The organism is Hyphomicrobium sp. CS1GBMeth3 (assembly GCF_900117455.1).
Lineage (GTDB): Bacteria > Pseudomonadota > Alphaproteobacteria > Rhizobiales > Hyphomicrobiaceae > Hyphomicrobium_C.
This window is the reverse complement of the sequence record NZ_FPHO01000003.1, coordinates 2369936-2425486: the sequence shown is the minus strand read 5'-3', so window position 1 is coordinate 2425486 and position 55551 is coordinate 2369936. Positions and strand designations below refer to the sequence as shown.

Below are 55551 nucleotides of genomic sequence, written 5' to 3'. Positions count from 1 at the left end.
CCATGCGACCGATTTCAGCGATTTTCGTTCGTATTCTCGCGCTTTCAGGAATTGGCGGTCGTCCCTAGCTGGACGGGATGCACATCAACGGAGTGAGGAATGGCAAGCATCAATTATGACAAGATGTCCGTTAAGGAACTGACCGATCACATCGCGCGCGCGCAGAGGGCGCTGAATGCTGCGAAGGATCGCGAGCGGTCCGACCTCAAGAACAAAATCACAACGCTTGCTGAAAATGCTGGCTTCTCGGTGGGCGAACTTTTCGGCAGCCGCGGGCGGGGCAAGGCGACCTCAGTTAAATATGCAAATCCCGATAACCGCTCTGAGACATGGACGGGGCGCGGCCGGAAGCCGAATTGGCTGGTTGCTAAACTTGGCAAAGGCGCAAAAATCACTGATTTTGCCGTCTAAAACATTTCTAAATCGAACGATCCGACAGTGCGCCGCAAAAATAAAGCGGCGCACTGATTATTTTGTCCGGCAATAGTTTTCACAGGCGTGAGAATTTGTCTCGCAATGGCGCCTTCCGCGGCAGGCACAATCCGCCATTTACGCTTCATCAAATCATTTCGTTGTAGATCGGCCCCGGGCTCGCGACCTCGCCATGCTCCGTCCCGGCCCGATGTCCCGCGGCTTACAAAATTCCTGCGGTCGAGCCTAGGCCCTTCGCCTCCCCTCGCCTGGCACTCATTACTTGACAGTGCTAGCACCCGACTCCATATAGGCGCTGCGCATGGTCAGGCTGCAAAAGGCTGGCTTGCGTCTGAACCTGGGAGCGCGGCCCCGCCCCTCCACGGTTCGTTTTCTAAAGCATGATCAATCGTATGCATCATGAGGGTAAACCATGACATTCCGTCCCTTGCATGACCGCGTTGTCGTCAAGCGCGTCGATGAGGACACCAAGACCGCTGGCGGCATCATCATTCCCGATACGGCCAAAGAGAAGCCTCAGCAGGGCGAAGTCGTCGCCGTCGGCCCTGGCGCCCGCGACGAGCAGGGCAAAGTCGTCCCCCTGGACGTGAAGCCCGGCGACCGCGTGCTGTTTGGCAAGTGGTCTGGCACCGAGGTCAAGATCGACGGCGAGGATCTCCTGATCATGAAGGAGAGCGATATCCTCGGTGTTCTCGAAGGCAAGCCGTCGGCCAAGAAGGCCGCCTAAGACGCCTCGAACTTCCAGAAATCCCCCCATTCATCCAACGGAGTGCCACACATGGCAGCTAAGGACGTAAAATTCTCGCAGGATGCCCGCGAGCGCATGCTGCGCGGCGTCGATATCCTTGCCAACGCGGTCAAGGTCACGCTCGGTCCCAAGGGCCGCAACGTCGTCATCGAGAAGAGCTTCGGCGCGCCGCGCATCACCAAGGACGGCGTGACGGTCGCCAAGGAGATCGAGCTCGAGGACAAGTTCGAGAACATGGGCGCGCAGATGCTGCGCGAGGTGGCTTCGAAGACCGCCGACCTCGCCGGTGACGGCACCACCACCGCAACCGTGCTCGCACAGGCCATCGTGCGCGAGGGCGCCAAGTCTGTGGCCGCCGGCGCCAACCCGATGGACCTCAAGCGCGGCATCGACCTCGCCGTGCAGGCCGTCGTCGACGAGCTCAAAGCCAAGTCGAAGAAGGTCACCTCCAACGACGAGATCGCCCAGGTCGGCACCATTTCCGCCAACGGCGACACCGAGATCGGCGCCAAGATCGCCGAGGCCATGAAGAAGGTCGGCAACGAGGGCGTCATCACGGTCGAAGAGTCGAAGAGCCTCGAGACCGAACTCGACGTCGTCGAGGGCATGCAGTTCGACCGCGGCTACCTCTCGCCCTACTTCATCACCAATGCCGACAAGATGATCGCGGAGCTGGATAGCCCTTACATCCTGATCCACGAGAAGAAGGTCTCCGGCCTGCAGGCCATGCTGCCGGTGCTTGAGGCCGTGGTTCAGACCGGCAAGCCGCTGCTCATCATCGCCGAGGACGTCGAGGGTGAGGCCCTGGCGACCCTCGTCGTCAACAAGCTGCGCGGCGGCCTCAAGGTCGCGGCTGTCAAGGCTCCGGGCTTCGGTGATCGCCGCAAGGCCATGCTCGAGGACATCGCCATCCTGACAGGCGGCACTGTGGTCTCCGAGGATCTCGGCATCAAGCTCGAGAGCGTGACGCTCGACATGCTGGGCACGGCCAAGCGCGTCACGATCGACAAGGAGAACACCACGATCGTCGACGGCTCAGGCAAGAAGGCCGACATCGAAGCACGCGTGAAGCAGATCAAGGCGCAGATCGAGGAGACGACCTCGGATTACGACCGCGAGAAGCTGCAGGAGCGTCTGGCGAAGCTCGCCGGCGGCGTGGCCGTGATCAAAGTCGGCGGTGCCACCGAGGTCGAGGTCAAGGAGCGCAAGGATCGCGTCGACGACGCGCTGCACGCGACCCGCGCAGCCGTTGAAGAGGGCATCGTCCCGGGCGGCGGCGTGGCTCTGCTGCGCGCCATCAAGGCGCTCGAGACGCTCGAGGGCGGCAACGAGGACCAGAAGGTCGGCATCTCGATCGTGCGCCGTGCGCTGCAGTCTCCGGCTCGCCAGATCTTCACCAATGCGGGTGAGGATGGCTCGGTCGTTGCCGGAAAGATCCTCGAGAACAACAAGTACGCCTACGGCTTCAACGCCCAGTCGGGCGCTTACGGCGACCTGATCGCCGAGGGCGTCATCGATCCGGCTAAGGTCGTGCGCTGCGCTCTGCAGGATGCGGCATCCGTTGCTGGTCTCCTGATCACGACCGAGGCCATGGTTGCCGATAAGCCGAAGAAGGACGCCCCGGCGATGCCGATGGGCGGCGGCGGAATGGGCGGAATGGGCGGTATGGACTTCTAAGATCCGTTCGCTATGGCGGTGGCCGCCCATGCTTTCGTCTGCTGAAGTCGGGCAGGCCCGACTTCAGATGGGCGGTATGGACTTCTAAGCCCTACACCAGTTGGATTTCACGTCGAGGCCGGAGCAGCGTGCTGCTCCGGCCTTTTTCGTGCCGGCGCGGCCTTGCCTTCGCGGGCGGGCGACCCAAATAAAAAACTGCGATCGAAACGAACCCGAGCAAAGGAGACAACGCCATGCTCGCCATCGAGATCGAAGAGCACGCCCGCAAGCTCATGGAAGTGCAAGGCCCGAAGGCCATTGCGGAGGCGGCGCAGAAGGCGCGCCGGTTCGAGGAGCAGGGTGCGGCAGAGCAGGCAGCCACTTGGCGCAGGATCGAAGCCGCGATGATCCGCATGCAGGGTCCGCGCGCGAAATAATTCAGCGGATGTCGATCGGGGTTGATGCCGCGCGGCTTACATCCTGCGCGGCCTTTCGCATCGCAGCGGCGCTCAAGGGGGCGCCGCTGTCATGTGTTGGCCTTGACCAGATCCGACAGCGCGCGTGCAAGCCGGACCTCGTTCTCCGGAAAATCTTCCTCGATCCACCAATCCTCGAACGCGCGCACGATGCGTCCGACGGCCGGACCTTCGGCGAGACCGCGCGCCAGCAGATCGGCGCCGCGCACCGGAAGCGACGGGACTTTCCAGCGGTCGGGCAGCTCGAGGCGGCTGCGCCAGAGGGCATCGTCGGGCGCTGCATCGCTGCGTGCCCAGGCGAGCAACACACCATCGCGGAACGCCTCGACGCCGAAGCGATAGAGAAACGCCCGCGCCTCCCGCTCGTCCGTCGCGGGATCGAAGGCCGGGTCCGGTAGGATGAGGCGCGCCAGCCGTTCGCTCTCTCCGTTCGACAGGCGCAGACGTGCGCCGAGCGCGGAAAGCGGGCGTCCGCCGCCGGTGAGCGCAGCCAACCTCACCAACGGATCGGCATCGTGTCCAAGTGCCGCCTCGATGTCTGCCAGCCGGCGAAGCAGAACCACGTCGCCTTTGACGCCGATCAGCACCTGGATCAGGTCGGTATTGGCCATGACGCCCGCGACCTCGACCGCGCGCCGCGCCGCGAGCAGACGCAGCAGCTCGGCCCGCACGCGCTCCGCGGAGAGCTGAGCGAGACCGTCCGCAAGCTCGATCGAAGCGGCGAGCCCGGTCGCATCGGGCGAACCCTCGGCGTACTCGGCCGTGAAGCGGAAGAAGCGCAGGATGCGCAGATAATCCTCGTGGATGCGCTCGCGCGCGTCGCCGATGAAGCGCACGTGGCGTGCGATGATGTCAGGATAACCGCCGACCGGGTCGTACACGGTGCCCCCTGCATCGCAGTAAAGCGCGTTGAGGGTGAAGTCGCGCCGCGCGGCGTCCTCGGCCCAATCGGTCGTGAACGTGACGCGCGCCTGGCGGCCGAAGGTCTCGATATCACGGCGCAGCGTCGTCACCTCGAACGGGCGATGGTCCGCGATGACAGTGACCGTGCCGTGGGATACGCCCGTCGGCACGGCGCTGAGGCCGGCCGCGGCCGCCAGGTGGATGACGTCCTGCGGCAGCGCCGTGGTCGCGATGTCGATGTCCCGGACCGGCTCGCCGATCAGCGCGTTGCGCACGGCGCCGCCCACGATGCGGCCTTCGAAACCGCCGCTCCGGAGTGCATCAAGCACGGCCCGCGTGCTCTCGCTCTCGAGCCACGGCGCGCCGCTCAAGCTCGGCAGACGCTGCTCCTCGTCCTCGCGCTCACGCGTCATCACCGTCTACTCGATGTGGCTGGGCTGGATCTTGCCGTCTTTCATTATAGAAGGTTGGTAATGCTGACCGGGCTTGCCACCGGAGGAGGTTCCGAAGAACGCCAGCGTGACGATCAGGATCAGCGCGCCGCCCGCGAACAGCCACAGCAGCGGCGCGTCGTCGAGCGCACGAACGATCGGATGTCCCGTCTTCGCCTCGGCGTTCTCGTTCTCACCCTCCGCCTCGGCGCGCGAACTCTGAAACAGCACCCACGCCACGTAGACGAACGTCGGCAAAAGGAACAACAGCATGTTCTCGATTACCGTGCGGATCATGGTGCGAAGAGCCTCTGGTGCATGTTGCGCAGGATACCGGCCGTCGCGCCCCAGATGAAGCGGTCGCCGAAGGGGATAGCGTAGAAATGCCGATCCACGCCGCCCATGTTCCGAGAGTGGCGCTGGAAGTTCCTGGCATCCATCAGGAACGATAACGGTACCTCGAAGGTATCCGCCACCTCGTTAACGTCGGGTACGGGCGTGAAAGCCGGATCGACAAGGCCGATCACCGGCGTGATCCTGAAGCCCGTTCCCGTAAGGTATCGGTCGAGCGTGCCGAGCGGCGTGACCCGCGACGGCTCGAGACCGATCTCCTCGTGCGCCTCGCGTAGCGCGGTTGCCAGTGGGTCAGCGTCATAAGGTTCGGCCTTGCCGCCCGGAAACGCAATCTGGCCAGCGTGCGCTGCGAGATGATTGGTACGTTGCGTGAACAGCAGCGTGATCGTCTCGCGCGCAATGGCAGGAATCAGTACGGCCGCCGGCCGCGCCGTTGCCAGCGCATCCGGGTGCGGGCGTGCGGCGGCGACCTCTGGGTTGAGGTCGAAATCGCTCGGGCCGTCTCCATCGTCGGGCTGGGGACCTGAAAGGGCGCTCAGCGCGCGCTCCCGAAAGCCGGCTGGCGTGAAGGCATGCGGGTCGGATAGGCGCAACGGAATCATAAGGCTTCCTAAGCCAGAAGCGACGGATTGGGAATGGCTTGCCGGCGGCGTTTGCCTTTTCGCGACGTGAAACGGTCCCGGATGGTGTGCCCGCCCCCAGGAAACGCCCTATTCTGCTGCCAGTAAGCGCTAAAGGCGATTCGAGCCGAGGATCACGAGCCATGACAACGCCGCCGACGACTGCCGCGACGACGCTGCGCATGGGCCTATTGGGCGGGCTTTTGGGCCTCGCTCTCTTGGGCCTGTCCCTCATTAGCTTGTCGAACCCTGCAGCCGCACGCACCTCAGAGGCATTTGCGAGAACGCTGCCGCCTGCTGAACGCAAGCTGTTCGAAGCCTATCTCGACGCCAAGGCCACGCACGACTTCAAGAGCGACGCCTACTGGCGCGAGGTTTCCGACAAGAAGGCCCTGCGGCGTGGCAAACGCGGCCGTGGCGAAGCCATCTCCGCCAATGACTATGTTCGGACGTTCCCGCCCAAGTATGCGGGGCCAGAGTTGCCTGCGGGGCTCGCCAAACGTTGGGCTGCCTACCAGGCGGAGGATGACAAGAAGAAGGATCGCCCGCCGCCGAGGCCGCTGCCCGGGCTCGACGATTTTCTTACCGCCGCCGAAGCTGAATACGGTTTCCGCCCCGAGCGCATTCCCGAGCAGGAGTTCAAGCTGCGCTATGCCCGCGAGGCCGTCTCGCTGGGCCTCACCGGTGAGCAGGTGGTACGCGTCTATGCACTCGAGACGAGCGGGCTCGGCACGGCGGACATGGTGGCCGGCATCCATCCGATCCGAAAGACGGGCAAGCCGATCTCATCTGCAATTGGCTACGCGCAGCTTCTGACCGCCAACACGTCCGATGAGCTCGCCCAGCACGGGCCGAAGTTCCTTGCGCGATTGAAGGCTATGGCGGCAGATCGCAATTATTCGCCAGCTCGCCGCCGCGCGCTGGCTCAGAAACACGACAAGGTCGCGGCGATGATCAAGGCCGCGCGCTCGATTCCTCACCAATGGAGCCGTCACGTTGCCTTTGCGCGCACGCAGCGCGGCATGGGGCTTCACGCGCTCAACCTCGATGGCGACGTTGGCCCCTGGCTGCAGGTGATCAAGCTGCACGGCCTCAAGGTCATGGCGGAGAAGGCGGGCATCCCGGCTCTCACGGGCGCCGAGATCGAACTCATGAACCTCGCGGGGCCGGGCACGGGCCTCGAGATGATGCGCCCTGCGGCGCGCAACGCGGCGACAACGAACTTCTTTGCCCGCGATGCCTACTTCCGCAACACTATCGTGCGCGACAAGACTAGCGCCGAACTCTTGGCCGCGCTCGACGAGCGCATGGACAAGAACATGACCAATCCGGGGGCGATCGAGTTCGCCGAGGCGTTCCGGCAGGTGTCGCGGGAAGTCGCGTCCGGCCGGTAGTCGAGCTTTCAGCTTCCGAGAACGCGGCCAGCGACGGCGTCGAGCTTGCGCACGAGCGAGGCGTCGCGGGCGTCAGGCGCCGTGATGAGGGCGACGTCGAGCGCGCGGTCGGAGCCGATCGGACAGGCCGGATGCTCGCGCGGGAAATCGCGTGCAAGGCTCAAGACGAGCCGCTGCGCCTTCTCGGTATTCTGGTTCATGATGGCAATGATGGACGCGACGTCGACGTCGGCGTGGTCGTCGTGCCAGCAGTCGTAGTCGGTGACCATGGCGACAGTCGCGTAGCAGATCTCCGCCTCGCGGGCGAGCTTGGCCTCGGGCATGTTGGTCATGCCGATCACGTCCATGCCCCAGCTGCGATAGAGATTGCTCTCGGCACGCGTCGAGAACTGCGGGCCTTCCATGACGAGATAGGTGCCCCCGCGCGTGTAGACGATACCTTCGGCCTGGGCGGCCTTCTCCACGGCATCGACCAGCAACGGGCTCACAGGGTCGGCGACCGAAACGTGGGCCACAAGGCCGGGTCCGAAGAAGCTCTTCTCGCGCGCGAAGGTGCGGTCGACGAACTGATCGACGAGCACGAAATGACCGGGCGCCAAGTCCTCGCGCAGCGAGCCACAGGCCGAGATCGAGACAAGGTCTGTCACACCCGAGCGCTTCAGCGCGTCGATATTGGCGCGGAAGTTGATCCCACTCGGCGGCACGGGATGGCCGCGGCCGTGGCGCGGGAGGAAGCGGACGGGAAGTCCCGCGATCTCGGCAAACAGGATCTCGTCGGAAGGCGCCCCCCACGGGGTCATCACCTTTTCCCAGCGAGGGTTTTCCAGGCCGGGCAGGTTGTAGAAGCCGCTGCCGCCGATGATGCCGAGAACGGACTGTGTCATGAGGGCTCCGCGGGACAATTGCTCAAGGCGACGGGCGACAGTCGAGACCCCATCCCGATCTCATTGCCTACCGCCAGTCGCCACGAAAGAGAAGCCCAACCAGAAACCAGCCGCACCTCTCAATGCGGGATCTTCGACCACAGCCTGCGCTTGCCGAAGTAGAGCAGCGCCGTCGTAGCCAGCAGATAGAAGATCACGATCCAGCCCGTGCTCTTGCGGGTGTTAAGCGTGGGGTCGGCGGCCCATGTCAGGAAGGCCGACACGTCGCGGGCGTTCTGCTCCAGCGAGCCGGTGCCGTCTTGGTAGGTCACGAAGGCGTCCTTCGAGAGCGGCGCCGGCATCGCAATCTGGTGCCCGGGGAAGGCCGCGTTGTAGTTCATGCCATCGGCCATCTGAACGCCGGCCGGAGCCTCGTGATAGCCCGTCAGCAGGGCGTAAAGGTAGTCGGCGCCACCCTCCTGATAGCTGGTCGCGATGTCCCGCAACATCGAGAACGGATGCGCCCACCAAGAGCCGTGATATTCGACGTTGCGGGCCTTGGCGATCAGGGACAGGTCAACGGGCAGGGCGCCGTTCTGCGCAGCGCGGGCTTCGTTGTCGTTCTTGAAGGGACCAAGGACGGGATCGAACGCCTTGGGCTCGCGCTCGAACATCTGGCCCTCGTCGTTGGGGCCGTCGATGATCTTGTTCGGCCACTCATTGGCGAGCGCCTTGACCGATTCCTCGGGGAACTCGGGACCGCCGGGCTCGAAGAGATTGCGGAAGCGCACGCGCTTCAGGCCGTGACAGGCGGCGCAAACGTCCTTGTAAACCTGAAAACCGCGCTGCAGCTGGGCCGGATCGTATTGCCCCGTGAAGCCGCCAAAGCTCCAAGTCTGGCGCTCGATGTGGACAGCTTCACCCGCAGCGTGCGCCACGTCGACCGAGCTAGCGCCAACCAGCAGCGCCACCGCGGCAAGAAATCCTTTCAAAGGTCGCATCGTCTGTCTCCCGCTCAGCGTGTCTCTGGGGCAGCGGTCGCGCCTTGCGGCGCCCCTCCCCCACTCGGTAGGACAGACGCGGATATGGATTTCGGCAGCGGCTTCGGCGTTTCGATCAGGCCGATGATCGGCATGACGAGGAGGAAGTGCGCGAAATAGTAGACCGTGAAGACGCGGGCCCAGGTCACGTATGCACCTTCGGCCGGCATGGCGCCGAGGTAGCCGAGCGCGAGGCACGAGATCACGAGTAGCCAGAAGAACCACTTGTAGAGCGGGCGGTACTTCGCCGAGCGGACGCGGCTGGTGTCGAGCCAGGGAACGAACACGAGCACCACGATGGCCGAGAACATGGCGATGACGCCGCCGAGCTTCGAGGGGATGGCGCGCAGGATGGCGTAGAACGGCAGGAAGTACCATTCGGGCACGATGTGCGGCGGCGTGACCAGCGCGTCTGCGGGGATGTAATTGTCGGCGTGGCCGAGGTAATCCGGCAGGAAGAACACGAACCACGCGAACAGGATCAGGAAGGCGAACAAACCGACGGTATCCTTGGCAACGGCGTAGGGATACATCGGGACCGCATCAGACTTGGTCTTGATGTCGAGGCCGGTGGGGTTGTTCTGGCCAACGACGTGCAGCGCCCAGATGTGCAGCACGACGAGGCCCGCGATCACGAACGGCAGCAGGTAGTGCAGCGAGAAGAAGCGGTTCAGCGTCTTGCCGGAGACCGAGAAGCCCCCCCACAACCATTCCACCACCGCGGTGCCGACGCCGGGGATGATCTCATTCAAGGACGAGAAGAGGTTGGTGATGACGGTGACGCCCCAGAAGCTCATCTGACCCCAGGGCAATGCGTACCCCATGAAGGCCGTGGCCATCATGACGAGGAAGATCAAAACGCCGAGGATCCAGAGCACCTCGCGGGGCGCCTTGTAGGAGCCGTAGTAGAGGCCGCGGAAGATGTGGATGTAGACGGCGATGAAGAACATCGACGCGCCGACGGCGTGGAAGTTGCGGATCATCCAGCCGTAGTTGACGTCTCGGCGGATGGCCTCGACGGAATTGAAGGCCTCGGCCGCGCTCGGCTGGTAGTGCATCGCCAGCACGATGCCGGTCAGGATCTGCGCTGCCAGGCAGAAGGTCAGGATGCCGCCGAAGGTCCAGAGATAGTTGAGGTTGCGCGGCGTCGGGAAGTCGACGAACTGGCCGTGCATCAAGCGTGCAATCGGCAGGCGGTCATCCCACCATTTGCCGAACGAGGATTTCGGCTCGTAGCTCGACGTGTGCTCCATTGTGTGGGCGCCTTTTTAGCCGATCTTGATCTTGGTGTCGGACACGAACTCGTAGGGTGGGATCTCGAGGTTGCGCGGCGCCGGGCCTTTGCGGATGCGCCCTGAGGTGTCGTAGTGCGAGCCGTGGCACGGGCAGAACCAGCCGCCGAAATCACCCTTGTTGTCGGCCAGAGCCTGACCCTTGGGGATACAGCCCAAGTGCGTGCAGATACCTACGAGGATCAGCCAGTTCGTCTTGCCGTCCTTGACGCGGTTGGAATCGGTCGCGGGGGTGGCCTCGGGCAGAAGGTCGTTGCGCGCGGACTGATCGGGAAGGTCCATGACCGGCGTCGCCTCGGCTTCCTTGATCTCTTCAGCCGTGCGGTTGCGGATGAAGATCGGCTTGCCGCGCCACATGGCTGTGATGGCTTGGCCTTCCTTCACGGGGGACAGGTCGATCTCTACCGAGGCCAAGGCCTGAGCGCCAGCGTCCGGGTTCATCTGGGCCACGAACGGCCAGAGCGTCACCGCGGCGCCAACGGCGGCGAATGCGTTTCCGGCTATGATGATGAAGTCTCTGCGGTTCGGCTCTTCGGCTTCTGTGGCCACTTGCCCCTCCCTTTTGCGAAGATGTCCCGTTTACATCAGGAAAGCGCGCAGAGCGAAACGACAGCGAGCCCGATGCTCATTCGCTCATGCACCGCCGATTCAGAAAAGGGACCACGAACGAGTGAACGAAACACTCTCTATGCAGACTCGAAGCACTAACCGAGGCTCTTCGTCTGTGCAAGGATCCCGCTTTCCGAACGACACGCTATTCCTGCGCTTCCGACGACATCGTGCGCGTGTGTTTATCTTCTTCTTGCACCGATCGCGCGGAGGCTCAACCCGCGTTGGTCAGAACGCCTACGGGTCAAAGTGGCGCACATAATGTCGCACTGGGAGACTGCATGCGCTTAGCACTCTACCAACCTGACATTCCGCAAAATACCGGCACCATTCTTCGTCTTTCGGCGTGTCTTGGTGTTCCAGTGGATCTAATCGGGCCGGCCGGTTTCGACCTCAGCGACAGGTCATTCCGGAGGGCAGGACTCGACTATTTGGAGCACGCCGATCTCGCGCGCCATGAAAGCTTCGAGACGTTTGCGGCGGGACTTGCCGCCAGCACTCCGAAGCCACGCCTCGTGCTTCTCACGACGCACGCGACGGAGACGCATATCAGCTTTGCCTTTCGCGATACGGACGTGCTGATGCTGGGGCGCGAAAGTGCCGGGGTGCCAGAGAGCGTTCATCGACACGTCGATGCGCGTATCCGCGTGCCGATGCAGCCGGGGCTGCGGTCGCTCAATATCGCGGTGGCGGCGGCGCTCGTTCTAGGCGAAGCGCTGAGGCAGACGGGCCGATTTGCGGAGTAGACGCTAGGCTCAGCCCTTGTTCAGCAGCAGCGTGAGGCCGATCAGCGTCTCGCTGAAGAACTGGATCTCGACCATCTGCCGCTTATCGCGAACGATGATCTCCATGTTGGCGGAGAGCATCGAGCCCTGCGTGCCCTCGACCGAGACGCGATAGCCGCGCTCCGTGACGTCGCCCGCGAGAACGCCGGTCACATTGTACATTTCCTCGGTCCACTCGCCGCTGAGCTTGCCGTCGGCGTGGCGGACGGTGCTCTTGACCTCGATCTTGCCGCTGGCGGAGGCGCAGCGGATGTTCTGGCGCAGTTGGTGCCCTTCACCCTCGACGAAGTAGGTGGCGCGGCACTTCACGTCCTCGGTCTTGCCGTCCACGAAGCGCAGGCGCCCGTTTCCACCCCACCAGCCCTCGAGGCTTTCGAAGGGGCCGACCTGCTGCGGGGCGGCGTTGACCGCGGGCGAGGCCGCAGTGACGAGCGCCACCGCCGCGAGCGCCATCCGCGCCCGCACGGCGCGGCGTCCCATCGTCAATCCGAAGAGGTGCATAAAGTCCCCGCGCCCGTTCGCCCGAATCCCGCGCCTCAGCTTGCCGAGCCGCCCGGCGCTTGCAACAGGCGGCTCGCCGCAAGCGGGCGAATCATGACGCACGTGTGTCGGCAGCGCCTCAGGCGGGCCGCCGCCGTCCCCGAGACGCTTTGTTTGCCGTCAGAGGCCGAGCTTGGCCTTCAGGATCTCGTTGACGGCGGCCGGGTTTGCCTTGCCGCCCGTCGCCTTCATGACCTGACCGACGAACCAGCCGAGCATGGACGGCTTGGCCTTGGCCTGCTCGACCTTCGCCGGGTTGGCGGCGATGATCTCATCCACCGCCTTCTCGATGGCGCCGGTGTCGGTCACCTGCTTCATGCCGCGTGCTTCGACGATCTCGGCCGGGTCGCCGCCCTCGGTCCAGAGGATCTCGAACAGATCTTTGGCGATCTTGCCCGAGATAGTGCCCGCCGAGATGAGGTCGACGAGGCCGCCGAGTTGGGCTGCCGAGACCGGCGAATGGGCGATGTCCTTGCCTTCCTTGTTCAGGCGGCCGAACAGCTCGTTGATGACCCAGTTCGCGGCCAGCTTGCCGTCTCTGCCCTTAGCCACCGTCTCGAAATAGTCGGCGTTCTCGCGCTCGGCGACGAGCACGTTGGCGTCGTAGGCGGAGAGCCCATACTCCTTGATAAAGCGCGCGCGCTTGGCGTCCGGCAGCTCCGGCAGGTGCTGGGCGAGGTCGTCGACGTAGCTCTGCTCGAGCTCGAGCGGCAGGAGGTCGGGATCGGGGAAGTAGCGGTAATCGTGCGCCTCTTCCTTCGAGCGCATGGAGCGCGTCTCGCCCTTCACGGAATCGAACAGGCGCGTCTCCTGATCGATGGTGCCGCCATCCTCGATGATATCGATCTGACGGCGCGCCTCGACCTCGATGGCCTGCCCGATGAAGCGGATCGAGTTGACGTTCTTGATCTCGCAGCGGGTACCGAGCGGATCGCCGGGCTTCCTGATCGAGACGTTGACGTCCGCACGAAGGTTGCCCTTGTCCATATCGCCGTCGCAGGTGCCGAGGTAGCGCAGGATGGTGCGCAGCTTGGTCACGTAGGCCTGGGCCTCCTTCGACGAGCGCAGGTCGGGGCGGGACACGATCTCCATCAGCGCGACGCCGGAGCGGTTCAGATCGACGAACGAATAGTCCGGACTCTGGTCGTGGATCGACTTGCCGGCGTCCTGCTCGAGGTGCAGGCGCTCGATGCCGACGCGCTTTGCTTCGCCGTCGACGTCGATCTCGATTTCGCCCTCGCCGACGATCGGCTGCTTGTACTGGCTGATCTGGTAGCCCTGCGGCAGATCCGGATAGAAGTAGTTCTTGCGGTCGAAGACGCTGTTGAGGTTGATCGCGGCCTTGAGGCCGAGCCCGGTGCGGATGGCCTGGGCGATGCACTCGGCATTGATGACGGGCAGCATGCCGGGCATGGCCGCGTCAACGAGAGAGACGTGGCTGTTCGGGTCGCCGCCGAACGCCGTCGAGGCACCCGAGAACAGCTTCGAGGCGGAGGCCACCTGAGCGTGGACCTCCATGCCGACCACGACCTCCCAGTCGCCCGTGGCGCCGGGAATCAGGTTCGCGGATTTCTTGTCGGGCTTGCCCTTGCCGCCGCTCTTTGCCGTTTCCTGCATGTCCTTACTCCTTCCGCCAGCCTAGCGCTTGCGGAACCAATAGCCCAGTGCCGCCCAGAGGAAGCCGAAGACGAACTGCAGCATGAAGATTGCCGCTTCGCCGCCGACGGCGTGGATCGAAAACACTCCGACCTGCCCGCCGAGCCAGTAGAGCAGGAAGCCTGCGACGGAGGCCGCGAAGGCGGCGATCAGAAGCTTCTGCCACTGGTCTGCGCTGCGTCCCATGAGGAAGGCCACGACGATCACCGCAGGGTTGACCGCGGCCAGCAGCACCAGCGTCAGCGGATCGAACGAGTTGATCGCGATCATTCGCGCGGCCCGCCGCTGCTCGCTTCCTGCTGGCGGAGCTTTTCTTCCTCATACTGGACGAACCAACCGATCATGTTGCGCCACTGGGCGCCCACCATCTCGATCATCTCCGCCGGCAGCCCGCGCTGGCGCGCCCTGAATTTCACCTTGTCGATCACCTGCTGAATGCGCCAGGGCACACTTGCGTCGGCCGGGTTTTTCTTGAGCTGCCAGGCGCGCTCAACGTAGCCGAAGCGCTCGGCGATGAGATCGACAAGCTCGGCATCGATGCGGTCGATCTCGGCCCTCACCTGGCTCATGTCGGCGCATTCCCAGGGACGCTTCGGATCCATCTTACTTGCCTCCGGACTTCTGCTTGGCGGTGCCCGCCCACCAGGGCTCGTCCACGGTGAAGCGGCCCGCGGCATCCTCGATGGCCTGGGCGGCGCGGAAGAGCGTCGCCTCGTCGAACGGCTTGCCGATGAGCTGCAGGCCGAGTGGCGTGCCTTCCGACGAGAGCCCCGCCGGAACCGAGATGCCGGGCAGACCGGCCATGTTCACCGTCACGGTGAAGATGTCCTCAAGGTACATGGCGATCGGATCGCCCGTCTTCTCGCCGAAGGCGAACGCGGGCGACGGCGTGGTCGGCGTCAGCACGACGTCGACCTTGCCCCAGGCCTCGTCGAAGTCGCGCTTGATCAAGGTGCGGATCTTCTGAGCCTTGAGATAGTAGGCGTCGTAGTAGCCGGCCGAGAGCACGTAGGTGCCGATCAGGATGCGCCGGCGCACCTCCTTGCCGAAGCCCGCAGCGCGCGTGTTCTCATAGGTGTCGATGACGTCGCGACCAGGCAGGCGCAGGCCGTAGCGCACGCCGTCGTAACGGGCCAGGTTGGAGGACGCTTCGGCGGGCGCCACGATGTAGTAGGCCGGCAACGCGTATTTCGTGTGCGGCAGGCTGATCTCGTGGATGGTGGCGCCGGCAGCCTTCAGCCACTCGATGCCCTTTGCCCAGAGCTCCTCGATCTCCTTCGACATGCCGTCGACGCGGTATTCCTTCGGCACGCCGACGCGCAGTCCCTTGACGCTCTCGGCAAGCGCCTTCTCATAATCCGGCACCGGGGCGTCGATCGACGTCGTATCCTTCGGGTCATGGCTGGCCATGGAGCCCAGCATGATGGCGGCGTCGCGCACCGTCTTGGCGATGGGACCGGCCTGATCGAGCGAGGACGCGAACGCGACGATGCCCCAGCGCGAGCAGCGGCCGTAGGTGGGCTTGATCCCGACGGTGCCGGTGAGCGCTGCCGGCTGGCGGATCGAGCCGCCGGTATCGGTCGCGGTGGCGGCGAGGCAGAGTCCGGCTGCGACGGCCGCGGATGAGCCACCGGATGAACCACCCGGCACAAGCTTGTCTTCGCGACCCTTCCGCCGCCAGGGCGAGATCACAGGGCCGAAGGCGCTCGTCTCGTTGGACGAGCCCATGGCGAACTCGTCGTTGTTGAGCTTGCCGAGCATGACGGCTCCGGCGCTCCAAAGGTTGGCGCCGACCGTCGATTCATACGTCGGCTTGAAATCGTCCAGGATCTTCGAGCAGGCCGTGGTGCGAATGCCCTTGGTGCAGAAGAGATCCTTGTTGCCGAGCGGCAGGCCCTCGAGCGGACGGGCGTCGCCCTTGGCAAGGCGCGCGTCGCTTTCCTTCGCCTGCGCGAGCGCGTGCTCGGGCGTCTCCAACACGTAGGCGTTGAGCACGGGGTTCGCCTGCTCGATGGCCTTGATGTGGGCTTCCGTCAGCTCGGTCGCCGAGAAGGATTTCTTCTTCAGCCCGTCGCGCGCTTCGGCCAGCGTCAGGCGCGTCAGATCACTCACGTTCTAGTTTCCCTTATTGGCGTCGCAGCGCGTGTAGACCTCTGGGCCATCCTGATCGCCGAGAGAGCTAGGCGCATCACTTCTCCTTGCGGCAACGGTCAGAGCGAGCGGGCCTTCTCGGCCTCGGCGCGCGCTTTGTTGATGTTGTAGCTGCGGCGCGAGTAATAGAGGCTGACAAGGCCGAAGACGATCGACAGCGGCGCGTTTACCTGCTCGGCGAGCTCGCGGGCGCGCAGCAAGTATTGCGGCGTGTCGCTCACCGCCTGCGGTGAAAGCGAGCGGGCACCCGGGGCACCCTCCTCGCGCGGCACGGCGAGAACCAGAATGCCGGTCGCGATCAGCGCGACGGCCAGCAATGCGAACACCTTGGACATCTCAGAGCCTCCGCCTTCCTTCGTCTGCCGAGACTACTCCACCACCTTGGGGACGACAAAATAGTGGTCGTCGACCATCGGCGCGTTCTTGACGATGTCGTCCTCGATGCCGCCGTCGGTGACGCGGTCCTCGCGCTTCTTGAGCTTCTGATCGACGACGCGCGTCATGGGCGGCACGTTGGAGGTGTCCACCTCGCCGAGCTGCTCGACCCAGTTCAGGATGCCAGACAGCTCGCCCTCGAGGCTCTTGGCTTCCTCGTCCGTGATCTTGATGCGCGCCAGGCGCGCGATGCGGCGCACGGTCTGTTCGTCAACCTGCATGGGATCTCACTCGAAGTCCGAAAAATGGCGGCCGGGCGCCGCGTGTCACCTCATAGCGGGCTCGCCCTAAGCGCGCAACTCCACCCCGTTCAGAGCCGCTTGCGGTACTGGGACAGGAAGGGACCGAGAAGGTCCGAGAAATCGTCGGTCCAGGGCCTAAGCCGCGGCTTGGGCAGCTCGCGGGCCCCGGGAATGATCCGGAAGCGGTCGATAGCTTCCAGGCTCTTGCCGTAGACGACCACTGTCGAGCTGGTGACCGCGTAGCCATCCTCCTCGGTCTGATCCTCGATAGTCAGAGCGTGCATCCCGAGGGTCGGGAAGGTGGCCGCCAGGATCTCCTCAAGGTCCAGATAGCGGTTCGAGATGTGCAGAACGACGGCACCGTCGGGCTTGATCTTCGAGGCGTAGAGCTGCAGCGCCTCGGACGTCATCAAGTGGATAGGAATGGCGTCCGAGGAGAACGCATCGATGATCAAGAGGTCGTAGCTCTCGTCTGGCTCGCGCGCCAGCGTGAGCCGCGCGTCGCCGAGCACGATGGCGGCGTCGGGCTGGCAGTTGGCGAGATACGTGAACCGTTTCGAGTTGGCGATGGAGACGACAACCGGATCGATCTCGAAAAAGCGCCACGTCTCGCCGGAGGATGCGTGGCAGGCCATCGAGCCCGTGCCGAGTCCGACGACGCCGAATTTCGGCTCCCTGCGTGTTTGCGCCGCAAGCACACTAGTGAGACGCACGGCCGAGGCCATGGGTCCGTGTGGGTGATAGTAGGTCGTCGGCGTGATATCGGCGACAGGCTTGCCGCTGGCGTTGCGGATACGCTGCGCGCCGTGCAGGGTCGTGCCGTGCTGTAGCACGTTGAACTGGCCGTCCCATGACTGCACGACGCGGTAAACGCCGAAATAGCTGCGCTCGGCATTGCCGCGATGCACGCCAGACGGCAGCAGCACAACCACCAGGTAAAGGCTCATGGCGACGAAGAGCATGTGCGGCGGATGCCGCCAAAGCGCTAGCGCGCCCAGCGCGAAGATGGCCCCTATACCGGCAGTGGCGCCCCAGCCGTCGAAATCGAACTCGTAGTGCTGGGCTAGAGCCGGCCCCCAATGGATCGCTGCGGCAACACCGAAGACCATCAGGACCAGCAGAGCCAGGGCCATCGGGCTTTCGCGGCGCACGTCGAGCGCGCCCGGGCGGCAAGCGAAGCTCAGCGCGAGCAGCAGCGGGTATTCGAACACCTCGGGGAAGATCTGCGGCGCGACGAGGGCTGCAAAAATGCCGCCCAAGACGCCGCCTACCGACATCCACAGATAGAATTCCGTGAGATGGCTCGCTGCGGGGCGCGCCTCGTACAGCGTGCGGTGGGCAACGAGCGTTACGGTGATGAAAGCCGCGATGCCGAAACCCGCGGAGTAGAACCAGGTTTCCTTTTCCGTCTGCGCGAGTTGCAGCAGCGCGAGGATCACCGTGACCGCGTGGGCCGTCAGAAGGACGGCGCGCGGGATCCATGCGCGTTCGCGGAAGACGACGACGAACGACGCGAGATAAAGGGAGAGCGGGATTACCCAGATCAACGGCGCCGAGGCGACGTCCGTCGCGACATGCGTCGTGAAGGCCGTCAGCAGCGCGGATGGCACGAACGCCAAGCCCACCCATGCGGCGCGCGACTGCCAGTCCGGCTCGGCGGCGGGCGAAGCCGGCGCGGCCGCGCCGGATACAACGGGCGCGCTGTCGCCGCGCGTCGCACCCGTCCTCACGACGAGGAAGCAGGCGCCGAGAGCGAGCACAAGGACGGCAAAGCCGCCTGCCCAGAGCGACGCCAGCGCCTTGAGCCCGAAGACAGGTTCAAAGAGGAACGGATAGCCCAGCAGGGCCAACAGGCTGCCGAAGTTCGATGCGGCGTAGAGAAAGTACGGGTCGGCGCTGCTGGCTTGCCCGGCCCGCGCGAACCAGGCCTGGATCAAAGGAGCGTTGGCCGACACCGCGACAAACGGCAAGCCTATGGCGACGGCAAACAGCCCTAGCTGCCAAAAGTAGGGATCGCTGATCGGAGGCTCGGACCAGCCCTCGGGGATCGCAATCGGAAGGCTCAGGAAGGCCAAGGCCGACAGCGCGAGATGGACGTAACCGCTGCGGGCGGCCGGAACATAGCGCACCAGCAGATGCGCATAGGTATATCCGACCAGCAGAGCTCCCTGGAAGAAGAGCAGCGCGACGGCCCAGACCGACGGCGCCCCGCCCAGCAGCGGAAGCACCATCTTGGCGAACATGGGCTGGATGAAGAAGAGCAGGAAGGCCGACAGGAACGTCGTCAGGATAAACAACCACAGCACGCCCCAGCCACGGCCATCCGGGCTGCTCGGCGGACCGGCGGGCCGGGTGTCGATCGTCTCTGCCGTCACGAAGTCCCCATCGTTTGAAGCGGCACGGTCGCGGGGCGCCCGGCTGGCTCTCCTTGCCGGGGACCATAGAGGGATTGGCATGGCCTGTCAGGGGCTTCGCACACCGATCAGGCCTTAAATCTTCCGATCCAGGCCCCTACGGGAGGCGCTCTAGGGACAGGATCGCCGCTCGAAGCGGAAGACCGAGAAGCTGCGTGCAAAGCAGCCGTCGATCCCTATAGTGGCGCCATGACATCACCTGACTCCCCGGCCGACGAGCGCCCCGCCAGTGTGCGCGGCGTGACTTTGAGCGACGTCGCTGCGTTCGTCGATCTCCTCGCGCCGGGCCGCCTCATCGGCATCGACGCCGGAACCAAGACGCTCGGCCTGGCGCTCAGCGATGTGCGGCGCTCCATCGCATCCGGCATGGAGACGATCCGGCGCACGAAGTTCAAGGCGGACGTGGCGCGTCTGCTCGCGCTCGCCGACCAGCAGGACGTGCGGGGCTTCGTGCTCGGTCTGCCGGCCAATCTCGACGGCAGCGAGGGTCCGCGCGCCCAGGCCACGCGCGCCTTTGCACGCAACCTCAACGCGCTATCGCCGTTACCCATCCTACTCTGGGACGAGCGCCTGACCACGGTCGAGGCGGAGCGCATGCTCATTGCCGCGGATACCAGCCGCAAACGCCGTGCAGATGTGATCGACAAGCTCGCCGCGACGTTGATCCTGCAGGGTGCGCTCGACAGGATGCGGACGCTGACGCGCTGACCCGGGGCGCGGCCAAGTTTCCTCTGTCATCCGTATCTTAGGTTGGTCAAACTGGGGTCGCACCCGTGCCGTATTAGTTGCGGACGAATGACGAGAGCGATCGCGGAGCTTGGCAATCCGCGCACCGGCTGGATGGCCGATGATGCGTAATCGAGTGACGACCAGTTGTGCTGTTCGTGACGCGCCCCCAGGCGGGGATGAGCGCGATATCGAGTTGCTCGTTAACCGCTTCCACATCTCGCGCCGCGCCAGCGTGCGCCGCCTCGTCGCGTCGTCTCCACGCATTCTCGATCTGGCCGTCACGTTTCCCGGCGCGCTGCATATGCTCGCGGGGCGACAGCCGCAACGGCTGCGGCGCAAGGCCCTCGATCTCGTCATAGGCGGGGCTCCGCTCAAGGACGTTGCCGTCGTGCTCGAGCTGCCGCTGTGGCTCAGGCGCCTGCCGCCGGAGGCCTTCACGGGGCCGATCTCCGGGGTGCCAAATTCGGAAACCTTCGCCCGGCGCATTGCCAACCACATGCCGACATCGGCCGAGAACATGTCGTTCTGGCTCGACTCCGTCATCTTCGGCGCTCGTGCTTGTGACGAGTATTTCGCGCTGTGGCTGGCGCAGCAGGCGATCTTCATAGAGCACGGCAACCCGCAGCGGCTGTTCGGACTGCTTGCCGCCTATGCCTGGTTCTCAAGCGCCGATCTCGCGCGTGCGCGCGGGCTGATCGTGGTGCCGTGGCGGCCGGAGATGGCGCTCGACACGGCCGTCTGCGCGGCGAAAAGCTGGCTCAACCGCATGCGGCTCGTGCTTCAGCTCGGACGCGGCGTGCTCGACGATCCCTGGCTCAAGCCCGGTGAGGCGCGCGGGTTCTCGTTCGTCCCGCTCCTCGAGCACGCCAGCATCCTCGCAGAGGCTCATGCCATGCAAAACTGCTCCGATCAGTACGCGGATAGGCTGGCGCGCGATAAATGCCGCCTTTTCTCTATCCGTCGGCGCGGCGTACGGGTTGCGACGCTGGAGATCGGCCCTCATCCGCGGGAACCGGGCGTGCTGGCCATCGCGCAGCTCAAAGCACGGCACAACCTGCCGGCCAGTGCCGAGGCCTGGCAAGCCGCACACACCTGGATGGGTACGCAGCAGGATCTCAGGCGCCCCGGCAATGGCGGGCAAACGGACCATCCGTTCGATGCGACAACCTGGACGGCGCTGATGGCCCCGTATCGGACTCACAAAGATGGGGCTCCGTGGATCCCTGAACGTGCGAGCAAGGAATCTTTTTCGCTTATCGACAGCGGAATCGGGGAACTGGCGCGCCGGGCCGGAATTACGTCTTGGCTGTTTACGTGAGTCATGCCGGCGGGCGGTCGCAATCGACTGAGTTCCCGTGACCAGACGCCGCGCACGTACATCCCGTGAACGGGGGTCTTCAGACGGCGATCATCGAAAATATTCCGTATTGTGGTCCAAAATTACAGCGATCGGTGCACAGGACGACCGGCCGTGTGCGTCTCGGCCCTCACCCGCTTCCGAAGCGGATCGAGGATCACCATATCCAGTCCATGAGTATCAGAGCACGTCCGACGTGTACGACGAAACCCCGCTGTCGCGGGGCATTGAGACATCGGGAACGAGCAACGCGAGCAAGAGGACACGATGAAGAATGAAACATGAAACGAGTGACGACCGAATGTCTTCGGCGTTGCATCTGCTGCATAGAGCGGGCCAATGTGCAGACGAGATGTTTGCCGTCAGCGTCGGCGAGCTTGGCCTTACGCCGAGGCAGTTCGCCGTCATGACAGCCATCGCGAACAGCGAAGAGCCGAGCCAGACCACGCTTGTCGATCGAACGGGAATCGATCGATCGACGATGGCCGACATCGTGCGCCGTCTCACGTCGCGTGGGCTCGTCCAGCGCAGGCGCACCCGGCGCGATGCTCGCCGGTATGCCGTACGGCTGACGGACAAGGGCGAGAGCGCGCTGCGTCTCGCAGAGCCGGCCGCCCGGACGACGGACGAGAAGATCCTCGCTGCTTTGGCGCCGACGCAACGGGATGCGTTCCTACGGTCGCTGTCGCGCATCGTGACGGCCGTCGAGCCGGATGGTGTCTCCCGAAACGGACGCGGCTAGGCAACGTCCTTTCGGCTACGTGCGCTAGCGATCGGGCGCTGCGCACGCCGCGCCTTGCTGGGCAACCGGCTCGCCGACGCCAGGTCGAGGCTTGGCCACGAACCTTCGGACCCGTACCTGCCATCCTCTCGATCCCAGTTGCTGGAGGCAACGTCTGCCACTAGCCTGACGGGGATTCCGGGGGGCGCAGTAGTGGTCATGACCAAGGTCGGCAGTCTTTCCATCGTTATCATCGGCGTCGTTATCGCCGCCGTCTCGTTTGCGGCGCTTGCCAGCACCGGCGCGGACGTCGTCGCACCGCGCCTCGCGAGCTTCCAAACGACGCTCGCCTATCTCTTGCCGGCCGCGATCGGCTATCTCTTCGGCTCCATTCCCTTCGGACTTCTTCTCACGCGTCTTGCGGGCCTCGGCGACATCCGCAACGTGGGATCGGGAAACATTGGCGCCACCAATGTGCTGCGCACCGGACATAAAGGGCTCGCGGCTCTAACGTTGGTGCTCGACGCGCTCAAGGGTACGGCTGCCGTGCTCGTCGGCGCAGCGGTCGGAGCCCGCTTCGGCTTCGCCATCGATGGCGCGCTGATTGCCGGGCTTGCAGCCTTCCTCGGCCACATCTTTCCGGTCTGGCTCGGCTTCAAGGGCGGCAAAGGCGTTGCGACCTACATCGGCGTCGTCGGCGGTCTCGCGTGGCAGGCGGCGTTGATCTTCTGCGTCGCCTGGCTGGTGACGGCCGTGGCGACGCGCTATTCGTCCGCTTCGGCGCTCGCGGCAAGCGTCGTGACACCGGCCGCCCTGCTCGGGCTCGGCTTCGTTCCCGAGGCCATACTGACGCTGGTGATGAGCCTGTTCCTGATCTGGAAGCACGAAGCCAATATCAGGCGGCTCATCAAGGGAAAGGAACCGCGGATCGGTGCCAAAGCCTGATCCATCGCTGTTCACGGCGGCGCCGCTGCCGGTTTCCGCCCTCGACGACGCGGAACGTCTGGCGTGTCTTCGGCTCATTCGCTCGACCAATGTCGGCCCGGTCACCTTTCGCGAGCTGATCAATCATTTCGGCGGCGCCAAGGAGGCGCTCGCAGCCTTGCCCGCTCTCGCCCAGCGGCGCAACGCGCGGATCCGCGTCTTTCCGCAAGCGGAGGCAGAAGATGAGCTCGCGGCGGCGCGCAAGGTGGGGGCTCGGCCAATCTTCACCATCGAGCCCGGCTATCCCGCTGCGTTGGCTGCAATCGATGCGCCTCCCCCGCTGCTTTACATCAAAGGCCGTACAGAGCTTCTCGCCCGTGCGGCGATCGCCATCGTCGGTTCGCGGCAAGCCTCCGCAGCGGGGCTCAAGCTCTCGCGCACGTTCGCGCAGGACCTCGCCGCGGCTGGGCTCGTCATCGTGTCGGGGTTGGCGCGCGGCATAGACGCGGCCGCCCACGAAGCGAGCCTCGCAGCTGGCACGATCGCCGTGCTCGCGGGTGGGCCGGATGTTGTCTACCCGCCGGAGCACGCGGCGCTGCAGGCGCGGATCGGTGAAGACGGCTGCATCGTCACGGAGCAACCCCCGGGTTTCGTACCGCGGGCCAAGGACTTCCCACGCCGCAACCGACTGATCTCGGGGCTTTCTCTTGGCGTACTCGTGATCGAAGCGGCGCGCCGCTCAGGCACTCTCGTCACCGCGCGCTTTGCCGGCGAACAAGGACGCGAGGTGTTCGCCGTGCCCGGTCATCCGCTCGATCCCCGTGCCGAGGGCACCAATCAGCTTCTGAAATCCGGGGCGACGCTCACGACGGAGCCCGGCGACGTGCTCGAGGCGTTGGCGCCCCAGCTCAGGCGTGGGGTGGCCGGGCTTACGGACGCACCGACGCCGTTTGGAAATTCGTCACCGCCCCTCAGCGAGCCGACGCCGCGTCCGGAGCCGGGCGATGCCGAGCGCGAGCGTGTGCTGTCCCTGCTCGGGCCGCATCCCGTCGACATCGACGAGGTCGCACGCGCGGCGTCGCTCGATGTGCGCGAGGTGCGCGTTGTGCTTATGGAGCTGGATCTCGTGGGCGCGATCGTCCGCCACGGCCACCAGCTCGTTTCGCGGTCCATTGCTTGAGCGGCTAACGGCAGTCCTTGGCGCGTATGCGAGCTTCCGCGTGGGCGAGTTCGAGAATTCCGGCGAGCGTGCTGAGGTGGTTGCTATGCGCTATTTCCTTCAGCTCGAGCAAGAGGTCGGCGATGTATTCGATTTGCTCCTGCGACCGGCGCGGGTCCTCGCGCTCGCTTCTGTTCGCGTACTTGTCCCGCACAGCAGCAGCCCCCCTGTTGCTTCGCCATCGAGTGGCGCGTCCCTGTGACGTGTACTGAGGCTTGCTCATACGTTAGCCTCAAATCCGTAAGGTTGTAAATTATCAATATGCACCTCCGCAGATTGTGAACATACAGTCCGAGGCGATTACTTGACCTTGCGCAAAGCGGCACTTAGAACGCCACGCTGGCACTCACCTGGGATAAGTGCCAAAATCGGTTTTTCCGCCGCGCAGCGGTGCCCTAAGCCCCCACTGGAGTTAAAAAAACCAATGACGTTCAAACCCCTGCATGATCGTGTCGTCGTCCGTCGGGTTGATAGCGAAACTAAGACCACGGGTGGCATCATCATTCCGGATACGGCTGCCGAGAAGCCCCAGCAGGGCGAGGTTATTGCCGTGGGTCCGGGCGCGCGCGACGAGACGGGCAAGCTCGTGCCGCTCGACGTCAAGGCCGGCGATAAAGTGCTGTTCGGCAAGTGGAGCGGCACCGAGGTGAAGATCGACGGTCAGGATCTCCTGATCATGAAGGAGAGCGACATCCTCGGCGTCATCGAGAAGTAGAAGTAGCAGCACGCAACCATCGCGGGCGGTGGCGCGATTCGCTCACCATCGCTCACCGCACCCCCCCCCTCATTCTGCAGGCGCCGCCTTCCGGCGCCGTCATCCACGAAGGAACCCCAAATGGCAGCCAAGGACGTTCGCTTTTCGTCAGAGGCCCGCGACAAGATCCTGCGCGGCGTCGATACGCTCGCCAACGCCGTCAAAGTCACGCTCGGTCCCAAGGGCCGCAACGTCGTCATCGAAAAGAGCTTCGGCGCGCCGCGCACGACCAAGGACGGCGTGACCGTCGCCAAGGAGATCGAGCTCGAGGACAAGCTCGAGAACATGGGCGCGCAGATGGTGCGCGAAGCGGCGCAAAAGACCAACGACCTCGCCGGTGACGGCACCACCACGGCCTGCGTGCTAACCCAGGCCATCGTGCGCGAGGGTCTCAAGGCGGTTGCCGCCGGCATGAACCCGATGGATCTCAAGCGCGGCATCGATCAGGCTGTTGCCGAGGTCGTCGAGGAGATCGGCAAGAAGTCCAAGAAGGTCAAGAATTCGGCTGAGATCGCGCAGGTCGGCACCATCTCTGCCAATGGCGAGAAGGCGATCGGCGAGATGATTGCCGAGGCCATGCAGAAAGTCGGCAACGAGGGTGTCATCACGGTCGAGGAAGCCAAGGGTCTCGAGACCGAGCTCGACGTCGTCGAAGGCATGCAGTTCGACCGCGGCTATCTCTCGCCCTATTTCATCACCAACGCCGACAAAATGATCGTGGAACTCGACGATCCCTACATCCTGATCCATGAGAAGAAGCTGTCGAGTCTGCAGCCGCTGCTGCCGGTGCTCGAGGCCGTGGTCCAGACCGGCAAGCCGCTGCTTATCATCGCAGAAGAGGTCGAGGGTGAGGCGCTCGCCACGCTGGTCGTCAACAAGCTGCGCGGCGGCCTCAAGATCGCCGCCGTCAAGGCGCCGGGCTTCGGTGACCGCCGCAAGGCCATGCTCGAGGACATCGCTGTGCTGACGCGCGGGCAGACCATCAGCGAGGATCTCGGCATCAAGCTCGAGAACGTGACGCTCGACATGTTGGGACGCGCCAAGCGCGTGCGCATCAGCAAAGACGACACCGTGATCGTCGACGGTGCCGGCAAGAAGAAGGAGATCGAGGCGCGCGTGTCGCAGATCAAGGCGCAGATCGAGGAGACGACCTCGGACTACGACCGCGAGAAGTTGCAGGAGCGCCTTGCGAAGCTCGCCGGCGGTGTCGCCGTGATCAAAGTCGGCGGCGCCACCGAGGTCGAGGTCAAGGAGCGCAAGGACCGTGTCGATGACGCGCTCAATGCAACCCGCGCCGCTGTCGAGGAAGGCGTGGTGCCGGGCGGCGGCGTCGCCCTGCTCAAGGCTTCGATCGCCATCAGCGCCAAGGGCGAGAACGACGACCAGAAGGCCGGCATCGCCATCGTAAGGCGCGCGCTGCAGGCACCGATCCGCCAGATCGCCGAGAACGCCGGCACCGAAGGCTCAATCGTCGTCAGCAAGGTGCTCGATGCCAAGGGCTCGACCTACGGCTACGACGCGCAGGCCGATTCCTACGGCGACCTGATCGAGAAGGGCATCATCGATCCTGCAAAGGTCGTACGCACGGCGCTGCAGGACGCTGCCTCGATCGCAGGGCTTCTGATCACGACGGAAGCCGCAATCGCCGAGGCACCGAAGAAAGATGACGGCCATTCGCACGCGCATGGTCCGGTCGGCATGGGCGGGATGGGCATGTAAGCGGCCCTCGCGATACCTTAGCTTTCAGATCCGGGGTGCCCGCGGGAGACAGGCTCTACCGCGGGCACTTTGATTCTTGCGAGCAGGAGCGCTCCAAGGCGCTGCCACATGAAGGAGAAGGCGACGAGAAGCAGCGCGCCCGCGAGAACAGGCGAGGCGATCCACGCTGCGGGCAGGCTGTGTGCCGGCACCAGAAAGGCGTTGATGCCTGCGGGAGGGTGCAGGGACCGCGTCACCGCCATGAGCAGGACGGCGACTGCAACGGCCACCGCGCTCGCTGTCTCGGTCGGTCCGAGAACCACAAGCGCTCCATACCCCGCAAAGGCCGACAGGACGTGCCCGGCCGTCACGGCGAACGGTCGCGCCGCGGGCTGCTCCGGCAAAGTCAGGACGAGCACAATCGAGGTTACGAACGGCACGCGGGCGAGCGGCTCCCCCGCCGCATGGGCGAGGACCTCCATAAGGCAAATTGCCAACCCGGCGCCCACGCTTCGATGCAGCCAGATCGGAACATCCCTCATCACGTCCCCCGCACGCGCCCTTTATGGCAGGTTAAAGAATGCGCGCTTGGATGACAGGCTCTCAAATAGCCGCAGACACGCCATAAGTTTTTCCTATCACCCCCATCTAGCAAACAGACTTGCCCTTATGGCGTCGTGCCGGTAGTTGTCTGGAAGAACTCTAAAGAACCCGCGCAGCTGTGCGATGAGCCTTTGCGCTCCTATGTCGAGGTGTCCAAGCCCTGGGCGGCTTGGAACTCCGGAATGCCGCAAAAAAATTATCGGAAGCAATCGGAGAGAGAGATGGACGCAAAGGTCGACGATAAAGGTCCAGGCAAATGCCCGTTCTCAGGTGGCGCGCGCGCGCGCGCCAACAGCGACTGGTGGCCGAACACGTTGCGCGTCGACCTCCTGAATCAGCACTCGTCCAAGTCCGATCCGCTGGACCGGGGATTCAACTATCGCGAGGAGTTCACGAAGCTCGATTACGAGGAGCTAAAGAATGACCTGCGCAAGCTGATGACGGATTCACAGGATTGGTGGCCGGCCGACTTCGGACACTACGGCCCGCAGTTCATTCGCATGTCCTGGCACGCCGCCGGCACCTACCGCCTCTCCGACGGTCGTGGCGGTGGTGGCCGTGGCCAGCAACGCTTCGCCCCGCTCAACTCGTGGCCGGACAACGTCAACATCGACAAGTCGCGCCGGCTCCTGTGGCCGATCAAGCAGAAGTACGGCCAGAAGATCTCCTGGGCGGACCTCTTGATCCTCACCGGCAACGTGGCGTTGGAAACAATGGGGTTCCGGACCTTCGGCTTCGCTGCGGGGCGTGAGGATACGTGGGAGCCCGATCAGGACATCAACTGGGGTGAGGAGGGAGAGTGGCTCTCCCATCGGCAGCTCGAGAAGTTCGACAACCCGCTCGGCGCCACCGAGATGGGTCTCATCTACGTCAATCCGGAAGGACCGAACGCCAGCGGCGATCCGCTGGAAGCGGCGGCCTTCATCCGTGAGACCTTCGCCCGCATGGCGATGGACGACGAGGAGACCGTGGCGCTGATCGCCGGCGGTCACACCTTCGGCAAGACCCACGGTGCGGGCGCCGGAACGTTTCTCGGGCCGGATCCCGAAGGCTCCGACCTCGAGGCACAGGGCCTTGGCTGGGCGAGCTCTCATGGCACCGGCATGGGCGGCGACGCCATCACCAGCGGCATCGAGGTGACCTGGACCCAGCTACCGACCCAGTGGACCAACCTATTCTTCGAGAACCTGTTCAAATACGAATGGGTACAGGCTCGCAGCCCTGGCGGCGCCATCCAATGGGAGGCGAAGGACGCGCCGGAGAATATTCCGCTCGCGCATGATGCGTCGAAGAAGCAGAGGCCGCGCATGCTGACGACCGACCTGTCGCTGCGCGTCGACCCGGTCTACGAGAAGATCTCGCGCCGCTTCCTCGAGAATCCGCAGGCTTTCGCCGAAGCCTTCGCCCGCGCCTGGTTCAAGCTCACGCATCGCGATCTTGGGCCGCGCTCGCGGTATCTCGGCCCCGAGGTCCCCAAGGAAGTGCTGATCTGGCAGGATCCGGTTCCCGCCGTGGATCATCCGCTGATCGACGACGCCGATGCCGCCGCCCTCAAGGCCAAAGTGTTGGCCTCTGATCTCACGGTTTCGGAGCTTGTGAGCACTGCTTGGGCTTCTGCCTCCACCTTCCGCGGGGGCGACAAGCGCGGCGGCGCAAACGGTGCGCGCGTCCGCCTCGCGCCGCAGAAGGACTGGGAGGTCAACCAACCGCAGCAGCTCAGCAAGGTGCTGGCCGTGCTGGAAGGCATTCAGTCCCAGTTCAACAAGACCGCAACCGGCGGCAAGAAGGTCTCGCTGGCCGACCTGATCGTGCTGGCCGGCAATGCCGGCGTTGAGCAGGCGGCGAAGGCCGCTGGCCATGAGGCGACAGTGCCGTTCTCCCCAGGTCGCACCGACGCCTCGCAGGATGAGACTGACGTCCATGCCTTCGAGGTCATGGAGCCGACCGCCGACGGCTTCCGCAACTATCAGAAGCCCACGCTCAGGGTGCCTGCGGAGGTGGCCCTGATCGACAAGGCGCAGTTGCTGACGCTGACGGCACCCGAGCTGACCGTGCTGATCGGCGGTCTGCGCGCGATCAACATCAATGCTGACGGCTCCAACCACGGCGTTCTGACTGAGCGGCCCGGCGTGCTGACGAACGACTTCTTCGTCAACCTCCTCGATATGGGCACGCAGTGGAAGGCGGTGTCGGACGCCAAGGACGTGTTCGAAGGCGTCGATCGCGAGACAGGCGCTGCGAAGTGGACCGGCACCCGCACTGATCTCGTGTTCGGCTCGAACTCGGTGTTGCGCGCTCTGGCGGAAGTCTATGCCAGCTCGGACGCGCAGGAGAAGTTCGTGCGCGACTTCTTGGCGGCCTGGACCAAGGTCATGAACGCCGACCGGTTCGACCTCGCCGCCTGATCTTCGCGAGGCTGCACCATGAAAAATGATGGCGGCGCGATCAGCGCCGCCATTTTTTGTTTGGAAACGCGTGAGCGAAGCGATCAGCCGCGCTCCAGCAGCACGTCCTTGGCCTCGTTGACCTGCGCCGCGAGATAGGTGGAGCCGCCACGGTCCGGATGCAGCTTCAGCATCAGGTCTCGATGCGCGCGTCGAACCTCCTCATCGGTTGCGCCGGGCTTCAAACCCAAGATGTCGTAGGCTTCTTCAGGCGTCATGCGGCCATCGCCGTCGCGCATCTCGCGCTCGCCGCGCGAGACGTCCTCGCGCCAGGACGGGTGGATGTGGTCGAGATAGGCCTCGAGCAACTGCGCCGACTGTGGATCGATGAAACGGCAATCGTGCCAGAGCAGCGCCACCTCGGCGGGTTTCAGCGTGTCGAGGTCGCGGCCGGCAAACATGCCTTTCAGCACGTGGCCCGACATGGCCCCGCTGTCGTGGTCGAGCTCCATCGACAGGTGCTCGGTGGTGACGGTCGACGTCTGTCCCGGTGACTTTCGCGTGGAGCCGCTACCCGGGATGCCACCCAAACTCAAAAGCCAGACGCCAACCATGCCGAGTAACGTGGCTGCGCCGGTTGCTCCGCGCACGAGCAGCACCGCCGACACGCCGAGTGCGAGCGCACCGCCGACGAGCCGGATCTGGCGAGCCATAATGGTGGGGTTGGCGCGTGTGAATCCCGAGATCAGGAACAGCGTCAGCACGAGCGCGGCGAGGCCCAGGAGGAAGAACTGCATCAGCGCATCACTCTCGGCATTTCCTTTCCAATCCGGCTGCTTTCGTTTCGCGGCTCTGCGTCACGTACACACGTGTTTGAGAAGCAATCGGGCTCACCATCGTAGGCAAACAGGAGCTTTTATGCGACCGATGATTCACGCTTTGGACTGATAGGGTCCAAAGCGATCATGGTCAGGATGCGACCGACGATTCACGCCCCGGACTGGTAGGGTCCAAAGCGATCATGGTCGGCGCATCTGGCCCAGCAGGCGCCGTGCGCCTCCGCCGCCGGGCTTCGGCAGCAACGCCTCGAGCGCCTTGCGCCCGCCGGCGGCGTAGACGGCGACGGCCGTCAGAAGCTCGCGCAACTCGGCCGCTGATCCCGGCCCGAAGCGACAGTGGGCGCCCTTGGTGATGCGGGCGATTTCCTTGAAGGCGCGGGTGGCGTTGGCATCGTCGCCCTCCTGGAACAGGAATGCCGGCACGCCGAGCAATGCGAGCTCGCCGGCGCGACCGGCCAACTGGTCGATCGGCTCCTCGACGGCATCGCCCACATAGACGAGCGCGCTGATCTTCGTCCTCTCGGATTCGCGGCGTGCGTGCGTCAGCACCTTGCCGATCTGCGTAAAACCGCCGTGGCACGCCACCTGACGCATCAGCGCCGCAAGCGCATCGGCGTTCGCGACCCACTTCGACGCGCGCGCTTCGCCATTGCCGCGGAAGTACATGAGTTGCACCTCCAGAGAGCCGATCTCCTTCACGGCGCGGAACATCTCGGATTGCAGCGCGAGCGCCATGTCCCAGGTCGGGGCGCGGCTCATGGTGGCGTCCATGGCGAACAGCAGGCGGCCGCGAGCGGCGCCGGTCGCCGGCGCCAGGGATTTCACCTTGGCAATGAAGTCGGCCACTTCGCCGCTCGATGACGGTGCAGGCGCGGGTGCGCGGCCTGTCGCCGTGCCGGTTGTCGGCGCCGCGGGCTGCTTGGTGTCGGTCGGCTCGGTGTCGCGCGCCATCGGGTTCCACTTGCGGGCTGCTGCCCCCTAACATGGCGAGCTGCGGCCATGACGGCAATGTCCAGAACAAATGGGCTGACCTCAATTTCAAGGGCGCGGCTGGCGCTATGCGGCACACAAGAGGGCTAGAGGGTGCTTGACCCGTCCCTTGGGGTCGCCCCCTTAATGAGTTGGCAACGAAACGAGGTGAGTCGTGAACTCCTCAGCCGCCTTCCTTAGTCCATCCGTAGCCGCCAAGAGGCTTGGCATATCCGTTAAAGCTCTGCGCGTTTATGAGCAGCACGGTCTCATAGCGCCCATCCGTACTGCTGCAGGATGGCGGACCTACGGCCCCGAGCAGATGCGCCGGGCCTCCGAAATTGCTGCATTGCGAGCGCTCGGCTTCAGTTTGGCGCAAATCACACGGGTGCTGCAGAGCGATCATCTGACCCTCAAGACTGCCCTAACCGTTCATCAGGCGACGCTTGAAGAGCAGATCCAAGACCTTGTCGCAACGCTGGGAAAGGTTCGCGGCCTCAGGGAGGATCTTATGGACAGGCAAGCGCCGCAGCCCGACGGGTTGGCGCAGGTTCCGACTTCCGTCCCCGAGTTGCGCGTCGCCTTCAATCTTCCCTGGCCATGGGGCGGTGAACGGTTCGAGCTGCGCGCCATCGGGCCACTGAACTACATCACCGGCCCGTTGGGTAGCGGCAAGACACGGCTCGCCATGCACCTGGCAGATACCTTGTCAAACGCAGTCTTTCTGGGTCTCGACCGTCTAACGGATTATACCACCGTGAAGCTAGCAAGTCGCACGGTCTGCTCGCGCGTGGATCAGGCTCTCGCCTGCCTTGTCGAGCGGGGTGCCGCGCCATCGGACGCCTTGATCATCCTGGTTACCGCGCTGGAGGGCGATGACCCATCTGGCCTAATCATCGACATGCCGGAGCAGGGATTGGACAAGGCCACTCAAGTGGCGCTGATCTCTCGTCTCCGGGAGCGCGGTCCCAAGGCACGGCCACTCTTTCTGCTTACCCGATCCAACGCCATCCTGGACTTGGACGCCGTCGGTACACGCGAGCTTATCGTGTATTGCCCCGCCAATCACAGCGTGCCCCTGCGTGTCGCGCCCTATCCAGGCGCGCACGGCTATGAGGCCCTCGCGTCGTGCTTAGCGCCCCCCGAGGTCCGCGCGCGGACTGAGGGTGTCATGGCATGGCGTCCCGGGATTGCCTGAAGTGTCGCACACCGAGTTCGCTAGGCTCGACCGAATGGAGATCATCGGGGGCCGGCCGCGTGCTCAGTCGCTGCCGGGGGCTCCGTCCGTCAAAAGGCCGACGTTGCCGCCGGTCGCGGTGATGTCGGTGGTGCGCACGCGCTCGGTCGCGAAGCGCGCGAGGTAGTTGGGGCCGCCCGCTTTGGGGCCTGTGCCCGAAAGCCCTTCGCCGCCGAACGGCTGTACGCCCGGCACGGCACCGATCTGGTTGCGGTTTACGTAGAGGTTGCCAACGCGCGCGTGCTCAGCCACGTAGCCGGCGACGTAGCCAATGCGGCTGTGCAGGCCGAGCGTCAGGCCGTACCCCGTGGCGTTGATGGCCTCGACCACCTTCGGCAGATGGCCGCCGGCAAAGCGTACGACGTGCAGGATGGGGCCGAACACCTCACGCTCGAGCATGCCGATGCTGTCGATCTCGTAGCAGGCGGGCGTGACGTAGGTGCCGGCGCGGCAATCGGTTGGGAGACGGATGTCGATCAGCTCGCGCGCTTCCCGCTGCATGCGGACCTTGTGCGCCTCGAGTGCATCCTGTGCCGCTTCGTCGATAACAGGGCCGATGTCGGTCGCATAATCATAAGGGTCGCCGATGTCGAGGGCCTCGATGGCGCCCTTCAGCATGCGAATGGTGTGGGTTGCGATCTCCTCCTGCACGAAGAGCACGCGCAGCGCCGAGCAGCGCTGGCCGGCGCTGTCGAAGGCCGAGCGTACCGCGTCGCGCACCACCTGCTCCGACAACGCGCTGCTATCGGCGATCATGGCGTTGAGACCGCCGGTCTCTGCGATCAGCGGGACCATGTCGGCGCGTCGATCGGCCAACGCCTTCTGGATCGCCCACGCGGCCTCGTTGCCGCCCGTGAAGGCAACGCCTTTGACCTTCGGCGATTTGACGAGCGCGGCGCCGACGGCGCCGGATCCCGGCAAGAGATGCAGGACGTTTGTCGGAACGCCCGCCTGGTGCAGCAAACGCACGGCCAGCATCGCCGTGACGGGTGTCTGCTCGGCGGGCTTGGCCAGCACCGGGTTGCCGGCAGCGAGCGCGGCGGCGATCTGGCCGACGAAGATCGCGAGCGGGAAATTCCAGGGCGCGATGCAGGCAAAGGGGCCGCGTCCGCGCAGGTCGAGCGTGTTCGCTTCTCCGGTGGGGCCTTTGAGGGAGGCCGGTGCGCTCATCAGGCGGCGCGCCTCGACGGCGTAGTAGCGCAGAAGGTCCGCCGTCTCGCGCACCTCGGCCATGGCGGCGGGCAGCGTCTTGCCGGCCTCGCGCACGAGCACGGCCATCAGGCGCGCGCGGTCCTGCTCGACCATGTCGGCCGCGAGATCGAGGATCTTGGCGCGCGCGGGGCCGCCGAGCTTGTCCCACGCGTGGGCGGCGCGCTCCGCACTCACGATTGCGGCGTCTACTTCGCGCGGCGTGGCGATGCGCGCCGTGCCGAGGCGCTCGCGGCGGTCATGCGGACACGTCAGCAGCGCGGCCTGCGGACCACCGACCGTCTCCAAGCCGTCGATGATCGGGCCGGCGTCGAACGGCTGCGTCAGCGCCGCATCCATGCGCGCGATCAACGCTGCGCGCTCCGTGCGGTCGGTCAGCGCCACGCCGGACGAGTTCTTGCGCTCCGGCCAGAAGATGTCGCGCGGGCGTGGCATCGGCTTGGCGCGCGACGGCTCGGCGCGCTCGCGTTCCGCAACCACGACCGGGTCGCGAACGATCTGAGCTATCGGAGCCTCGTCGTCGGCAAGGCGATTGACGAACGAGGTGTTGGCGCCATTCTCGAGCAGACGGCGCACGAGATACGACAGCAGATCCTCGTGCTCGCCGACGGGCGCGTATATGCGGCACGGATGGCGCATCTTGCCGGGCGCAGAGACTTCCTCATAGAGCGCCTCGCCCATGCCGTGCAGGCGCTGGAACTCGAAGGCTGTCTGGCCCGAGGCGACGATGGCGGAGGCGATCGTGTGCGCGTTATGGGTTGCGACCTGCGGATAGAACGCGCGCGCGTCCGAGAATATCAAACGCATGCATGCGAGATAGGAGACGTCGGTGTGCAGCTTGCGGGTCAGAACCGGGTAGTCGGAAAGCCCGCGCTCCTGCGCCCATTTGATCTCGCTGTCCCAGTAGGCACCTTTGACAAGGCGCAGCGGGATGCGCTTGCCGCCCTGCTCGGCCAAGCGGCGCAACCAGCGGATGGTTGGAATAGCGCGCTTGCCATACGCCTGCACGGCGATGCCGAGGCCGGTCCAGCGCTCGAGCGCGGGATCGGTGTAGGCACGGCCGAAGAGGTCGAGCAGCAGCTCGTGGCGATCCTGCTCCTCGGCGTCGAGCGTGACGGCGAGGCCGCGGGCCTCGGCGGCGCGCAGAAGCTCGAGCAGGCGGGGATAGAGCTCTGTTGCGAGGCGCGCTTCCTTGCCGGGCTCATAGCGCGGATGCAGCGCCGACAGCTTGACCGACAGGCTCGGGCGCGCGAGCAGCGAATCCGGGTGCGACAGCGGGTTTGGGCCGGCCGCATGTCCGACCGCATCGATGGCACCCATGTAGCGCTCGAAGTAGCGGTGCGCGTCCTTGTCGGTCTTCGCCGCCTCGCCCAGCATGTCGTAGGAGAAGCGGAAGCCGCGCGCTTCGAAGGGCGCCGAGCGCGCGATGGCGTCGCGGATGGAGCGGCCGAGCACGAACTGGTCGCCGAGCAGCTTGACCGCCTGGCGCACGGCCTGGCGGATGAACGGCTCGCCCGAGCGCGCCGCCAGCCGCTTCAAGGCCTCCCACGGATTGGCGCCGCGCGCCTCGCGGAGCTTGACCAGGCGGCCCGTCAGCATCAGGCCCCAGGTGGAGGCGTTGACCAGCAGGCTGTCGGAATGACCGCGGTGGCGCTCCCACTGGCCGCCGGCGATCTTCTCGGCGATGAAGCGGTCGGCGGTGTCGGCGTCGGGGATGCGCAGCAACGCCTCCGCGAGGCACATCAGGATGATGCCTTCCTCACTCGAAAGGCCGTACTCGTGCATGAAGGCGTCGATGCCGCCATGGCTTGCGCGGTTGGCGCGCACCGCCTCGACGAGCTTGCGCGCCAGGTCGGCCGTGCGACGGCGCTCTTCTTCGGTGAACACGGCGCGCTCGATGAGACCGCCGACGAGGCGCGTCTCATCCGTCAGATGATGCGCTGCGATTTCGTCGCGCGGCGGAAGCTCGCCCGCGGCACCGGCGCCGGCGAACTCGGATTTTCTCAGCGCGACCATTCCGTTCCCTCGTTTTCGGCGGGAGCAGACCTGATTCTTCGGGCCTTTGCACGGTAACACATGGCGCTTCGCTGTGAGTTGTACAACGGTGATTGATAAGGGCTGCGGCGGCGACACAGGGGTGCGAGACGGGCGGCGGCACGCCCTCTTGACGGCAAGCGGGGGACAGCCTCACTTGCCGCGCAATCTCGGCATATTCAAAACCAATACCTGCGAGGGCGGCCCGTGGAGATCGTTAAAACAATCAATCATTTGCGGACCGAGATCGGCCGCTGGCGGGCCGCTGGCGAGACGGTTGCGCTGGTTCCGACCATGGGCGCCCTGCACGCCGGGCATATCGCGCTCGTCGGTGCGGCGTTGACCGCCGCCGACCGCGTCGTCGTCTCGATCTTCATCAACCCGACGCAGTTTGCGCCACACGAAGACCTGGCGCGCTATCCGCGCGACGAAGCGGGCGACCTCGCCAAGCTCGCCGGCGCCGGGGCGCATGCCGTCTGGATACCGCCCGTCTCCGAGATCTATCCGGACGGGTTCGCGACCCGCATCGTGCCGGAAGGCGCGGCGCTGCCGCTCGAAGGCGAGTTCCGGCCGCACCATTTCAGCGGCGTGGCGACGGTTGTCTGCAAACTGCTCGCGGCGGCGACCCCACACGTGGCGCTGTTTGGCGAGAAGGATTTCCAGCAGCTCGCCGTGATCCGCCAGATGGTGCGCGACCTGACGCTGCCGGTCACCATCCAGGGTGTGCCGACGGCGCGTGAGGATGACGGGCTCGCGCTTTCCTCGCGCAACGCCTACCTCAGCGAGGACGAGCGCTACATCGCGCCAATGCTCTACAAGGCGATCCAGGAGGTCGCGCGCGGGCGCTCTCCGGCCGAGGCGGCAGAAGCCTTGCTGACCGTTGGCTTTTCGAGGGTCGACTATCTCGAGGTGCGCGACGCCGAGACGCTGGCGCCGTTCAACCCGGACTCCGGGCGGCCGGGGCGGGTTCTGGCCGCCGCCTGGCTCGGCAACACGCGGCTGATCGACAACGTGGCAGTCTGAGGGGCATCGTCACGTGTTGAACTGATCGTAGGCGCGTAACGCATCGGCAGCATACATGAGTGCCGGGCCGCCACCCATGTAGACGCACACGGCCATCAGCTCGGCCAACTCCTCGCGCGTCGCGCCGAGGTCCTTTAGGGCCTTGACGTGAAATCCGATGCAGCCGTCGCACCGCTGAGTGACGCCGATAGCCAGTGCCACCAGCTCCTTGGTCTTCTTGTCGATCGCGCCATTCGCCATCGCGCCTTTTGACATGGCGTAAAACCCGCTCATGGCGTCCGGTACGGCCCTTCTCAACTCCACAGCATATTCAGTGATGTCGGCTGTGATTCCTTTGAAATCCTTTGACATGCTGCCTTCCTCAGAACATGGCCATTTTGCAAAGCCTTGTCCCAGGGAGACAGGAGACTCCTTGACCGGGCTCAAGCGCGCGATCCCCGGGTGGCGAGCCAGAGGCCCAGGGCAATCAGCGCGATGCCGACGCCGTGATAGGCATAGAGCCGCTCGCCGAGCAGCAGCACGGCCAGGATGATGCCGAAGACCGGCACGAGATGCGCGGTCAGCCCGGCGGTGTTGGCACCGAGAAGCGCCACCACCCGGTTGTAGGCAAGGTAAGACAAGATCGACGCGAAAACCGCGACGTAGCCAATCGCGAGCGCCGCGTGCGGCGTGATCGGCAACGGGCGCGATGTCAACGTCTCCGCAATGTAAAACGGCAGCAGCAGGAGCGCCCCGATCACGAACGTCACAAAGACGAAGCTCAACCCGTGAACCGGCGGGCGGAGCCTCAGCAGCGCAGTATAGACGGCGTAGCTCACAACGGCCGCGAGCAGCCAAAGATCGCCGCGCTTGAAATCAAGGTTTGACAGAATAGCCGGGTCGCCATGCGTGATGAGGATCAGCGTGCCGACGAACGACGCGGCTATACCCGCCGCCTGACCTCCCGTCAGCGTCTCGCGGAAGATCAGGAACGTGGCAAGCACGACGATAATCGGGATGGCCGTCTGCAGCATCACGATGTTGATGGCCGTCGTGGTGTGCGCACCGATGTAAAGGAACGTGTTGAACACGCTGATGCCAAGGGCCGACAAGAGAACCATTGTCGGCCAACGGCGTGCCAGAGTGGGCATGTCGCGACGGAGGTGCGGCCAGGCCAGCGGCGCGATCAGTGCGGCAGCCACCGTCCAGCGCCAGAATGCCAACGCAATGGGCGGGATCTCTTCCGCAACACCCCGCGCCACGATGGCGTTGCCCGCCCAGAACAGACCGGGCAGCAGCATCAGGAAGCGCGGCTCATTGGCGAGGGCCGAAAATCTGGAAGCGCGCGGCTCAGGCCCGCGTTCGTGTCGTTTTTGCATGGTGCGGTCTTTTCCGGGAGCTGCCGGCTTGGCGCCGGTGCGGTAGATACCAGTTCTTTCGGTCCGGCGGATCATATAACCCGCCGCTGGGCGGCTATTGGGCGCACCGCTCGCGCCTGGAGCGTGAAAAAGCCCTCTGGTGTGGCGGCTTGGCACGCCCGACTTGCCAATCCACAGCGCGCCGTGCCACCTCTCGCCGGAGCACCATCCAAGGATTCGGGCCCTTCGCTCGCATCTGTCCCGCGTTGCGCCGCCGGGCCGCCTTCGACAGGCAGGGGATGACGGCGCATGACCCATTCGATCCGCGATCTCTTCTCGAGCCTTACGCAAAGCATGACCGACAAGACCAGCCGCGCCCGCAAGATCAGCGATGCGTCCGATGCCTATACCGCTGCCGACATCGAGGTCCTGGAAGGCCTCGAGCCGGTGCGGCGCAGGCCCGGCATGTACGTCGGCGGCACGGACGAGAAGGCGCTGCACCACCTTTTTGCCGAGGTCATCGATAACTCGATGGACGAGGCGGTGGCTGGACATGCCGACTGGATCGACGTCCGTCTCGATGCGGACGGCTTCCTGTCGGTGACCGACAACGGGCGCGGCATCCCGGTTGATCCTCATCCCAAGTTCAAGAACAAGAGCGCGCTCGAAGTCATCATGTGCACGCTGCACGCGGGCGGCAAGTTCGAGGGCAAGGCCTACAATACCTCGGGCGGCCTGCACGGCGTCGGCGTCTCGGTCGTGAATGCGCTGTCGGACACCTGCGAGGTGGAGGTGGCGCGCGGCCAGCAGCTCTACCGCATGACGTTTTCGCGCGGCGTGCCGCAAACCAAGCTCGAGAAGCTCGGGCCGGTCATGAACCGGCGCGGCACGCGCGTGCGCTTCCATCCGGACGAGACGATCTTCGGCAAGGGGGCACACTTCAAACCGGCGCGGCTGCTCAAGATGGCGCGCTCGAAGGCGTATCTGTTCGGCGGCGTCGAGATCCGCTGGAGCTGCGATCCGTCGCTGATCAAGGACGACACGCCAGCCGAAGCCGTGTTCCACTTCCCGGGCGGGCTCAAAGATTATCTGGCTTCCGAGATCACCGGACAGACGCTCGTCTCGAAGGACATCTTCGCCGGCAACGTCGAGCGCGAGGGCCAGCACGGCTCGGTCGAGTGGGCGGTGGCGTGGGTCGCCGACGCGGACGGCTTCTGCCGCTCGTACTGCAACACGATCCCGACCGGCGAAGGCGGAACGCACGAAAACGGGTTCCGCTCGGCGCTTTCCAAGAGCCTGCGCGAGTTCGGCGAGCGCGTCGGCAACCGCAAGGCGGCGCAGATCACGGCCGAGGACGTGATGGGCACGGCAGCCGCCATGCTGTCGGTGTTCATCCGCGAGCCCGAGTTCCAGGGTCAAACCAAGGACAAGCTCGCGACACAAGAGGCGCAGCGCATTGTCGAGCAGGCCGTCAAGGATGCGTTCGACCATTGGCTCGCCGACAGCCCGCAGCAGGCGACACGGCTTCTCGAGTGGACCATCGACCAGGCCGAGGAGCGGCTGAAGCGCAAGCGCGAAAAGGAGGTCGGGCGGCAGTCCGCGACGCGCAAGCTTCGCCTCCCCGGCAAGCTCGCCGACTGCTCGATCCAGCAGGCGGTCGGCACCGAGATCTTCATCGTCGAGGGCGACTCGGCCGGTGGCTCGGCCAAGAGCGCGCGCACGCGCGAAACGCAGGCCATCCTTCCCCTGCGCGGCAAGATCCTCAACGTGGCCAACGCCTCATCGGCGAAGCTGTCCCAGAACCAGCTGCTTTCGGATCTCATCCAGGCGCTCGGCGTGGGGACGGGCAGCAAGTACCGCGACGACGACTTGCGCTATGAGCGCGTCATCGTGATGACGGATGCCGACGTCGACGGGGCGCATATCGCGTCGCTGCTGATCACGTTCTTCTACCAGGAGATGCCCGAGTTGATCGAGAACGGGCATCTTTTTCTCGCGGTGCCGCCGCTCTACAAGCTCACGCACGGCGCGAAGTCGTTCTATGCGACGACCGAGCAGCAGAGAGACGCGCTCCTAAAGAGCGAGTTCGCCGCCAATGCCAAGGTTGAGATCAGCCGTTTCAAGGGCCTGGGCGAGATGAACGCACAGCAGCTCAAAGAGACGACGATGGATCCGAAGCGGCGCACGCTCTTGCGCGTGGAAATCGGCGAGGACGACCGGAGCGCGATCGGCGATGCGGTCAACGCGCTGATGGGCTCCAAGCCTGAAGCCCGCTTCCGCTTCATCCAGGAGCGTGCCGCGTTCGCCACGGATCTCGACATCTAGCATCGTCGCGGCCGCTATCTCGACAGAATGGCGTCCAGGATCGGAACGCAGATCACCTCCCTGTTGCGCGCGTCGATCACGCGTACAGACCAACCCAGCCACCTGTCCTCCTCGGCCAGCTCGCGCGCCATGGCAAAGGCGTGATGCGTCACATCCTGATAGTGCGCAAATTCCTGGCCCAGGTGGTCGATGTGAACGTTGGTCTCACTTTCCAAATGAAAAAAATAGCGCATGGCGCAAGCCTGATCTCGTTCTAATCGCGTTGGATGTTGAGGCTTCCCTCAGGACAGCGCCGACGTCGCTCGCGAGGAGCGGCGTTGCGTGCTGAACTGGCGCTTGAGGGACGCAATCGCGCGGGGGCGAAGGGCAGGGGGACGGGGATGTCCTCAACGCTGCCCTTCGCTCAGCACCCCGCTGCAAATCAGTGCGCGGACGCTAGGCGAGGAGCCTCCTCCCCGATAGTATGACACCGTTATTTACCGTTACATCGGACCGCCTGCTGCCCGGCGACCACGTCGAAAAAGTGTGATTTTCCGGGCTCTTGGCTGGCGGTCCGCCGGAGCGTGGTGCAGCCGCTCCGCCTGCGGAGCTTCGACCGGATCGAGGATATGACTCCCGAGCGCGCCGCGGTGGAACGCCAGCTCGAAGCGATCTTCGCGTCCGAGGGATTCGCCTCGGCGCCGAAAATGAGGGCGCTGCTGCGCTATCTGATCGACGCGACGCTGGCCGGCGACGCGGAGCGTCTCAAAGGATACGCAATCGGCGTCGACGTATTCGAGCGCGGTGCCGCTTTCGACCCCGCGACGGACCCTATCGTACGCGTGCAGGCCGGCCGGCTGCGCAAGCTGCTCGAAAGCTACTACCAGACGGCGGGGTGCAACGATCCGATCCGGCTCGAAATCCCCAAAGGCGGCTACACGGTGGCGTTCGCGTCGGGCGTCGAAGTGGTGCCGGCCCCCGGTGCCGTGCCCGAGGAAAGTGGCCGAACGCCCGCAGACTCCGCGGCCGGTGAGTCCGTTGAGTCCTCGGGCTTCTGGACGCGGGTCATCCGGTCCCCGCTGGTGCACCTAGCCGCCGTCTGCGCATTCGTCGTCGCGGTCTCGCTCGGCGCTAGGTTGTTTCACCAAGACACTGCGCGCGGGCCGCTGCCCCCGGCCGAGGCACCCGCCGCCGCCTCCGCCGACGTCATCACTCTCGCCGTGCTGCCGTTCACGAACATGTCGCGGGACGACTCCCACGGCCGTTTTGCCGACGGCCTGACCGACGCCCTCACGACCGCTCTTGCCCGCGTCAAATCCGTGTCGCTCGCGCCTCGAACCTCGGCGTTCCAATATCGCCAGGCGACGGATTTGCGCCGGGTCGGCCGGGAACTTGGTGTGCGCTACGTCCTCGAAGGCGGATTGCAGCACGACGGCGGACGCATGCGCCTAAACGTACAGCTTATCGATACCGTGACGGGCGCCCATCTCTGGGCTCACGACTACGACCGCAGCGCTTCCGACGAGCTTGCCGTCCAAAGCGAGCTGGTGGCGACGCTCGCGGCCGAGATCCGTCCCCAGCTCATCACCGCCGCAAAGCGAGCCTTGGAGGTGGAGACGGTGCGGCCCGCGACGGCGTGGCAGCTCTATCTGCAGTCAACCTGGATGCCCGGCGGAGCGCGCAACAGCCTCACCTGGGAGAAGGAGCGCGCCGCGCTAGCGACACGAGCGCTTTCCCTCGAGCCGGACCTCGGACAGGCCAGCTCGGTGCTGGCCGACAAACTCGCCTATCTCGCCAACGTGGATCCGCCCTCGGATACCGAGAAGCTGCGCGCCACAGCGGCCGAGCATGCGCGCCGCGCCCAAGAGTTGGCACCGGGCGACGCCGACGCCGTGTTCAACGTCTCGGTTCACCATTGGCACGCCGGCCAATTGGCGGCGTCGCTCGCGGCAACGCGGCGGACGCTGGAACTCGATCCCAACCATGTGCTGGCACGCTTCCTCGTGACGGCGGTGCCTTACACCTGCTCGGAAGCCCCGCAAGCGGTCGTCGACGAACTCGTGGCCTTCGACATGGCACTCTCGCCCGACAATCCCGTCCGCTGGGTGACGCTGTACTGGATCAGCCGGCTCCACCTCAACAACGGCGACCTCGCGAAGGCTCTCGATGCCGCGCGACGCGCGGACCAAATCTTCCGTTCGCCGGACTCCTTCTACCAGCTTGCGGCCATTCTCGTGCAGCTCCGCCAGCCCGAGGCGGCGGCGGCGGAAATCAACCAGCAGCGCGAAAACTGGCCGAACCTCGATCCGCGCCACTATGCGGAGGTTGCCGTTGCTAGACGCTGCGGGGATGCGCCGAAAGCCGCGTTTCAGCTCCGCGTCTACGGCGACCTCGCGGATGCCGTCGAGAGGTCAGGCGGCGGATAAGGCCGCGACGCGGGCCTCGATCCGGTCGAGCCTCGGCTAAAAAACGCCCCTTGAGTCTTGACTCCCTACCTACTAAACAGTAGATGACTGGTATGGCAAATGTCTCCAATACGACCGACGATATTTTGCGCTGCGCGCGCTCGCTGATCATTGCCGGGGGCTATAATGGCTTCAGCTATGCCGACATCGGCAAGGTGATCGGCATTCGCAATGCGAGCATTCACCACCATTTCCCGAGCAAATCCGAGTTGGTCCGCACGCTCGTGTCTCGGTATCGGGGGGAGGTTGAAGCCGGGATCGCCGAGTTCGAGCGACGCAACCCGACGCCTGTCGATCAGCTACGCTCCTTCATCGGTTTCTGGGAAGCGTGCATCAGCGACGCCACGATGCCGTTTTGCGTATGTGCCCTGCTCGCCACGGAAATCCCGGTTCTCCCGCAAGAGATCGCGCTCGAGGTTCGCGCACATTTCCGAGCGCTTTCGGCGTGGCTGACTTCGGTCATGGAACGCGGCGCCAAGGCGAGCAGCCTGCGATTGACCGGGCCTCCTAAAGCGGAAGCCGAAGCCTTTATGGCCACCGTCCATGGCGCGATGCTCTCGGCGCGCGCTTATGGCGACCCAAAGATGTTCGGCCTCGTCACCCGCTCGCTGCTCGAGCGCCTCACCTCGCAACCGAAACGCTAGCCCCGCTTGGTGGGGCCACCGTGAGACCGGCCCGCTCCGTTTAGCTACCGATTAGTAGATAGAAATATAACTCCACGTAACGCGTCAACTCAACGGAAGGATCTCGCGATGTTTGGTATCTCCCCCCTCGGCTGGGTGCACACGCTCGGCAGTCTGCCCGCCATCCCAGTGGCCGCCTACATGTTTGCCCGGCACGGCCGGATCGTACCGCGATCGCCGGCGGGCGCGGTTTACCTGGCTTCGATGCTGATCGGCGCCACCACCGTTTTTATGGTTGCACATCAGCCGGTGAGCTATGTGGTCGGAGTGGTGACCCTTCTCTTCCTGCTCGTCGGATACGGCGTCGGGCGCATTTCCAGCCTCGGACGCACTGGCGTGTACATCGAGACGGTATGCTTGAGCGTGAGCGCGTTCTTGTTGATGGTGCCGACCGTGAGCGAAATCCTTCGCCGTGTTCCGGACGGCCATCCTCTGGTGACCGACCTAAACTCGCCGCTCCTTCGCGGCGCTCACCTAAGCCTCGTCGTCATGCTGATCGCCGGTCTGACAGCGCAGATCCTTTGCCTGCGTCGGCAGGGTCGAACTTGATTCAGGAGGGCGCGTACCGCGGCAAACAGCGCGGTGCGTGCCGCCTTCGTCGCGGCATTCTCGTCGATGCAGCTCCGTCTCGAAGCTGATTTTAAGCGGATTTTGCGTCTGCCTTGACGTTCGAAGTCGCCTCTGCCTCCAATCCGTCCAACCATTTCAGAAGCGAATCGGCGGCAATCCTCCAATCGGGGTCGAGCATCACTGTGTGCGACAGCCCCGGAAGCCATTGCGGCTCGACGCCGTACCAAAGCGCCGTGGCCCAGACATCCTGCTGGCGGATGAAGCGGTCGTCGGTGCCGGCCATGACGAGTATTGGAGGCGCCTGCCAAGCAAAGGGCGCGAACGGCCTCAGCCCTTGGAGCTCGAAGCCGATCAGAGCACTCTCGCGGCCCGTGCGCGCCATGAAACGCGCAAGCGTCGCAACGTCGACGCGGTCGGAAAAGAGACCGCCCCGAAGCACCTCCAGATTGACGCTATGGTTCTCGGAGGTGAACATGGACGACAGCTCACGCCAGAGCAGCGGCTGCGACCACATCATGGCGACGTTCGTTGCCATGAGCCCACCCGGCGGAACGGATGCCATCAAAGCCGCCCCCGCAAGGCTCACGCCCGAGCGGATCGCGTGCTGCACAACAGCGCCGCCCATGGAGTGGCCCACGGCCACAATAGGTCTTGGGATGGCCGCGACCGCTTCCTGAAGATCGGCCGTGTAGTCGGTCAGCGCCAGCGCAGCAAGCTGCTCATCACCGCAACTGCCGCCGTGACCGCGGAGGCTCACGGCGTGCACGTTGTAGCCGGCCTCAGCCAGGTAGGGCATGAAGTGCGGCTCCCACACCCATGCGCCAACGAAGATGCCATGCACGAGAAGGATGTCGACGCTTCTGGCAGGACCTTGGCCAGGGGCATGCAAAACTTCGAGGCTCATGCTGCTCCCCCGCACATTGCATACCTGCATTACCGGACAATGCCCGGCGCGGCGCAACGTGCATGGCGTCGCATTCGCGCCAAGTGAGTTGCCGCGCTCCGTGCACTGCGGGCTATTATTCGCCGCGCCGTTGCTTCCTCGCCCAGTAGATCGCGAAGACGGCGATCCAGAACAGAAGCGCTGCCACGTCCATCAGCGTGGACAACTCACGCAGGCTGCGATTCCATGGCTGGTCCGGCGGGCCGAACAGCGCCAGCACACCCGCGATCACACCGATCGCGAGACACAAGCCCACGCCTATCCAGGCAATCCTGATCGCCCGCTTGGTCATGACCATCGCTCCCCGGCCGCTCGTCGCATCAGCTCGCGCACGGAGCGGCACGTTCGCCACGCTATCACGATCGCGTGTCTCGCGGAACGCCGGCGCGCTCGCACCGGAAATTTCCGCCAAGTTCCGGAAACGGACCCTCAGCCGAACTTATCTGCCGATGGCGGGGACCTCCTGCCGCTCTCCGCCAACCGCCTCACAACCGTCCAGGTCCGCACCGATGACCAAGGCCTACACCGCACCCAGGAGAACGCATGTCGGAAATCGTAAGCTCGGCGGGACGGATCGCGCGCAGCCCGGCCTTCAAGTTCTTCCTCATCGCATTCCTGATCCTGCTCCTGCTCGTGCCGCTGCTCATGGTGGCAGGGCTCGTATCGGAGCGCGAAGGCAGATCGCGCTCGGTGACTGCCGACGTTGCGCGGACCTGGGGCGGCATGCAGCAGCTCACCGGCCCTTATCTCGTGGTGCCGTACACGGTACGTATCGAGATCCAGGAAGGCGACAAAGTTATTCAGCGTACGCAGGAGCGGCGCGCCGTGTTCCTGCCGGAGGAGCTTTCCGTCACGGGGGACACGAAATCCCGGGTGCTGCATCGCTCGATCTTCGACGTCAACGTCTACACGGCGACGCTCTCGGTTGCCGGCCGCTTCGGCGTGTCCAACATCGCGGAAGTAGCGCCGGATGCGATCTCGGTGCGCTGGCAGGATGCCACCTTCGCGCTGGCTCTCAGCGACGTGGCCGGCCTCAAGGAAGCGGCAACGCTTGCGATCAACGGACGAGACACACTGCCGTTCCAGCCCAGCCTCGGCGTGCCCGGCACCAACTTGAGCGGCATCCACGCCAAACTTGCAGGAGCGACCTCCGCCGCCTCTGGCGATGGCCCGTTGCAGGCCTTCCAATTCCATGCCGAGCTGCATTTCACGGGCTCATCGTCGATCAACTTCGCTCCTGCAGCGCGAGAGACGCGCGTCGAGCTCGCGTCCGACTGGCCACATCCGAGCTTCGGGGGCGCGTTCCTGCCCATCGAGCGCACGATCAAAGCCGACGGCTTCTCAGCCAAATGGCGCGTTCCGCACCTTGCGCGCAGCGTGCCGCAATCCTGGAGCACAGCAGAAAGCGGGCTTGATCGCTTCCTGATGTATCAGTTCGGCGTCTCGCTGCATCAGCCGGTCGACTTCTACGATCTCGTCACGCGGGCGGTGAAATACGGCGTGCTGTTCCTCGCAATCGCGTTCATGGCCGTCTTCGTGCTCGAGCTTCTTTCAAAGCGGCGCGTGCATCCCGTCCAGTACGTGTTTGTCGGATTGGCGATGGTATTCTTCTACGTGCTGCTGCTGTCTCTTGCGGAGCACTTCGGCTTCACGCTCGCCTACATCGTCGCGTCTGCCGCAACCGGCGGCATGCTTGCGACGTATGTGGCGCGGTCGCTCGCAAGCACCTTTAGCGGGCTTCTGATGGCGGCACTGTTCGCGCTGCTCTACGGCTTCCTCTATCTCGTGCTGCGTCTTGAAGACTACGCGCTCCTGGCCGGAGCGCTGCTCGGGTTCGCAGCGCTCACTGCCGTGATGTTCGCGACGCTGAAGGTGGACTGGTCGGGCCGTGGCCCGACCAGCACGTCCGCGGGCGACAGTCACAGCAGGGATGCGTCGAAGATGGTATGATTGCGCCGCTGGCACCATGCGATTCGCGTTCCGTCGGGGGAACGGCCGAGGCCAACGCAATTCGCCTGCTGCCAGATTGGGGAACACGCAGGGAGACCATCAATGAACATCAAGGCTCTTGTTGCCGAGTTCATCGGCACGTTCATGCTGACCGGAGCCGTGCTTGGCGCCGCCTTCTACTCCTTCGGAGCGCCGGCGGGAGCAGCCGGCATCGTCGGCGTTGCACTCTCCATCGGCATAACCGTCTTCGCCACCGCGCGCGCCATCGGGCACATCTCGGGCGGACACTACAATCCCGCCGTCACGCTCGGGCTCGTGGCGGGCGGGCGCTTCCCGATCGGCGACGCGGTGCCCTACATCGTCGCGCAGTGTCTCGGTGCCATCGCCGTCACGGCCGTGTTCGCGACGATCGGTCATGCGCCGGCCTCCTATGCAGCCAACGGCTACGGCAGCCTGTCGATGATCAACGCGAGCCTCGTCTCGGTGCTGATCATCGAAATCGTGCTGACGGCTTTCTTCCTCATCGTCATCCTGGGCTCGACACGCGCCAACGCGCCGGTGGGCTCCGGGCCGCTCGCCATCGGCCTGACGCTGACCGCCATCCATCTCATGTCGATCCCCGTCTCGAACACCTCGGTCAACCCCGCGCGCAGCCTTGGCCCGGCGCTGTTCGCCGGCGGCGAAGCGCTCGGCCAGCTCTGGGTGTTCTGGCTGGCGCCCATCGTGGGCGCCCTCATCGGCGCCGTCATCTATCGCTGGCTGGACGAATAGGGCACGGCGCGGCGTATTTGCTGCGTCTCACGAAATGCCTTGAAATCACGGCAAAATTGGCGGCTGCCCCTCGTCGGGTGGCCGCTTTGTCTTACGAGTGCGACTTTTGAGCCGCACGAAAGTCCCTGGTTTTTCTTGATTTTTATAGGTGCGTATGCGATCTCACGCTCGGCTCGGGCGCAGGGGCTTCGATCTCAGCGATTCGCATTTGTCCCTTTTCGAGCCCCGATTTCTGTATTTGCCCCTTTTTGTGGCACTCACTCTTTCCCCTGCGCTCTCGTCCTCAAGCTGCGCCCGGAGACCCAAATGGGTTGCTCCTCCGGCGGTGGGCGCTTGGACACTGAGATCGTAGATGGAGACTTGGTTTTTTGGAAACGAAGACGTTCGCTGAGCTCGGGCTCAGCCAGAAGGTGCAGGACGCGATTGCCGCGGCCGGCTACACCGATCCAACCCCTATTCAGGCCGCAGCCATTCCGGTCGCCGTTACAGGCCGTGACGTGCTCGGCATCGCCCAGACGGGCACCGGCAAGACCGCCTCGTTCACACTGCCGATGATCACCCGGCTCGAGACGGGCCGCGCCAGGGCGCGCATGCCGCGCTCGCTGATCCTGGCTCCGACGCGCGAGCTCGCAGCGCAGGTGGCCCAGAGCTTCGAGAAATACGGCGTCAATCACAAGCTCAACGTGGCGCTGCTTATCGGTGGCGTTTCGATGGACGATCAGGTGCGCAAGCTCGACCGCGGCGTCGACGTGCTGATCGCGACGCCCGGCCGTCTGCTCGATCATTTCCAGCGCGGGCGGCTGATGCTGATGGGTGTCGAGATCCTCGTCATCGACGAGGCGGATCGCATGCTCGACATGGGCTTCATTCCCGACATCGAGAAGATCTGCAGTCTGCTGCCGCCGCGGCGCCAGACGTTGTTCTTCTCCGCCACCATGCCGCCAGAAATCACGCGGCTCGTCGACAAGTTCCTGCGCGACCCTGAGCGCGTCGAGGTGGCTCGCCCTGCAACGACGGCCAAGACCATCACGCAGAGCTTCCGTTTCGTGCCGGACGGCGAGGACTGGGTGAAGCGCGAAGTGCTGCGCGAGATGATCCGGGAAAAAAACGTCAAGAACGCAATCATCTTCTGCAACCGCAAGCGCGACGTCGCGATCCTGCTCAAGTCGCTACAGAAGCACGGCTTCAACGCTGGCGCGCTGCATGGCGACATGGACCAGAAGAGCCGCATGGAAACGCTCGACCGTTTCCGCAACGGCGAGGTAACACTGCTGGCCGCGAGCGACGTTGCGGCGCGCGGCCTCGATATCCCCGACGTGTCGCACGTGTTCAACTTCGACCTTCCCTGGCAATCGGATGACTACGTGCACCGCATCGGCCGCACGGGACGCGCCGGGCGCGAGGGCGCGGCGCAGTCGATCGTCACGCCCGAGGAGCTGAAGTCCTTCAAGGAGATCGAGAAGCTGCTCGGCGAGAAGCCGCTGTGGATCGGCGAGCCGCCGACCGAGCAGGACTTCGCAGAGGCTGGCAAGCGGCGCCGGGGTCGTGGCGGGCGCAGCGGGCGTGGAGCCGAGGCGAAGGGCAAGGGTCCGCGCGAAGCTGGCCGGGATCGGGAGCCCAGGCGTCCCGAACCGCGCCGCGATGGCGCAAAGCCGCAGCCCCAGGCCAAGACGCCGAAGCCCGCAGCTGCACCATCCAAGCCGCTCGATCCGCGTCGCGAGGAGCGGCGGCCAGCAGCGGCGGCTCAACAGGCACCGCGCGCGCGGCCGCGTCCGGTCGAGTCCGAGCCCAAGCCGGCGGCGGTCAGCGCCTTCGCCGGCAACATCCCGGCGTTCCTCCGGCGGCCCGCGCGGCCGGTGAAGGCCGCCGGCGAGTAAATTCTCGCTTCGGCAGACATGCTGCAACTGCTGGCGCGCGGGATCGCACGCGCGAAGCCAGGGAAACGGTATGCCGCGGCTCGCGTTGGCAGGCGCGCGCGCTCGCAACGTGTGGCGGATGACGCAGGTGCGCCTCGGCAGCGCACAAACATTGTTGTCAAGCAATTTTTGCAACGCAGCATCAGGAAGCTGTGGATAGTTTACGTCCCTGCCCAATTTTCAGGCGGCGCCGACGGTACTGTCGCCTCGTACCTGGAGGCGAAACATGCGTCATCATCCTCAGCTCATTCCACCTTCGTCTGCACCGCATGTCTCGGGCTGCAGATCGGTTCGAGAGCTTGATTACGTGCCGGGGCCTGATCTCATCGAGGCGGCCCAGCTCAGACGCCTCGCCAGCACCGTGCTCGCGAAATCTCCGGACGACTTGGCCGCCCTCGCCGAGACAAATCCGGTCCTCGTCGCGGAATGGATCGACGCTTTCCGCAGGGAAAGGCTCGCCGCGGAGGCCGAGGCGCGGTATTGGTCGGCGGCGGCCGCTGCGCTTGCAACCTCGACCCCGGAAACGCTCCGGAGAGCTGCGGAATAGCGGCTGACCTGCTTCCTCGCAGCAACGCGACCCACGTCTCATGCCCGATGTCGAGATTCGCCGTTGGAACGAGCTCGCGTCGGGACCCCGGCGCGATCGGCTGATCGCGGACATCGAGCACGTATTCTTCTCGTCGAGCGCGCGGCAATCGTTCGAAACCGCCACCGAGAAAGCGGCTTTCCGCGAGCGCTGGCTCGGCCGCTATCTCGAGCATTTTCCGCAACATGCACTCGTGGCCGTCGACAAAGAGAGGCGGGCCGTCGGCTATATCATCGGCAGTCTCGAGGACCCAGCGCGCGATCCTTTGTTTGCCGACGTTACGGCGCTCGCGCATTTTCGCGCGCTCACACCGCGCTACCCCGCGCAACTTCACATCAACATCAACGCCGACTGGCGCGGCCACGGTCTTGGTGCACGGCTCCTGGCGGCGTTCTCCGACATGGCGCGTGACGGGGGCGCGCCCGGCGTGCACGCGATCACGGCGCGCGGGCTGCGCAACGTCGGCTTCTATCTGGCAAATGACTTTGTTGAGCACGGGGCTGTCGACATCGATGGGCGCGAGCTTTTATTTCTCGGGCGAGATCTCGCTCGCTGATTCTCCAGGCCCGTCTTTGCGCAATAGACTAAATTGTGCTCAGCATTTGCACTTATTCGATATCCACTATTGTAGCGGAGCGCGCCAAACGAAAGATTTTGCGCTGCCCATAGCACCCGTTTTTATCGGCGACGCCGCGTATTGGCCCATTTTCTGCGATCCCAGGCGCCATGCTTCGGCATGCGGTTGAAGCCTTTAGACTCGCACGTTCTCATAACGAGTGGATGACGGGCCCAACCAGAAACCGGCATGACAAAAAGGCCCTCCTGGTATAAGCATATAGCGCCATCAAGAACAAAATCCGGTGGCGCGAATCTGGGGGAATATCCATGTTTTTACCACCTGAATACAGCTGGCTGGAGCCAGTTCTCATCGCTGCCGGCGTCGTGTTTGTCATCGGACTGATCGGCAACGTTCTGTCGTTCTCGAACCGCTTTGCGAACGCGCTTGTGACGGCCATCGTGTTTGCCATCATCTTCGGCGTTCTGACCTATCTCGCGCGGGATCAAGCCCCGACCAGCCCGGCGCCGTTCCTGCCGACCGAGTATTCCTGGCTCGAGCCTGTTCTCGTCGGCGCGGCCATCGTGTTCGTCGTCGACCTGATCGGCAACATCCTGTCGTTCTCGAACCGCTTCGTGAACGCGCTCGTGACCGCGATCGTGTTCGCCATCATCTTCGGCGGCCTTACCTATGTCGCCAAGGAGCAGGGCCACGAGATTCCGACCATCACGGTGCCCACGCCGGAGCCGTCGCCCACTCCGTCGCCCTGATCGGTGGCAACGCAAACGCGCAAACGCATTGAAAGGGCGGCCTCAAGGGCCGCCCTTTTTCGTTGCGGCTCGCATGTACCTCAGGGCCGGAGCAGCGTCGCGACGTAGCTCCCGATGGCGAGCGAGGACGTGAGGCCCGGGCTTTCGATGCCGTAGAGCGCCACGAGGCGTGGGATGCCGTGCTCGCGCTCGGCGTGGATGGCGAAGTCGGCCGAGGGCTCGCCCTCGGCGTAGATCTTGGGCCGCACGCCGACGTAGCCCGGCGACAAGCGGTGCTCGGGCACCCCAGGCCAATAGCGGCGGATCTCCTGCTCGAACCGCGCCAGCCGCGCGCCGTCCTCCGCGTCGAAAACCGTGCTCGGCTCGTCCTGCCATTCAAGGTCTGGGCCGAACCGTGCCCGGCCCGCGATATCGAGCGTCAGGTGGATGCCGAGCCAGCCCTCGCGCGGCAGCGGATAGACGAGATGGCGGAAGGGGGTCGGACCGTCGAGCGTGTAGTAGTGGCCGCGCGCCGGATAGGTTCGCGGCGGGATGTAGCGGGTGCTTGACGCTGTCACCGCCTTGGCGCCAAGGCGCGAGGCGCCGAGCCCGGCGGCGATGACGAGGTTGCGGCATGTCAGCGTCGCGGGTGCGCCGCTGCTCATCGTCGCCAACGCAAAATGGCCGGCAGGGCCGATGCGAATGTCCTCGACCGATGTGTTGAGCACCACGCTTCCGGCATCGGCCCGGATGTGCCCTTCGAGGGCGACCATCAAAGCGTGGCTGTCTATGACGCCCGTCGATGGAGAAAGGAGCGCTTCGGCGCATCTGATCTCGGGCTCGCGCGCTTGAACCTCCGCGGCGTTCAGCAGTGCGACGTCGGTCACGCCGTTGGCCCGCGCCGCTGCGGCCAGGGCCGCGAGGCGCGGGCGCTCGTCGTCGGCTGTCGCGACGACGAGCTTGCCGTAGCGGACGTGGGGGACGCCGTTCTCCTCCGCGAAAGCATAGAGCAGCTTCCGCCCCTCGACGCAGAGCCGTGCCTTGAGGCTGTCTAGCGGATAGTAGAGGCCCGCGTGGATGACCTCGCTCGACCGGCTGCTCGTCTCCTGACCAATGGCGCCGTGGCGCTCCAGCACCATGACCTCGTGGCCCGCCATCGCGAGCGCGCGGGCGGACGCGAGCCCCACGACGCCAGCCCCGATGACGACGGTTTCGACATCCGGCGCGCCCTGGTTGCCGTCACGCGCGACCATATCCAAAGCCGTTTCTGGACGATGTTCTCATTTGTTTTCCATCTCGGAACATCGTTTATTTTCATATTGTTACATGAATTTTTCAACAAGTTATCCACAGGCTGGCCGTTTTGATGTGGGATGCCGAGAACGGACAAGGAACATCGATCTAGCGAATCAACTAGCTTAGTTTTGCCCTGTCGGGCAGCGCGTGCCAGCGCAAGTCGAGATGCGACGGCGAGCGCGAAAGCGCCGATTCAAGCCGCGGGCGGATTGGGCGTGGCTTGAATCGATTGCGCGGGCACGATGGCCCGCGCAGGTCAGTTTTCAAGACGGATGCGCGGCCGCGGATACTCTCGATCAGGAGAGCGGCGGCGGGGTGGCGCTAGCCGGCGCCGCGTCGGCAGGCTCCGGAGCACGCGCGGCAGGCGCCGCGCGCGAGAGACCAGCCAGCGGATCGTCGGACCGGCGGGACTTGCCTTCGAAGAAGGCGCCCTGCTCGATGGCCATGGTCTGATGGTAAACGTCACCCTCGACGTGGGCCGAGCCCTGCAAGAGGACGCGCCGCCCGCGAACGGTGCCCAGCAGGTGGCCGCGGATCACGCATTCCTCGGCGATGATGCCACCGGTCACCCGGGCGCCTTCGCCGACGACCACGTGCGTCGCGTAGATATCGCCCTGCACCTCGCCCTCGATCTGAACCTCGCCCTTCGAGGTCAGGTTGCCCTGGATCAGGAGGTCGGCGCCGATCACGGACGTGCTCGAAGCGCTTGCTGGACGGAATGACGCCCCCGTGGGTCTGACGCCCAGGGAGGATGTCGGCTGCGGTGTTGCGATACTCTGCATGGGGGGCTGGGACCTCACAAAACTATCGTTTTCCGGCTTGCGGAACTGAGGCAGCATCCGTTGAAACCTCCGCGGTTACGCTCATACTTTTTCGCGATTCAACCGATTGCACTCGGCTTTTGGTGATTTCGGCTTTCCGGCCAAGGCCCCCGGCTGAAGCGGCGCATCGCAGCGCTCCGTCCGACGTCTCCCCCCAACTCTGCCCGTGTACCACGTTTTCCGTAGAGGGTCACCACGTCTGCGGAGCACCAACTTCATGCAGAATGATAATTTCTGTGCATGACCCTGGCTCTGGCCGGGTCGCTGTGGTTCGCGCCTCGCATCCTCAGGCGTCCTTCTCCGTGATCGCTCCCAACACGGCCTCCGCGTGGCCTCTGGGGCGGACCTTGCGCCAGATGCGCTCGATCTTGCCTTTCGGGGAGATCAAAAAGGTCGACCGTTCGATGCCCATGAACGTGCGGCCGTACATCGACTTCTCGACCCAGACGCCGTAGGCCTCGGCCACGGACTTGTCCTCGTCGGACGCAAGCTCCAACTCCAGCGCGTGCTTGCACTTGAACTTGTCGTGGCTCTTAACGCTATCGGGCGAGATGCCGATGACGGCAGCGCCGGCGCGCGCGAAGGCACCAGCAAGGGCATTAAATTCCTGTGCCTCCAGGGTGCAGCCCTCGGTGTCATCCTTGGGATAGAAATAAAGGACGACACGGTGCCCCCGAAACGCCTTCAGATTCAGGCGCCCTCCGCTGTCTGATGGAAGATCGAATTGGGGAGCGGTATCACCCTCCTTCAGCATCCGCAGCGCCTTTCTTTCGTCGTTTTTGGTGAGCCTCATCCGAGCCTTGTCCTGAGGGCTGTCGGACACGGGTCGGCACTCAGGATGGTGGGGTTCGAGCGCGGGCGCAAGGCGTGGGATTTAACTGCTAAGGCGGTGTTTCGGCGTATTCCGTCAGACCGCGCGAGGGCGACCTCGAGCTGATGCGATGCGCCACAGGGGTTCGGGGCTTGATCGGCACCGCGCAAGTGCGCAGAAGCTCACAACGAGCGCGGTATCATGGCCTTGAGGGCTCCCCGGCTCTTCATCTGGTGAAATCGCAGCCGGCCGGAGACTATTTTGGGGATGACGACACACCGTTCCGGCAGGACACGCCCCCCGCAGGCGCCCCCACGCAACCCCGGAGAGGTGCCTTATACCAGCCTTCACCAGCGCCCCGTCCGCACCCGCAGCCCGGCCGCACGACGGCTGTTCAAGGCGGCACACGTGCTCGCCTTCATGCTCGGGCCCGTGCTGCTGCTGTCGCTCCTGGCGGCGGGGATCGTCTATGTGCGCCTCCTACACGGCCCCGTCTCTCTCAAGACGTTCGGCGAGCGCATCGAAGCGAGCATCAATTCCGAGCTCGACGGGCTCGTTGCCGCCGTCGAGGATGCGGTACTGGTGCTCGCCGAAAATCACACGGTCGAGCTGCGGCTCGTCAACCTGCGCATCAGCGAGACCGACGGAGATCTCGTGGCTTCGGCGCCCATGGCCGCCGTCGAGATCAACAAGCGCGCGCTGTTGCGGCTCGAAGCACGTCCCGAGCGCATCTTTCTGATCGAGCCCAGCCTCGCCGTGACCTATAGCGAAGCCCAGGGCTTCTCGCTCAGCATTGCCGACGCTGCAGCTGATACGACCGCCTCTGAGCCGGTCATCGTGCCACCGCGGCCGGTGCCCGCGCGCCCGCCCGGCGCCGCTCCGGCCGAAGCCAAGCCGCTTTCGCCAGCGTTCCACCGTATCGACGTCGCCCGAATCCTGGCCGAGACGACGGAGCGTGCCCGGCGCGACGGGTCCGGCTCGTCCGAGCTGCGCGAGTTCGGCGTGCGCAATGCCATGCTCTCCGTTACCTACGACGGGGAGACGAGCCACAT

55 protein-coding genes (1 of these 55 running past the window's edge) are annotated in these 55551 nt (G+C 64.8%); 27 read left to right on the top strand and 28 right to left on the bottom strand.

Annotated features, from left to right (window positions below; translation table 11 throughout):
- Positions 1–99 precede the first annotated feature (99 nt).
- From CS1GBM3_RS18810 to CS1GBM3_RS18795, 4 genes are all read left to right on the top strand, one after another.
- Complete coding sequence (locus tag CS1GBM3_RS18810; RefSeq protein WP_072397191.1) at positions 100–411, top strand: H-NS histone family protein; 312 nt, start codon at positions 100–102, stop codon at positions 409–411.
- A gap of 433 nt (positions 412–844) precedes the next feature.
- Positions 845–1159: a co-chaperone GroES gene (gene groES, locus CS1GBM3_RS18805; RefSeq protein WP_072397190.1), complete on the top strand. Its 315-nt coding sequence runs from the start codon at positions 845–847 to the stop codon at positions 1157–1159.
- 51 nt (positions 1160–1210) lie between these two features.
- Positions 1211–2857 carry a chaperonin GroEL gene (gene groL / locus CS1GBM3_RS18800; RefSeq protein WP_072397189.1) on the top strand — a complete coding sequence of 549 codons (1647 nt, stop codon included), beginning with the start codon at positions 1211–1213 and terminating at the stop codon, positions 2855–2857.
- Between the two features lie 233 nt (positions 2858–3090).
- A complete protein-coding gene (locus CS1GBM3_RS18795) occupies positions 3091–3273 on the top strand; it encodes a hypothetical protein (protein ID WP_072397188.1) in 183 nt (60 codons plus the stop codon).
- Positions 3274–3362: 89 nt separating this feature from the next.
- Here the strand turns inward: CS1GBM3_RS18795 and CS1GBM3_RS18790 are convergent, their stop codons facing one another.
- The 3 genes from CS1GBM3_RS18790 to CS1GBM3_RS18780 are packed head-to-tail and all read right to left on the bottom strand — an operon-like array spanning position 3363 to position 5602.
- Positions 3363–4628 (bottom strand): CCA tRNA nucleotidyltransferase, encoded by a 1266-nt coding sequence (locus CS1GBM3_RS18790; RefSeq protein ID WP_072397186.1) that lies wholly within the window; start codon positions 4626–4628, stop codon positions 3363–3365.
- Positions 4629–4634: 6 nt separating this feature from the next.
- The gene (locus CS1GBM3_RS18785; protein WP_072397185.1) at positions 4635–4943 is read right to left on the bottom strand and encodes a hypothetical protein; all 309 of its coding nucleotides are present in this window, start codon (positions 4941–4943) and stop codon (positions 4635–4637) included.
- Positions 4940–5602 (bottom strand): CoA pyrophosphatase, encoded by a 663-nt coding sequence (locus tag CS1GBM3_RS18780; RefSeq protein ID WP_072397184.1) that lies wholly within the window; start codon positions 5600–5602, stop codon positions 4940–4942. Before CS1GBM3_RS18780 ends, CS1GBM3_RS18785 begins: the two co-directional genes overlap by 4 nt.
- Before the next feature lie 161 nt (positions 5603–5763).
- Here CS1GBM3_RS18780 and CS1GBM3_RS18775 point away from each other — a divergent pair, with 161 nt between their 5' ends.
- The gene (locus CS1GBM3_RS18775) at positions 5764–7014 is read left to right on the top strand and encodes a hypothetical protein (RefSeq protein ID WP_083567774.1); all 1251 of its coding nucleotides are present in this window, start codon (positions 5764–5766) and stop codon (positions 7012–7014) included.
- An 8-nt stretch (positions 7015–7022) separates the two neighbouring features.
- Here CS1GBM3_RS18775 and CS1GBM3_RS18770 read toward each other — a convergent pair whose 3' ends face one another.
- The 4 genes from CS1GBM3_RS18770 to petA all read right to left on the bottom strand — a co-directional run bounded on the left by CS1GBM3_RS18770 (position 7023) and on the right by petA (position 10758).
- Positions 7023–7898, bottom strand: a complete 876-nt coding sequence (locus CS1GBM3_RS18770) for an S-methyl-5'-thioadenosine phosphorylase (protein WP_072397183.1) — start codon at positions 7896–7898, stop codon at positions 7023–7025.
- Between the two features lie 119 nt (positions 7899–8017).
- Complete coding sequence (locus CS1GBM3_RS18765; RefSeq protein ID WP_072397182.1) at positions 8018–8878, bottom strand: cytochrome c1; 861 nt, start codon at positions 8876–8878, stop codon at positions 8018–8020.
- 14 nt (positions 8879–8892) lie between these two features.
- Positions 8893–10170, bottom strand: a complete 1278-nt coding sequence (locus CS1GBM3_RS18760; RefSeq protein ID WP_072397181.1) for a cytochrome b — start codon at positions 10168–10170, stop codon at positions 8893–8895.
- A 15-nt stretch (positions 10171–10185) separates the two neighbouring features.
- Positions 10186–10758 carry a ubiquinol-cytochrome c reductase iron-sulfur subunit gene (gene petA / locus CS1GBM3_RS18755; protein WP_072397180.1) on the bottom strand — a complete coding sequence of 191 codons (573 nt, stop codon included), beginning with the start codon at positions 10756–10758 and terminating at the stop codon, positions 10186–10188.
- Positions 10759–11099: 341 nt separating this feature from the next.
- Between petA and CS1GBM3_RS18750 the strand changes: the two genes are divergently transcribed.
- Positions 11100–11564 carry a tRNA (cytidine(34)-2'-O)-methyltransferase gene (locus CS1GBM3_RS18750; protein WP_072397179.1) on the top strand — a complete coding sequence of 155 codons (465 nt, stop codon included), beginning with the start codon at positions 11100–11102 and terminating at the stop codon, positions 11562–11564.
- 9 nt (positions 11565–11573) lie between these two features.
- On the opposite strand, the gene CS1GBM3_RS18745 is transcribed toward CS1GBM3_RS18750, so the two are convergent.
- The 8 genes from CS1GBM3_RS18745 to CS1GBM3_RS18710 form a co-directional block, all read right to left on the bottom strand.
- Positions 11574–12104, bottom strand: coding sequence for a hypothetical protein (locus CS1GBM3_RS18745; RefSeq protein ID WP_072397178.1), 531 nt, complete (start codon positions 12102–12104; stop codon positions 11574–11576).
- A 159-nt stretch (positions 12105–12263) separates the two neighbouring features.
- Positions 12264–13760, bottom strand: coding sequence for an Asp-tRNA(Asn)/Glu-tRNA(Gln) amidotransferase subunit GatB (gene gatB, locus CS1GBM3_RS18740; RefSeq protein WP_072397177.1), 1497 nt, complete (start codon positions 13758–13760; stop codon positions 12264–12266).
- 21 nt (positions 13761–13781) lie between these two features.
- Positions 13782–14069 carry a hypothetical protein gene (locus CS1GBM3_RS18735; RefSeq protein WP_072397175.1) on the bottom strand — a complete coding sequence of 96 codons (288 nt, stop codon included), beginning with the start codon at positions 14067–14069 and terminating at the stop codon, positions 13782–13784.
- A complete protein-coding gene (locus tag CS1GBM3_RS18730; RefSeq protein WP_244534694.1) occupies positions 14066–14368 on the bottom strand; it encodes a chorismate mutase in 303 nt (100 codons plus the stop codon). Before CS1GBM3_RS18730 ends, CS1GBM3_RS18735 begins: the two co-directional genes overlap by 4 nt.
- Positions 14369–14402: 34 nt before the next feature.
- Complete coding sequence (gatA, locus tag CS1GBM3_RS18725; RefSeq protein WP_072397171.1) at positions 14403–15911, bottom strand: Asp-tRNA(Asn)/Glu-tRNA(Gln) amidotransferase subunit GatA; 1509 nt, start codon at positions 15909–15911, stop codon at positions 14403–14405.
- A gap of 98 nt (positions 15912–16009) precedes the next feature.
- On the bottom strand, positions 16010–16285 hold the full coding sequence (locus CS1GBM3_RS18720; protein WP_072397169.1) for a hypothetical protein: 276 nt from the start codon (positions 16283–16285) through the stop codon (positions 16010–16012).
- 33 nt (positions 16286–16318) lie between these two features.
- Positions 16319–16606 (bottom strand): Asp-tRNA(Asn)/Glu-tRNA(Gln) amidotransferase subunit GatC, encoded by a 288-nt coding sequence (gene gatC, locus CS1GBM3_RS18715; RefSeq protein ID WP_072397167.1) that lies wholly within the window; start codon positions 16604–16606, stop codon positions 16319–16321.
- Between the two features lie 89 nt (positions 16607–16695).
- Entirely contained in the window at positions 16696–19002 is a 2307-nt protein-coding gene (locus CS1GBM3_RS18710; protein ID WP_083567772.1) for a fused MFS/spermidine synthase, read from the bottom strand.
- Between the two features lie 228 nt (positions 19003–19230).
- On the opposite strand from CS1GBM3_RS18710, the gene ruvX reads away from it, so the two are divergent.
- From ruvX to dprA, 5 genes are all read left to right on the top strand, one after another.
- Complete coding sequence (gene ruvX, locus CS1GBM3_RS18705; RefSeq protein ID WP_083567770.1) at positions 19231–19749, top strand: Holliday junction resolvase RuvX; 519 nt, start codon at positions 19231–19233, stop codon at positions 19747–19749.
- A 139-nt stretch (positions 19750–19888) separates the two neighbouring features.
- Entirely contained in the window at positions 19889–21088 is a 1200-nt protein-coding gene (locus CS1GBM3_RS18700) for a hypothetical protein (RefSeq protein ID WP_139247973.1), read from the top strand.
- Positions 21089–21479: 391 nt separating this feature from the next.
- Entirely contained in the window at positions 21480–21869 is a 390-nt protein-coding gene (locus tag CS1GBM3_RS18695; protein WP_244534693.1) for a MarR family winged helix-turn-helix transcriptional regulator, read from the top strand.
- A gap of 198 nt (positions 21870–22067) precedes the next feature.
- Entirely contained in the window at positions 22068–22793 is a 726-nt protein-coding gene (plsY, locus tag CS1GBM3_RS18690) for a glycerol-3-phosphate 1-O-acyltransferase PlsY (protein WP_083567768.1), read from the top strand.
- Positions 22780–23952, top strand: coding sequence for a DNA-processing protein DprA (gene dprA, locus CS1GBM3_RS18685; RefSeq protein WP_072397159.1), 1173 nt, complete (start codon positions 22780–22782; stop codon positions 23950–23952). Before plsY ends, dprA begins: the two co-directional genes overlap by 14 nt.
- A gap of 4 nt (positions 23953–23956) precedes the next feature.
- Here the strand turns inward: dprA and CS1GBM3_RS18680 are convergent, their stop codons facing one another.
- The gene (locus CS1GBM3_RS18680; RefSeq protein WP_139247972.1) at positions 23957–24214 is read right to left on the bottom strand and encodes a hypothetical protein; all 258 of its coding nucleotides are present in this window, start codon (positions 24212–24214) and stop codon (positions 23957–23959) included.
- Positions 24215–24415: 201 nt separating this feature from the next.
- Between CS1GBM3_RS18680 and groES (CS1GBM3_RS18675) the strand changes: the two genes are divergently transcribed.
- Positions 24416–24706: a co-chaperone GroES gene (groES, locus tag CS1GBM3_RS18675; RefSeq protein ID WP_072397155.1), complete on the top strand. Its 291-nt coding sequence runs from the start codon at positions 24416–24418 to the stop codon at positions 24704–24706.
- Between the two features lie 120 nt (positions 24707–24826).
- Positions 24827–26464 (top strand): chaperonin GroEL, encoded by a 1638-nt coding sequence (gene groL, locus CS1GBM3_RS18670; RefSeq protein WP_072397153.1) that lies wholly within the window; start codon positions 24827–24829, stop codon positions 26462–26464.
- A 17-nt stretch (positions 26465–26481) separates the two neighbouring features.
- Here groL (CS1GBM3_RS18670) and CS1GBM3_RS18665 read toward each other — a convergent pair whose 3' ends face one another.
- Positions 26482–26985, bottom strand: a complete 504-nt coding sequence (locus tag CS1GBM3_RS18665; protein ID WP_072397151.1) for an HPP family protein — start codon at positions 26983–26985, stop codon at positions 26482–26484.
- A gap of 282 nt (positions 26986–27267) precedes the next feature.
- Here CS1GBM3_RS18665 and katG point away from each other — a divergent pair, with 282 nt between their 5' ends.
- A complete protein-coding gene (gene katG / locus CS1GBM3_RS18660) occupies positions 27268–29451 on the top strand; it encodes a catalase/peroxidase HPI (RefSeq protein WP_072397149.1) in 2184 nt (727 codons plus the stop codon).
- Between the two features lie 83 nt (positions 29452–29534).
- Here the strand turns inward: katG and CS1GBM3_RS18655 are convergent, their stop codons facing one another.
- Both CS1GBM3_RS18655 and CS1GBM3_RS18650 read right to left on the bottom strand, forming a co-directional pair.
- Complete coding sequence (locus CS1GBM3_RS18655) at positions 29535–30227, bottom strand: DnaJ domain-containing protein (protein WP_072397147.1); 693 nt, start codon at positions 30225–30227, stop codon at positions 29535–29537.
- Between the two features lie 222 nt (positions 30228–30449).
- Positions 30450–31220, bottom strand: a complete 771-nt coding sequence (locus CS1GBM3_RS18650; RefSeq protein ID WP_072397145.1) for a hypothetical protein — start codon at positions 31218–31220, stop codon at positions 30450–30452.
- 193 nt (positions 31221–31413) lie between these two features.
- Between CS1GBM3_RS18650 and CS1GBM3_RS18645 the strand changes: the two genes are divergently transcribed.
- Positions 31414–32436, top strand: a complete 1023-nt coding sequence (locus CS1GBM3_RS18645; RefSeq protein WP_072397143.1) for a MerR family transcriptional regulator — start codon at positions 31414–31416, stop codon at positions 32434–32436.
- Positions 32437–32499: 63 nt separating this feature from the next.
- Here CS1GBM3_RS18645 and putA read toward each other — a convergent pair whose 3' ends face one another.
- Positions 32500–35700, bottom strand: coding sequence for a bifunctional proline dehydrogenase/L-glutamate gamma-semialdehyde dehydrogenase PutA (putA, locus tag CS1GBM3_RS18640; protein WP_072397141.1), 3201 nt, complete (start codon positions 35698–35700; stop codon positions 32500–32502).
- 225 nt (positions 35701–35925) lie between these two features.
- On the opposite strand from putA, the gene panC reads away from it, so the two are divergent.
- Positions 35926–36741: a pantoate--beta-alanine ligase gene (panC, locus tag CS1GBM3_RS18635; protein WP_072397139.1), complete on the top strand. Its 816-nt coding sequence runs from the start codon at positions 35926–35928 to the stop codon at positions 36739–36741.
- 9 nt (positions 36742–36750) lie between these two features.
- Here panC and CS1GBM3_RS18630 read toward each other — a convergent pair whose 3' ends face one another.
- The gene (locus tag CS1GBM3_RS18630) at positions 36751–37092 is read right to left on the bottom strand and encodes a carboxymuconolactone decarboxylase family protein (protein ID WP_072397137.1); all 342 of its coding nucleotides are present in this window, start codon (positions 37090–37092) and stop codon (positions 36751–36753) included.
- 71 nt (positions 37093–37163) lie between these two features.
- On the bottom strand, positions 37164–38099 hold the full coding sequence (locus tag CS1GBM3_RS18625) for a DMT family transporter (RefSeq protein WP_072397135.1): 936 nt from the start codon (positions 38097–38099) through the stop codon (positions 37164–37166).
- Positions 38100–38432: 333 nt separating this feature from the next.
- Between CS1GBM3_RS18625 and parE the strand changes: the two genes are divergently transcribed.
- On the top strand, positions 38433–40403 hold the full coding sequence (gene parE, locus CS1GBM3_RS18620) for a DNA topoisomerase IV subunit B (RefSeq protein WP_244534717.1): 1971 nt from the start codon (positions 38433–38435) through the stop codon (positions 40401–40403).
- Between the two features lie 14 nt (positions 40404–40417).
- Here the strand turns inward: parE and CS1GBM3_RS18615 are convergent, their stop codons facing one another.
- Positions 40418–40636: a DUF6894 family protein gene (locus CS1GBM3_RS18615; RefSeq protein WP_072397132.1), complete on the bottom strand. Its 219-nt coding sequence runs from the start codon at positions 40634–40636 to the stop codon at positions 40418–40420.
- Between the two features lie 375 nt (positions 40637–41011).
- Here CS1GBM3_RS18615 and CS1GBM3_RS18610 point away from each other — a divergent pair, with 375 nt between their 5' ends.
- The 3 genes from CS1GBM3_RS18610 (at position 41012) to CS1GBM3_RS18600 (ending at position 44079) form a co-directional block, all read left to right on the top strand.
- Positions 41012–42808 carry a hypothetical protein gene (locus CS1GBM3_RS18610; protein ID WP_139247971.1) on the top strand — a complete coding sequence of 599 codons (1797 nt, stop codon included), beginning with the start codon at positions 41012–41014 and terminating at the stop codon, positions 42806–42808.
- Positions 42809–42900: 92 nt separating this feature from the next.
- Positions 42901–43491 carry a TetR/AcrR family transcriptional regulator gene (locus tag CS1GBM3_RS18605; protein ID WP_072397130.1) on the top strand — a complete coding sequence of 197 codons (591 nt, stop codon included), beginning with the start codon at positions 42901–42903 and terminating at the stop codon, positions 43489–43491.
- 108 nt (positions 43492–43599) lie between these two features.
- Entirely contained in the window at positions 43600–44079 is a 480-nt protein-coding gene (locus CS1GBM3_RS18600) for a hypothetical protein (protein ID WP_072397129.1), read from the top strand.
- Between the two features lie 91 nt (positions 44080–44170).
- Here the strand turns inward: CS1GBM3_RS18600 and CS1GBM3_RS18595 are convergent, their stop codons facing one another.
- Both CS1GBM3_RS18595 and CS1GBM3_RS19645 read right to left on the bottom strand, forming a co-directional pair.
- Positions 44171–45004, bottom strand: coding sequence for an alpha/beta hydrolase (locus CS1GBM3_RS18595; RefSeq protein WP_072397128.1), 834 nt, complete (start codon positions 45002–45004; stop codon positions 44171–44173).
- 115 nt (positions 45005–45119) lie between these two features.
- Entirely contained in the window at positions 45120–45335 is a 216-nt protein-coding gene (locus CS1GBM3_RS19645; RefSeq protein ID WP_139247970.1) for a hypothetical protein, read from the bottom strand.
- Between the two features lie 251 nt (positions 45336–45586).
- On the opposite strand from CS1GBM3_RS19645, the gene creD reads away from it, so the two are divergent.
- The 6 genes from creD (at position 45587) to CS1GBM3_RS19640 (ending at position 51592) form a co-directional block, all read left to right on the top strand.
- Positions 45587–46993 (top strand): cell envelope integrity protein CreD, encoded by a 1407-nt coding sequence (creD, locus tag CS1GBM3_RS18585; protein ID WP_083567763.1) that lies wholly within the window; start codon positions 45587–45589, stop codon positions 46991–46993.
- A gap of 102 nt (positions 46994–47095) precedes the next feature.
- Positions 47096–47764 (top strand): aquaporin, encoded by a 669-nt coding sequence (locus CS1GBM3_RS18580; RefSeq protein ID WP_083567761.1) that lies wholly within the window; start codon positions 47096–47098, stop codon positions 47762–47764.
- A gap of 368 nt (positions 47765–48132) precedes the next feature.
- Complete coding sequence (locus CS1GBM3_RS18575) at positions 48133–49641, top strand: DEAD/DEAH box helicase (protein ID WP_072397126.1); 1509 nt, start codon at positions 48133–48135, stop codon at positions 49639–49641.
- 265 nt (positions 49642–49906) lie between these two features.
- Positions 49907–50227 (top strand): hypothetical protein, encoded by a 321-nt coding sequence (locus CS1GBM3_RS18570; protein WP_139247969.1) that lies wholly within the window; start codon positions 49907–49909, stop codon positions 50225–50227.
- Positions 50228–50267: 40 nt separating this feature from the next.
- A complete protein-coding gene (locus tag CS1GBM3_RS18565; RefSeq protein WP_072397124.1) occupies positions 50268–50822 on the top strand; it encodes a GNAT family N-acetyltransferase in 555 nt (184 codons plus the stop codon).
- Positions 50823–51151: 329 nt separating this feature from the next.
- Positions 51152–51592 carry a hypothetical protein gene (locus CS1GBM3_RS19640; RefSeq protein WP_139247968.1) on the top strand — a complete coding sequence of 147 codons (441 nt, stop codon included), beginning with the start codon at positions 51152–51154 and terminating at the stop codon, positions 51590–51592.
- 80 nt (positions 51593–51672) lie between these two features.
- Here the strand turns inward: CS1GBM3_RS19640 and CS1GBM3_RS18555 are convergent, their stop codons facing one another.
- The 3 genes from CS1GBM3_RS18555 to bcp all read right to left on the bottom strand — a co-directional run bounded on the left by CS1GBM3_RS18555 (position 51673) and on the right by bcp (position 54481).
- Positions 51673–52824 (bottom strand): NAD(P)/FAD-dependent oxidoreductase, encoded by a 1152-nt coding sequence (locus tag CS1GBM3_RS18555; RefSeq protein WP_072397123.1) that lies wholly within the window; start codon positions 52822–52824, stop codon positions 51673–51675.
- A 339-nt stretch (positions 52825–53163) separates the two neighbouring features.
- Complete coding sequence (locus tag CS1GBM3_RS18550; protein ID WP_171946522.1) at positions 53164–53556, bottom strand: bactofilin family protein; 393 nt, start codon at positions 53554–53556, stop codon at positions 53164–53166.
- 418 nt (positions 53557–53974) lie between these two features.
- Positions 53975–54481 (bottom strand): thioredoxin-dependent thiol peroxidase, encoded by a 507-nt coding sequence (bcp, locus tag CS1GBM3_RS18545; RefSeq protein WP_083567760.1) that lies wholly within the window; start codon positions 54479–54481, stop codon positions 53975–53977.
- Positions 54482–54766: 285 nt separating this feature from the next.
- Between bcp and CS1GBM3_RS18540 the strand changes: the two genes are divergently transcribed.
- Positions 54767–55551: the 5' end (the start) of a YhdP family protein gene (locus CS1GBM3_RS18540; RefSeq protein ID WP_083567758.1), read on the top strand. It continues 2905 nt past the right edge of the window; the window shows 785 of its 3690 coding nt (coding positions 1–785); its start codon is at positions 54767–54769; its stop codon lies beyond the right edge, outside the window.

Bases quoted from the DNA above. Each gene is read 5' to 3' on its own strand.
- groES (WP_072397155.1), top strand. From the start codon at position 24,416: ATGACGTTCAAACCCCTGCATGATCGTGTCGTCGTCCGTCGGGTTGAT.
- CS1GBM3_RS18625 (WP_072397135.1), bottom strand. From the start codon at position 38,099: ATGCAAAAACGACACGAACGCGGGCCTGAGCCGCGCGCTTCCAGATTT.
- CS1GBM3_RS18555 (WP_072397123.1), bottom strand. From the start codon at position 52,824: ATGGTCGCGCGTGACGGCAACCAGGGCGCGCCGGATGTCGAAACCGTC.
- groL (WP_072397153.1), top strand. From the start codon at position 24,827: ATGGCAGCCAAGGACGTTCGCTTTTCGTCAGAGGCCCGCGACAAGATC.
- CS1GBM3_RS18775 (WP_083567774.1), top strand. From the start codon at position 5,764: ATGACAACGCCGCCGACGACTGCCGCGACGACGCTGCGCATGGGCCTA.
- CS1GBM3_RS18595 (WP_072397128.1), bottom strand. From the start codon at position 45,004: ATGAGCCTCGAAGTTTTGCATGCCCCTGGCCAAGGTCCTGCCAGAAGC.
- CS1GBM3_RS18665 (WP_072397151.1), bottom strand. From the start codon at position 26,985: ATGAGGGATGTTCCGATCTGGCTGCATCGAAGCGTGGGCGCCGGGTTG.
- CS1GBM3_RS18700 (WP_139247973.1), top strand. From the start codon at position 19,889: ATGATGCGTAATCGAGTGACGACCAGTTGTGCTGTTCGTGACGCGCCC.
- ruvX (WP_083567770.1), top strand. From the start codon at position 19,231: ATGACATCACCTGACTCCCCGGCCGACGAGCGCCCCGCCAGTGTGCGC.
- CS1GBM3_RS18730 (WP_244534694.1), bottom strand. From the start codon at position 14,368: ATGAGCCAGGTGAGGGCCGAGATCGACCGCATCGATGCCGAGCTTGTC.
- CS1GBM3_RS18600 (WP_072397129.1), top strand. From the start codon at position 43,600: ATGTTTGGTATCTCCCCCCTCGGCTGGGTGCACACGCTCGGCAGTCTG.
- groES (WP_072397190.1), top strand. From the start codon at position 845: ATGACATTCCGTCCCTTGCATGACCGCGTTGTCGTCAAGCGCGTCGAT.
- creD (WP_083567763.1), top strand. From the start codon at position 45,587: ATGTCGGAAATCGTAAGCTCGGCGGGACGGATCGCGCGCAGCCCGGCC.
- gatC (WP_072397167.1), bottom strand. From the start codon at position 16,606: ATGCAGGTTGACGAACAGACCGTGCGCCGCATCGCGCGCCTGGCGCGC.
- CS1GBM3_RS18655 (WP_072397147.1), bottom strand. From the start codon at position 30,227: ATGCAGTTCTTCCTCCTGGGCCTCGCCGCGCTCGTGCTGACGCTGTTC.
- CS1GBM3_RS18790 (WP_072397186.1), bottom strand. From the start codon at position 4,628: ATGACGCGTGAGCGCGAGGACGAGGAGCAGCGTCTGCCGAGCTTGAGC.
- plsY (WP_083567768.1), top strand. From the start codon at position 22,068: ATGACCAAGGTCGGCAGTCTTTCCATCGTTATCATCGGCGTCGTTATC.
- CS1GBM3_RS19640 (WP_139247968.1), top strand. From the start codon at position 51,152: ATGTTTTTACCACCTGAATACAGCTGGCTGGAGCCAGTTCTCATCGCT.
- bcp (WP_083567760.1), bottom strand. From the start codon at position 54,481: ATGAGGCTCACCAAAAACGACGAAAGAAAGGCGCTGCGGATGCTGAAG.
- CS1GBM3_RS19645 (WP_139247970.1), bottom strand. From the start codon at position 45,335: ATGACCAAGCGGGCGATCAGGATTGCCTGGATAGGCGTGGGCTTGTGT.
- katG (WP_072397149.1), top strand. From the start codon at position 27,268: ATGGACGCAAAGGTCGACGATAAAGGTCCAGGCAAATGCCCGTTCTCA.
- CS1GBM3_RS18745 (WP_072397178.1), bottom strand. From the start codon at position 12,104: ATGCACCTCTTCGGATTGACGATGGGACGCCGCGCCGTGCGGGCGCGG.
- parE (WP_244534717.1), top strand. From the start codon at position 38,433: ATGACCGACAAGACCAGCCGCGCCCGCAAGATCAGCGATGCGTCCGAT.
- CS1GBM3_RS18770 (WP_072397183.1), bottom strand. From the start codon at position 7,898: ATGACACAGTCCGTTCTCGGCATCATCGGCGGCAGCGGCTTCTACAAC.
- CS1GBM3_RS18760 (WP_072397181.1), bottom strand. From the start codon at position 10,170: ATGGAGCACACGTCGAGCTACGAGCCGAAATCCTCGTTCGGCAAATGG.
- CS1GBM3_RS18795 (WP_072397188.1), top strand. From the start codon at position 3,091: ATGCTCGCCATCGAGATCGAAGAGCACGCCCGCAAGCTCATGGAAGTG.
- gatB (WP_072397177.1), bottom strand. From the start codon at position 13,760: ATGCAGGAAACGGCAAAGAGCGGCGGCAAGGGCAAGCCCGACAAGAAA.
- CS1GBM3_RS18750 (WP_072397179.1), top strand. From the start codon at position 11,100: ATGCGCTTAGCACTCTACCAACCTGACATTCCGCAAAATACCGGCACC.
- CS1GBM3_RS18785 (WP_072397185.1), bottom strand. From the start codon at position 4,943: ATGATCCGCACGGTAATCGAGAACATGCTGTTGTTCCTTTTGCCGACG.
- CS1GBM3_RS18580 (WP_083567761.1), top strand. From the start codon at position 47,096: ATGAACATCAAGGCTCTTGTTGCCGAGTTCATCGGCACGTTCATGCTG.
- putA (WP_072397141.1), bottom strand. From the start codon at position 35,700: ATGGTCGCGCTGAGAAAATCCGAGTTCGCCGGCGCCGGTGCCGCGGGC.
- CS1GBM3_RS18680 (WP_139247972.1), bottom strand. From the start codon at position 24,214: ATGAGCAAGCCTCAGTACACGTCACAGGGACGCGCCACTCGATGGCGA.
- groL (WP_072397189.1), top strand. From the start codon at position 1,211: ATGGCAGCTAAGGACGTAAAATTCTCGCAGGATGCCCGCGAGCGCATG.
- CS1GBM3_RS18570 (WP_139247969.1), top strand. From the start codon at position 49,907: ATGCGTCATCATCCTCAGCTCATTCCACCTTCGTCTGCACCGCATGTC.
- CS1GBM3_RS18630 (WP_072397137.1), bottom strand. From the start codon at position 37,092: ATGTCAAAGGATTTCAAAGGAATCACAGCCGACATCACTGAATATGCT.
- CS1GBM3_RS18810 (WP_072397191.1), top strand. From the start codon at position 100: ATGGCAAGCATCAATTATGACAAGATGTCCGTTAAGGAACTGACCGAT.
- CS1GBM3_RS18565 (WP_072397124.1), top strand. From the start codon at position 50,268: ATGCCCGATGTCGAGATTCGCCGTTGGAACGAGCTCGCGTCGGGACCC.
- CS1GBM3_RS18610 (WP_139247971.1), top strand. From the start codon at position 41,012: ATGACTCCCGAGCGCGCCGCGGTGGAACGCCAGCTCGAAGCGATCTTC.
- CS1GBM3_RS18765 (WP_072397182.1), bottom strand. From the start codon at position 8,878: ATGCGACCTTTGAAAGGATTTCTTGCCGCGGTGGCGCTGCTGGTTGGC.
- CS1GBM3_RS18605 (WP_072397130.1), top strand. From the start codon at position 42,901: ATGGCAAATGTCTCCAATACGACCGACGATATTTTGCGCTGCGCGCGC.
- CS1GBM3_RS18735 (WP_072397175.1), bottom strand. From the start codon at position 14,069: ATGATCGCGATCAACTCGTTCGATCCGCTGACGCTGGTGCTGCTGGCC.
- CS1GBM3_RS18695 (WP_244534693.1), top strand. From the start codon at position 21,480: ATGTTTGCCGTCAGCGTCGGCGAGCTTGGCCTTACGCCGAGGCAGTTC.
- CS1GBM3_RS18615 (WP_072397132.1), bottom strand. From the start codon at position 40,636: ATGCGCTATTTTTTTCATTTGGAAAGTGAGACCAACGTTCACATCGAC.
- CS1GBM3_RS18720 (WP_072397169.1), bottom strand. From the start codon at position 16,285: ATGTCCAAGGTGTTCGCATTGCTGGCCGTCGCGCTGATCGCGACCGGC.
- CS1GBM3_RS18650 (WP_072397145.1), bottom strand. From the start codon at position 31,220: ATGGCGCGCGACACCGAGCCGACCGACACCAAGCAGCCCGCGGCGCCG.
- CS1GBM3_RS18780 (WP_072397184.1), bottom strand. From the start codon at position 5,602: ATGATTCCGTTGCGCCTATCCGACCCGCATGCCTTCACGCCAGCCGGC.